Here is a 51538-nt window from a genome sequence, read left to right on the forward strand (position 1 = left end):
TTTCAGCAGCTTGGGAATCCCTCCCGTGAGTCAGTCCCAGCGCGCGTTAGTATAACCCCAACCCCACCTTATAATGGCATGTTGGGTTGTCAACGGAGCGCCCGGCATTTTCCTACGGCCCTATGCGGCCGGCGTCCTACCCCCGATCGGGAATAGACGCCCCGAACAGCAGCACCGGCTCGCCCGGCGGCGACAGCGCGATCTCGCCGCGCACTTCCTCCACCAGTTGGCGCACCATCCAGGCCGCCGCCGTGCGCGACGCCAGCCCCTCGATCGGCAGCGTGCCGGCCAGCGCCGCGCGCAGGTCCGGGTCCAGCACCAGCTTCGGCCCCTCGGCGCGCACCACGATCTCGGTCACGCCCGGCCGCGTTTCCGCGCCGATGTCGAGCTGGCCGCCGCGCACCAGCGCATCGCCGGCGATCAGCGCCAGGTTCAGCAAGATTTTCGCCGCCAGCTTGTCGAGCATCTGCTCTTCGACCATCCAGCCGATCTTCACCCGGCCGGCGGTGGCAAACATGCCCTCGATCGCGACTCGCGCCTCGTGTGGCGGCACCGCGTCACCGAAACCGCCCGCCGATCCGAACGCCAGGCGAAAGAATTTAAGCTTGTTCGCCGATGTCCGCGCGCTGTCGCCCAGCAGTTCCAGGCAGCGCGCCCGCATCTCCGGGTCCGTCTCATCCGCCATCAGTTCAAGGCCGTTGTTGAGCGCGCCGACCGGGCTCAGCAGGTCATGGCAGAGCCGCGAGCAGAGCAGGCTGGCAAATTCGATGCTGTCGGTGGGGTTGGTCATTATGGGGCGTGTCACCGGATTGGATCGAAGGGGGAATATTCGGCTAATGCGCGCCCATGGCCCGCGATGCAAGCCCGGCCTGCCGCCTTTCCGTCACTCATGATCGAGGTGGATTTCGGTGAATCGCGCCTTTACCGCGCTGTCCGGCTCGGCGCGCCACAAACGCGCCGAACCGTCGCTGACGATCAGCCACAGGCTGCCATCGGGCGCCGAACTTTCCGCGTCGGTCCGCGACGGCTCCGCCACGCCCGAGGGGTGCGAATGATAATGGCCGATCACCGCCGGACCGCCCCGCCGCGCCGCCCGATGCGCCGCGATCAGCACAGCCGGGTCCAGCTCGAAATGGCGCAACGGGTCCGGCGCGACATTGGCGGCGGGCAGGATCGCCTCGATCCGGTCGGCCTGCCCCAGCAGCAGCCCGCACGCCTCCGCCTCCCGCCCGGCGCAAAGGGTCATGATCTGTTCCAGCAGTGCCCTTGATATCGCTACCTTCATTCCTACATTGTTACGACATGGGTTCGGGGGTTTCCATCATCGAAGCGGCGATCGGCGAAGCTCAGCATGGCCTGCGGCTCGACCGCGCCTTGGCCGATCTCCTGCCCGATCTGTCGCGCGAACGGCTCAAGGCGCTGATCGGCGAGGGCCATGTCCGCAGCGAGCAACCCGGCCGAGTCAACGCCTCCATGAAGGTCGCGCAGGGCCAGCTTTTCACCGTCGCTCTGCCAGAAGCAACTCCGCTCGACACGGTGGCGCAGGACATACCGCTCGCGATCGTGCATGAGGACACCGACCTCGTCGTCGTGGACAAGCCCGCCGGCCTCGTCGTCCATCCCGCCGCCGGCAATCTCGATGGCACGCTGGTCAACGCCCTGCTCCACCATTGCGCCGGGCAGCTGTCCGGCATCGGCGGCGTAGCGCGGCCCGGCATCGTCCACCGCATCGACAAGGATACGTCGGGGCTTCTGGTCGTTGCAAAGACCGACAAGGCCCATGAGGGGCTCGCGCGTCAGTTCAAGGACCACAGTATCGACCGGCTCTATGACGCGATCGTCTACGGCCACCCGTTGCCGCCTGCCGGCACGGTGGACAGCTGGATCGGGCGATCGGACGCTGATCGAAAGAAGATGGCGGTTCATCGGGAAGGACGCGGCAAACATGCCGTCACCCATTATCGCATGATCGACCGATTGCGGGGTGCGGCGATGGTGGAATGCCGGCTGGAAACCGGCCGAACCCATCAGGTCCGCGTCCATATGGCGCATATCGGTCACCCCTTGATCGGCGACCCGCTTTACGGTAGAGAGAGAAAAGGTTTCAAATCGATACTGGAAACGCTGGGTTTCAAAAGGCAGGCATTGCACGCGAAAACGCTGGGGTTCATACATCCTGTAACAGGTAAGCCCCTGCTGTTCCAAAGTGCACTGCCATCCGACATGCAGGAACTGTTAAGCGTGCTTCTCGTATAGTTTTGGACAAGTTTTGCGACGGCGCAGCGACGCCTCTTCTGGGTCCCGCCGCGCATGAAAGGGAAAGGTGACGACATGGCCAAGAGCAATGTCCCCGCGGTTCCGGCGCTGGGCGGTGAAGCCAGCCTCAACCGCTATCTGTCGGAAATTCGCAAATTTCCGCTGCTGACGCCCGAGCAGGAATATATGCTCGCGAAGCGCTATCAGGAACATCAGGATCCTGAGGCGGCGGCGCAGTTGGTGACCTCGCACCTGCGCCTCGTGGCGAAGATCGCGATGGGCTATCGCGGCTATGGCCTGCCCGTCAGCGAACTCATCAGCGAAGGCAATATCGGCCTGATGCAGGGCGTGAAGAAGTTCGAGCCCGATCGCGGCTTCCGCCTTGCGACCTACGCCATGTGGTGGATTCGCGCCTCGATCCAGGAGTTCATCCTGCGCTCGTGGAGCCTCGTGAAGATGGGCACCACTGCGTCGCAGAAGAAGCTTTTCTTCAACCTGCGCCGGATGAAGAACAGCATCGAAGCGTTCGAGGATGGTGATCTGCGGCCCGAGGACGTGACCAAGATCGCGACCGACCTGGGCGTGTCGGAGGACGATGTCGTATCCATGAACCGCCGCATGGCGATGGGCGGGGATACGTCGCTCAACGTGCCGATGCGCGAGGATGGCGAGGGTCAGTGGCAGGACTGGTTGCAGGACAATGACCCGCTCCAGGACGAGCGTGTCGCCGACGAGCAGGAAAAGACCCAGCGTCACGAGATGCTGGTCGAAGCGATGACCGATCTCAACGACCGGGAAAAGCATATCCTGGCCGAACGGCGCCTGGCCGAAGAGCCCAAGACGCTGGAGGAACTGAGCCAGGTCTACGGCGTCAGCCGCGAACGCGTCCGTCAGATCGAGGTTCGCGCGTTCGAGAAGCTGCAAAAGGCGATGATGCGCATTGCCGGAGGCCGCCTCGAAAAAATGGCCCGCCTCGCCGTCGCCTGACCGGCCCTCTACCTGAAACGAAAAAGCCCCGGAGCGATCCGGGGCTTTTTTTGGATCATAGCGCCTTAAATGTGAACCGTTCGCCCTGAGCCTGTCGAAGGGCTCGCGCGTGCTTCGACAGGCTCAGCACGAACGGAAGTGGGCGTGATCCCAATTACAACATTCCGTTCTAACGCCTGCGAGGAATTCAAGCCGGCCGCAATTCCACCCATGTCGGCGCATGGTCGCTGGCTTTCTCCCGCCCGCGAAAATCGCGGTCGACCTGCGCGTCGATCATCCGGTCGGCGGCGGCGGGGCTCAGCAGCAGATGGTCGATGCGAAACCCCGCGTCGCGCGGCCAGGCGTTCATCTGATAGTCCCAGAAGGTCCACACCCCGCCCGCCGGATGGCGCGACAGAATCGCGTCGGTCCACCCGTCGCCCAGCATCCGGCGGTAGGCGGCGCGGCTTTCCGGCTGCATCAGCGCGTCGTCGGCCATGGCCCTGACCGAATAGGTGTCCACGTCGCGCGGGATGACATTATAGTCGCCTGCCAGCACAGCCGGCACTTCCTCGGCCCAGATTTCCGCAGCGCGCGCGCGCAGCCGCTTCATCCAGCGCAGCTTGTAATCGAACTTGGGGCCGGGCTGCGGATTGCCGTTGGGCAGGTAGATGGACGCGACGCGCACGCCCTTCACATCGGCCTCCAGATAGCGGCTATGCTCGTCCTCCGGCTCGCCATCCAGCCCGCGCCGCACCTCGACCGGGGTCTCGCCCCGCGCAAGGATCGCGACGCCGTTGAACCCCTTCTGCCCGTGCCAGATCGCGCCATAACCGGCGCCCTCTATATCCTTCGCCGGAAAGGTCTCGTCGCTGGTCTTGATCTCCTGAAGGCAGGCGACATCGGGCCGCGTCTCGTCCAGCCACTCCAGCAAACGCGGCAATCGCGCCTTGATGCCGTTGATGTTGAAGGTGGCGATGCGCATGAAAACCTAACCCCGTTCGCCCTGAGCCTGTCGAAGGGCTTTTCTCTTCTTCAGGAAATGGCGGGCTTCGACAAGCTCAGCCCGAACGGATGTGGACTCTACACCGAAAAGCTCGTCCCGCACCCGCAACCGGCGGTCGCATTGGGGTTCGTCACCTTGAACGCCTGACCACCCAGGTCCGACACGAAATCGACCGCCGATCCGCGCACCAGGTCGATCGACACATCGTCCACCACCAAGGTCACGCCGTCGCGCTCGGCCGACACATCGTCCGGCTCGACCGCCTCGGCCAGGCCGAAGCGATATTGGAAGCCCGAACAGCCGCCCCCTTCCACCGAGAGGCGAAGGATGGCGGGCTTGCCCTGCTTGGCGGCGATCGCCGCGACGCGGGCGGCAGCGGAGGGGGAAAGATCGATGTCGGCCATATGTCCCCTAAATAGGGTCAAGCAAAAGGCCCGGCAAGCGCTGCTGCCGGACCTTTGCGAAAGCGTCGATATAAAGCGGACTTAGTCGACCGCCTTTTCCTGCGCCTTGGTCGGACCACCCATGGCGATCGGCGGCTTGCTGTTCATCGCCACCAGATAGTCGGGACCAGCGACGAAGGGCAGCGGGTTGATCGCCGCGCCATCGACGCGGACTTCATAATGAAGATGGCTGCCGGTCGAGCGGCCGGTCGAGCCCATCAGGCCGATGATCTGGCCGCGCTTCACATAGCTGTTCTCGGCGACCAGCAGCTTCGACATATGGCCGTAGCGCGTTTCCATGCCGCTGCCGTGCGAGATCTGGACCAGATTGCCATAGCCGCTGGCCCAGCCCGATCGGCTGACGATGCCATCCGCGGTGGCGTGGATCGGGGTGCCGATCGGCCCCGGAATGTCGATGCCCTTGTGCATCCGCGCGCTGCGGTTGAAGGGATCGGACCGGACGCCGAAGTTCGAGGTCAACGTCAGCTTCTCGACCGGGCGGCCCGACGGAATGTAGGCGGCGGTCTTGGCGTTGCCGTCCATCCGCTGGAGGCTGGAGAAAAGGTTGGCGAAACCGACATCGGCCGGGCCAAGCGCGCTGGTGTTGATTTCCGAAGCGTCGCCATAAGGATCGTCGCTTTCGGTCGCCTGCGCGGGGGCGGCCGCACACAGCGCGCCGAAAAGTCCGATGCTGGCGAAAATCTTGGCGGCGGATTGGAACCGAAACGACCCGCGCGCATTACTCGTCTTTAGAACCGACATGCAGACCCCGACTATGTTACCGGAAACTTGTGTTTCTCGGCGCTTCCCGTGTTAACTTTTTGGCGACCTGGATCGCCCCCGCTGAAGCCAGACTGCAAATTGCCGCTCAGCTTGCAAGCGCGGTGTAGAATTCTTCCGTCAGACCGGCCTGCCGACGCGCCGAGTCGTTGAACGGTGGCTTCAAGCTGCCCCGAAAATGGCGTTTCACCAGCTTTTGGTAAGCTTCGACAGGGTTAACGCCTGCTCTGTTCGTCGCCCAGCCGAACCAGTTCGTCCCCGCCCCGACATGGCGGATCTCGTCCTGCATGATGCGCCGCAACATTCTCGCGGAAGTCAGGTCGCCTACCGCCTCGAACCGCGCCACCGTTCCGGGCGTTATGTCGAGCGCCCGCGCCTCCAGCACCATCGGCACGATCGCCAGCCGCGCGAAAACGTCCCGCGCCGTGTCCTCCGCTGCCTCCCACAGCCCGTCATGCGCGGGAAGCGCGCCATAATGGCTCCCCATCTGCCGCAGCCGCCGGTCGAGCAAAGCGAAATGCATCGCCTCCTCCGCCCCCACGCGCATCCATTCGTCGGTGAATGCAGCGGGAAACTCGCCACCGAAACGCCCAATCAGGTCGAACGCGAGGTCGATCGCCACGAATTCGATATGCGCCAGGGCATGGAGCATCGCGATCCGCGCCCGTTCCGATCCCATCCTGCCGCGCTTGGGCATCCGGTTGGGCGGCAGCAGTTGGGGCGCGTGCGGTCGCGCCGGCCGATCGGGCATCGCCATGTCGAACCGATACGCCAGCCGCCCCAGCCGCCACGCCCGCGCCACCGCGCGGGCCGCCATCAGCTTGGGCGTCGGATCGGGCGTCGTCAGCACATGGGCGCACCCCGCGCCCACGCTGTCGATGGCGGCAGGCAGCGTCAAAGCGCCTTCACCGCCTCCAGCACCTCCTGCGCATGACCCTTGACCTTGACCTTGGGCCATACTCGCGCGGCCTTGCCATCCGCGTCGAACAGGAAGGTCGCGCGCTCGATCCCCATATATTTGCGGCCATAGAGCGACTTTTCGACCCAGGTGCCGAACGCCTCGCAAGCCCCGCCATCCTCGTCCGACGCGAGGATCACGCGCAGCCCATATTTCTCGGCGAATTTCTTGAGCTTGCCCGGCTTGTCCTTCGACACGCCGATCACGCTCGCGCCGGCGGCCGCGAAGGCATCGTACAATTCGGTGAAATCCTTCGCCTCGTTGGTGCAGCCGGGGGTATCCGCCTTGGGATAGAAATAAATCACCAGCGGCTTGCCCTTATAGCTGCCCCAATCGATGTCCGCGCCATTCGCATCCTTCAGCGCAACGGCGGGAAGCGCGTCTCCCTGTTCCAGCATGGTCACTCCTCCTCGAAGGGCGCGGCGAGCGCGGCCCAGGCTTCGCCCACGCTTTGCCGCGCCGCCGCATAGCTTGCAAGCAGCCTGTCCCAATTGTCAGCCCCGCAGGCGCGCGCGACAAGCGGCCGTGTCGCCTCGGGCGGCTCGGTCGATCCGGGCGAAACCAGCCGCGACACGATCAGGAAGCGGGTGATGAGGTCGTGCGCGGCGATCAACTCGCCCGGCAGATGTCCGGCCGCGACCAGTTCGGCCAGCGCCAGCGACAGGTCGGGGTGGAAGGCCATGCGATGCCGGAACTGGGTGACGTGGATCAGGAACTCCAGATCGACCAATCCGCCCGGCGCCAGCTTCACGTCCAGCGCGCTCGCCGGCGGCTTGTGCCGGGCGATGTCGCCGCGCATCTTCACCGCTTGCCGCGCCAGCGCGTCGGTGTCGCGCGGCCGTTGCAGCGTCTCGTCCAGCACCGCCGCCAGCGCCGCGCGCGCCGCCGCCGATCCGAACACCGGCCGCGCCCGCGTCAGCGCCAGATGCTCCCAGGTCCACGCCTCCTCGCGCTGATAGCGCGCGAAACTGTCGAGGCTGACCGCCAGCAGCCCCTGCGCGCCCGAAGGCCGCAACCTTGTATCCACCTCATAAAGCGGCCCGGACGCGGTCGGCACCGACAGCGCATTGGTGATGCGCTGCGCCATACGGTTGAAATATTGCGTCGCGCCCAGCGGCTTGCCGCCATCGGATTCCGCCGCGAAATCGCCTGTGAAAAGATAGACGAGGTCCAGGTCCGACGCATGGGTCAGCACCCCGCCGCCCAGCCGCCCCAGCGCCAGGATCAGCATCTCGCCGCCCGGCACCCGCCCGTGCGCCGCCTCGAACTCGCGCACCGCCCCTGCGGCCAGCACCTCGATCGCCGCCTCCGCGACCCGGCCATAGCCCCGCCCCGCCTCCAGCGGATCGCCGCCTCGGATGATCTGCGCGCCCAAGGCAAAGCGCCGGTCGCCCACCCGCTGCCGCACCCGGTCGAGCAGCGCCTGATAATCCTCGCCCGGCTCCAGCGCGGCGAATTGCGCGGCGAGCACCGGCACCGCCGGCGGCGGATCGAAGGCCGACGCATCGATCAGCCCGTCGATCAGCTCCGCCCGCCGCCCGAGCGCGTCCGCCAGCGTCGGCGCATGGCTCAATATCTCGGCCAGCAGTTCCAGCAGCGCCGGCCGCGCGGCCAGCAGCTTGAAGAAATTGATCGCGCTTGGCAGCCGCGCGATCATGTCGTCCAGCCGGTTGAGCGCGCGGCTGGGATCGGGCGCTTTCGCCATCGTCCGCATCAGCCCCGGCAGCAGCGCCTCCAGCGCCTCGCGCGACGGCGCGCTGCGCAGCGCGCGGATCGTGCCGCTCCGCCACCGCCCGATCCGCGCCACCGGCGTCTCGGCGTCGGCAAATCCCATCTCGGTCAGTTGCTCTTTAAGCCGCGCCTCATCCTGCGACAGCGACATGTCGGCCTTGTCCGGGGTCAGCCGGTCATAATTGCGCCCGACCCATTCGACCTGCGGCCGCAGCAGGTCGAGGAGCGCCGCCCCGTCACCCAGCCCATGCAGCCGCGCCACATTGTCCAGAGCCTCGCGCGTTTTGGGCAGCTCGTGCGTCTGCCGGTCCTCGACCATCTGCAACCGATGCTCGACCGTGCGGAACAGCACATAGGCGTCATCCAGCCGCTCTGCGACTTCGCCCTCGATCACCCCCGCCGCCGCCAGCGCGCGCAGCGCCACGCGCGTATTGCCCGACCGCAGCGCCGGATCACGCCCGCCATGGATCAGCTGATGCACCTGCGCGAAAAACTCGACCTCGCGTATCCCGCCACGCCCGCGCTTCAGGTCGTAACCCGGCCCGAACGCCTGCCCCTGCGCATAATGGTCGCGGATGCGGCGGCTAATATCGACGATCGCGTCGATCGCCCCGAAGTCCAGGCTCCGCCGCCAGACGAAAGGCCGTATCTGCCGCAGGAAATAATCGCCCAGCGCAATGTCGCCCGCCGCCGGCCGCGCCCGGATGAACGCCGCCTGCTCCCACCCCATTGCGGTCGACTCATAATAGCCGATCGCCGCCTCCACCGGCAGCGCGATCGGCGTCGCCTCGGGCGAGGGCCGCAGCCTGAGGTCGACGCGAAACACATATCCGTCGCCGTCGCGCGTCGTCAGCAGTTCGCTCACCCGCCGTCCGATCCGCACAGCGGCGTCGGCGGCATCTTCGCGCGGCCCATGCGGCATGGTGCGCGGATCGTAGAGCAGGATGGGGTCGATATCCGATGAATAATTCAGTTCGCGGCTGCCATGCTTGCCCAGCGCCAGCACCACGAACCCGCGCGGATCGGCATCCGGGTAACGCTCGCGCATCGCAGCGCTCAGCGCTTCTTCCAGCGCCTGATCGGCAAAATCGGACAGGGTGCGCGTCACCCGGTCGAGATCCCACGCGCCGGCCAGATCGGCCGCAGCGACCGTCAGCGCGATCGCCCCGCGCCGCCGCCGCAGCGCGCGCGCAACGCCATCCGCACCGCCGTCTACCGCCTGCGCGCACCGGAGCGCCGCATCGAAATCGCCGCTCGCCAGCCGCGCCGCAACAGCGGGATAACGGTCGAGCGCACGCGCCAGAAACGGCGAATAACCGCGAATTCGCGCCTCCGTTTCAGCCCATCCGATCACGCCTCTCCTCCGCTTGCCGGGTCCGGTCGGCGGCCCTAATCGCCTGCGCTTGCGTCAAAGGCCAGAAACTTTTGCGAGCCTCAACCGTTTGTCTCTCATGGAAATGCAGCGCAAACCCTTTGGCCGATCGGCGAACGGGCATGATATGGGGCACGCTCGTATCGTGAATGTGGGCTTGCCGAAGCCCTATGAAGGGGTTGGAAACGCCCTGCGCGCCACCTTCTCGCCAGCGCGCGAAGCCCTTCCCGACGACATCATGGCGTTGCTGGCCCGACTTGATACGCATCAATAGCGCAGCATTTCATTTACCCTTTTCCGGTAAATTCCGGCTCAACGCACCGCATCTCGTCGTAAAGTCAGAGCCATGATGTATCGCACCTTCGCCATCGGCACGCTGCTTGCCGCGCCCTTGATCGTTATGGCGGTGCAGAATGTCGTGCCGCAGAACGCGCCGACCGACCAACCGGACGCGCCCGAGCAGGTAAACGCGCCGCTGCCTCCCGGCATACCGCCACCACCCCCTATCCCGGTCGCGCCGCCCGTCGCCCCTGCCTATAGCAGCCCGCCTGACGCCGGACGGCCGCTGGCGGGCGCGGGTCAGCCCATGCTGAGCCCCTCGGGGCCGGACACCGCGCCAGCCCCGACACCATCCAAGCCCCTCAACCCGGCCGACGCGCCGCCCGGCTCCCCAAACGGCGAATTCTAGTTTAATGCGCCTTAAATATGATCCGTTCGCTTCGAGCAGGTTCGAGCGAAGTCGAGAACCGTCTGTCGAGAAGGTCTTGGTAAGCGTTCTCGATACGCCTTCTCGACTTCGCTCGAAGCCTGTCCTGAGCGCCTGCTGCAAGCAGGCAGTCGAAGGGGCTACTCGAACCGAACGGCGGCGGTTCAGATTAAACGCTCGATGCTCTAGGCGCGGCTCAGATCGCGCCCTTGAACGTGTCGCACTGCGCCGGGTCGCCGGTCGACAGCCCTTTGCGCAGCCATTCCATCCGCTGCGCGCTTGTCCCATGGGTGAAGCTTTCAGGCACCGGCCGCCGGCCTGCCGCCTTCTGGAGCGTGTCATCGCCGATCGCCTCGGCCGCGCGTAGCCCTTCTTCCAGGTCGCCCGGCTCCATCAGGTTCTGGTCCCGCGCGGCCCATACGCCCGCATAGCAGTCCGCCTGCAACTCCATCCTCACCTGGAGTTCATTGCCCTCCGCCTCGCTCGCGCGCTGCTGCGCCCGGCGGATGCGGTCCGCCTGCCCGGTGATGGTCTGGATATGATGGCCCACTTCATGCGCGATGATATAGCCGATCGGGAAATCGCCCGGCGCGTTGAAGCGCGTCTTCATCTCGGTGAAGAAATCGGTGTCGAGGTAGATGCGCTGGTCCGCCGGGCAGTAGAATGGCCCCATGGCGGACATCGCCGCGCCACAGCCCGACTGGCCGTTCTGGCTGTAGAAGACCAGGGTCGGCGGCGGATATTGCTGGCCTTCGGCCTTGAAGATATCGGCCCAGCGCCGCTCGGTCGATCCCAGCACCTTGAGCGAGGTGCGCTGCACGTCGCTGAGTTCGCTGGTGGCGGGGCGCTCGGTCTGCACCTGCTGCCCGCCGCCCCCGCCGCCGATCAGGCTCAGCGGGTTCATGCCCATCACGACCATGATGACCAGCACGACCACGATCCCGCCGCAGCCGAACCGGCTGCCGATCAGCGGCAGCAACATGCCCAGGCCCCCGCCCAGCCCGCCGCCGAAGCCGCCGCCCCGGCCGTCCTGCACCTCGAAATGGCTGCTTTCCTGTTCGTCGTCGAGCCGCATTGCGCCCTCCCTGTGTCCCCGGTCGTTACCTAGGCGATTCCATTAGAGCGGGGAACCGCCGAGTCACGGGAAGGTTGCCGCCGCCCGTTGAAATCGCCCGCGACTTATCATTGGAATGACATCTTCAAAGCCTATATTGCACTGCGATATGGCCGATACCGATCCGCACCCTCCGCGCCACCCGCGCCGCGCCCGAACCCCGCTCCCCCTTCCCCGCGAAGTCGCCTTGCTGTTGCAGGGCGGCGGCGCGCTCGGCTCTTTCCAGGCCGGCGTCTATGAGCGGCTGGACGAGCTGGCGATCGACGTCACCTGGGTCGCGGGCATCTCGATCGGCGCGGTCAACGCCGCGATCATCGCCGGCAACCCGCCGCATCGGCGCCTCAGCCGGCTCAAGAAATTCTGGTACACCGTGTCGGGCGGGATGCCCAACGTCATCCTGCCGGAGATCGATCCGGTCCGCGAGGTCGCGCATCTGACGGCGGCCGGCGTGGTCGCCGGCTTCGGCGTGCCGGGCATGTTCCGCCCGCGCCTCTGGCCCGCCGTGCTGATGCCCGAAGGCTCGCCCGGCGCGATCAGCTTCTATGACAGCGCCCCGCTGAAGGAGACCCTCAACGCCTGCGTCGATTGGGACTTGCTGAACGAAGGCCCGGTGCGTCTTTCGGTCGGCGCGGTCGATGTGGAAAGCGGCAACTTCTCCTATTGGGACACGCGCGGCCCCGGCGGCAACACCCGCATCGACGCGCGCCACATCATGGCGTCGGGCGCGCTGCCGCCGGGTCTGCCGCCGGTCGAGATTGACGGGCGCTGGTATTGGGATGGCGGCATCGTCTCCAACACCCCGCTCGCCCATGTGCTCGACCATCAGAGCGACGACATGCTGGTGTTCCAGGTCGATCTCTTCCCCGCCGAAGGACCGATGCCGCGCCAGATGACCGATGTCTATTCGCGTACCAAGGACATTCAATATAGCAGCCGCACCCGCCAGGTTACCGACCAGTATCTGCGCCTGCGCCACGAGCATGGCGCGATCAAGGCGCTGCTCGACAAGCTCCCCCCCGATCTCCAGTCCGATCCCGATGCGCTCGCGCTGCGCGACATGCTTGACTGCGCTTCGGTCAACATCGTCCATCTGATCTACCGCACCCGCAACTGGGAAAGCGGCGCGAAGGACTTCGAATTCTCCCGCTCGACCATGCTCGATCATTGGAGCCAGGGCCGCGACGCGGTCGAGGAAGTGATGCACAAGGGCGATCTCATCGCCCGCAACATCATCAACGGCAAAAGCTCGACCTTCGATCTCGACGAACCCGATCACCTCAAGGAGAAGTCCGCATGAGCACGTCCCTCGCCGGCAAGACCGCCCTCATCACCGGATCGACCTCGGGCATCGGTCTCGCCTATGCCAAGGCGCTGGCCGGCGAAGGCGCGAACATCGTCATCAACGGCTTCGGCGATGCGGACGCGATCGAGAAAGAGCGGCTGGGGCTGGAATCGCTTTCGGGCGGCAAGGCGCTCTATTCGGGCCATGACCTCACCAAAGCCGACCAGATCGAAGCGATGATGCAGGAAGCGGCCGATGCTTTCGGCGGCGTCGATATCCTCATCAACAATGCGGGCATGCAGCATGTGGCCCCGGTCGAGGCGTTCCCCGTCGATAAATGGAACCTCATCATCGCGCTCAACCTCACCAGCGCCTTCCACACGACCCGGCTCGCCATCCCCCATATGAAGGCGAAGAAATGGGGCCGCATCATCCAGACCGCTTCGGCCCACTCGCTGACCGCCTCGCCCTTCAAGAGCGCCTATGTGACCGCCAAGCACGGCCTCGCCGGCTTCACCAAGACGGTCGCGCTGGAAGTCGCGACCGACGGGATCACCGCCAACTGCATCTCGCCCGGCTATGTCTGGACGCCGCTCGTCGAAAACCAGATCCCCGACACGATGAAGGCGCGCGGCATGACCCGCGAGCAGGTGATGAACGACGTGCTCCTTGCCGGCCAGCCGACCAAGCAGTTCGTGACCGTCGAGCAGGTCGCCGCCATGGCCCTGTTCCTGTGCAGCGACGCCGCCGCCAACATCACCGGCGCGAATATGAGCATCGACGGCGGCTGGACGGCGCAGTAGGGTCAACGCTCACCCTTGCTCATCCAGTCCTGGCAGCGCGCAGAACTCTCGAAATATAGCCTAAGCTGGGCTGACGACGGCTCATAAGAAGACTTTACCTTGTTCCCCGGCGCAGGCCGGGGTCCAGCTTGGAGCGTGGAACTGGACCCTTGATGGGAGTAACGCGCCTCCCATCAACTGCGCCGGGGAACAAAAGCTATCAGTATCTTTCGATGCTCAGTTTGCAGCGTCCGCCTGCCGCAAAGCCCTGGCGCGAATATCATTCATCGTATCGCTGCTTTCACCGCTGGCTCTGGCTTCGTCAATCAGGCGCTGCATGTGGCTGACCGCGCCGTGCCGCTCCTGATCCCGGCGGATGAGGTCACGCACATAATCGCTGGCATTGCTGTATCGCCCCGTGTCCGCCTGCGCCTCGACCCAGATTTTCATACGGTCGGGAAGGGAGATGTTCATAGTCGCCATGGCTGCCTCCAACCAAATAATGGCAGAGATTGGCAAATACCGTCAACCCTTCCCTTCCTGAACATCCCCCTTCCCCGCCCGCAAAATCGCCTTATGCTCCTCGCCAGCAAGGGAGACAGTCACACATGCGCCACGCGCTCACGGCCGTTCTGGCCGCCGCCAGCCTATCGTCCACCGCCACGGCCCAGACGCCCGCCGCGCCGCCGCCCGCCCAAAGCGAGATCGGCGCGGCCGTGGCGAAGGACATGGACGGCCTCATGACCCTCTACCACGACCTCCATGCCAATCCCGAGCTCTCGCTTCAGGAAGTCAACACCGCCGCCAAGCTCGCCAAGAGGCTGAAGGCGCTCAAATATGACGTGACGGAGAAGGTCGGCGGCACCGGCGTCGTCGCGGTGATGAAGAACGGCTCCGGCCCCACCCTCCTCATCCGCGCCGACATGGACGGGCTGCCGGTGGTCGAACAGACCGGCCTCGATTTCGCGTCGAAGGTCCGCACCAAGACGCCCGAGGGCGTCGAGACCGGCGTCATGCACGCCTGCGGCCATGACACGCACATGACCGCCTTCATCGAGACCGCCCGGCTGCTCGCCGCCTGGAAGGACCGGTGGAAGGGGACGCTGGTCATGATCCTCCAGCCCGCCGAGGAAGTCGGCAAGGGCGCGCGCGACATGCTGGAGGACGGGCTCTACACGCGCTTCCCGCGCCCGACCCACGCCATCGCCTTCCACGACGCCGCCAATCTGCCCGCCGGCACGATCGGCTATACGCCCGGCTATGCGCTGGCGAATGTCGACAGCGTCGATGTGCTGGTGAAGGGCGTAGGCGGCCACGGCGCTTACCCCCAGACCACGCGCGACCCGATCGTGCTGGGCGCGCGCATCGTCACCACGCTCCAGACCCTCGTCAGCCGTGAACAGGAGCCGCAGGATCCCGCCGTCGTCACCGTCGGCAGCTTCCAGGGCGGGGCGAAGCACAATATCATCCCCGACGAAGCGAAACTGCTGCTCACCGTCCGCAGCTATTCGGATGAGACCCGCGCGAAGCTGATCGAGGGCATAAAGCGCGTCGCCCGGGGTGAAGCGATCGCGGCCGGCGTGCCGGAGGACCGGATGCCGGTCGTCACCGTGAAGGATGAATTCACCCCCTCCACCTACAATCCGCCCGAATTCGCCGAGCAGATGGCGACCTTGCTCAAGGGGCACTTCCCCGAAGGCCGCGTCGTGAAAACCCCCGCCGTCATGGGCGGCGAGGATTTCGGCCGCTTTTACCGCGCCGACAAGAATATCAACAGCTTCATCTTCTGGGTCGGCGGCGTGCCGGCCGACAAAATGGCGGCGGCAAAGGCAGGCCAGGCAACCCTCCCCTCGCTCCACAGCCCCTTCTGGGCGCCCCAGGCCGACGCCGTCATCGCGACCGCCAGCGAGGCGATGACCCTGCTGGCGCTCGACATATTGAAGAAGGACTGAGGAGACCGAGCAACGCTAATATCTTGTTCCCCGGCGCAGGCCGGGGTCCAGAGTCCCAGGCGCTGCGCCTCCGCCCCTGGACCCCGGCCTGCGCCGGGGAACTATAAGCTACATCCTCTTCTGACGAACCCTCACGCCCCGAACCCGCCATCGATCGTGTGCATCGCCCCGGTGACGTAGGACGCCTCCGGCCCGGCCAGATAGGCGGTCAGACCCGCAATCTCCTCGGCCTTGCCATAGCGCTTGATCGCCAGGAAGGGCTTGACGATCTCGGCGATCTCGCCGTCCGCCGGGTTCATGTCGGTGTCGACCGGGCCGGGCTGCACGATGTTGACGGTAATCCCCCGATCGCCGAAGTCGCGGGCCAGGCCGCGCGCCAGTCCCTGCAAGGCCGACTTGGTAAGCGCATAGGCGGCCGCCCCGGCGAAGGGCACCGCATCGCCATTGACCGATCCGATCACGACGATGCGCCCGCCATTGGGCATCCGCCGTCCCGCTTCCACCGCGGCATGATAGGGCGCGCGGACATTGATATCGATCATCCAGTCCACCGCATCGGGATCGAAGCTCAGCGGATCGCCGATCATCGCGACGCCGGCATTCACCACCAATATGTCGAGCGGGCCTTGCGCCGCTACCACCTCGATCACCTGGGCGCGGTCGGCCGCGTCCGACTTGACGGCGGTCGCGCCCGTCTCCGTCGCCAAAGCCTGCGCCGCGTCGTGCGATCCTGAGTAAGTGAAGGTGACACGCGCGCCGTCCTTCGCGAAGCGGCGCACGATCGCTGCCCCGATGCCACGGCTTCCGCCGATGATGAGCGCGCTCTTGTTGGTCAGGTCGGTCATGATGGTCATCCTTGAGAATTTCTGTACCGACCGCTATATAAATGCCTCACATGCCCGTTCAAGGATTTTTGTAGTGCTCGATACAGAAAAAATAAAAAGGCGCGGCCGCCCCCGCGGCTTTGATCGGGACGAAGCGCTGGAAAAGGCGCAGACGCTGTTCCATGCCCATGGCTATGAAGGCGTCGGCGTCGCCGCGCTGGCCGAGGCGATGGGCATCAACCCGCCCAGTCTGTACGCCGCCTTCGGCAGCAAGGCCGCGCTTTATGACGAAGTGCTGGCCCGCTACGGCCAGTCCGCCCTGCCGGTCATGGGCCTGCTGACCCCCGACGCCGACACCGCCGAAGCCTTGAAGGCGCTGCTCCGCGAAGCCGCCCGCCTCTATGCCGACGACAGCCAGGCGATCGGCTGCATGGTGCTGGAAGGCGCGCGCGGCACAGATGCGGACGCGACCCGCTGCGCCCAGAGCCGCAAGGCCGCCGCGCGCCAGCAGATCGCCGACTTTGTCGCCCTCCGCCACCCGGACAAGGCCGATCTCGTCGCCGACTATATGGTCATGCTGATGTCCGGCCTCTCCGCCGACGCCCGCGCCGGCACCCCGCCCGACCGCCTGGGCGCCGTCGCCGACATGGGCGGCCTCGCGATCGAGGCGATGCTGGGCGGCCGGACCTAGTCGATCTGGCTGGCGACCAGCGCCGTGTCCTTCCGATCCACCGACCAGAGCCGTCCCCTGACCCTTGGATCCCAGTCGATCGCCTGCCCCGGCGAATCGATCCCGATGGTCCGCCGCAGCTCCAGAACCGATCCCGCCTCGGGCAGCGCCAGCTCATACATTTCCGGTCGGTCATGCCCCGTCACATAGAGCCGCCCGTCCGCGCTCCAGCTCGCGCCCGAACAGCTATAGGGGGCAAAGCGCGCCAGCACTTCTGCCGGGAAGGTCCAGGCCGCTTCCTGCCGGAAGGCGTCGTCCATCCGCACCAGCAGCGTATGGCGATGGTCGCGCCCCGGCTCGCCGCCCTTGCCGGCATAATTGGCGAACACCGCCCACCATTTGCCGGCATGGCGATCGAGCACCGTCAGCGACCCCGGCCCGAAGCCCAGGCTCACCGACCGCACATGGCGCAGGCTCTTCGCATCGAAAATCTCGACCGCGCTCGTCTGCGGCAGAGCGGGATAGTTGGATGCCGCGCAGACCAGCTCGCGCCCGGCGATGGTGCAGCTGTTCATATGCGGGAACAGCCGCCGCTCCCCCTGCCACTGCGCGATCCGCTTGCCGGTCGCGATCGCATATTTGCCGATCCGTTCATTATCGATGGCAAAGACATGGACGCCGTCGGACGCCACCCCCTGCCGCGCCTCTACCGCCGGCAGCCGCAGCGTGACCGGCGCGGGCGGCGGGGAGGGCGCGTCGCCCTCCTGCGCCAGCGCCCCGCTCGCGGCCAGCAGCACCAGCCAAAGCCCGATAGTCCGTCCGCCGATCATCCCGGCGCGATAATGCCGGATTGCTACAGAAAAGTGGCGCTCAGAGCGAGAAGGCCGCCGTCAGCATCACCGCCCGCGCCTGCTCGGCCGCGCGCGCCGGCCCGGTCGGCATCGCCTCTCCCAGCCGGCTGGCGCTCAGCCGGTCGGGATCGGTCAGGCGCAGCCCGATGCGCGGCCCGCCCGCATCATAGTCCATCCCCGCCTCGAAGCGCGTCCCCGCGCCCGCCTCTTGTCCCAGCGCCGGCGCGCTGGTCCGCGCGATTCCCATGGCGCAGCGCCATGGCCCGGCGCGCCATTCGCCCGACAGCGCCAGCTTGCGCTCCATCGCCTGCTCGCCCGCGTCCGCTCGCACGGCCGCCTGCGCATAACGCGCCGTCCAGCGGAGCGCGGGCGACAGGCTGTGTGTCACGGCTGCGTCCAGCCCGCGTACATCGGCCGATCCCAGGTTCAGCGGCGCATAGCTTCCGCGCGCAAAGCCCATCCGGTCCTCGATCCGCGCCGCATAGGCCGCCACGCGCACCGCCACGCCCGGACCCGCGGCCCAGTCCAGCCCCAGCCGCGCCCGCCGGTCGCGCTCGGGCCGCAGCGCGTTCCGAAGCGTGCGGAACCCCTCGCGGTCCAGCCCCATCGCTCCGATCGCGCCGCTATCGCCATAGGCCCACATCGCCTCGCGATAGTCGGCGCTCAGCGCCAGCCTCGGCATCACGCCGAACCGCATCTGCGCCACCGGCAGGAACCAGTCCTTCGCGCGCAGATTGTCGCGGGTCAGCTGGCTCGTCGCGTTCGCGCTGCGGTTGCTGATCTTCGCCCCCTGCCAGCCCAGCGTCGCGCTCAGCCGATCGTCCGCCGCCAGCCGCCCCAGCGGCAGATCGAACCGTGCGTCGATCATCGTCAGGCTGGTGCGCGGCGCGATGTCGGTCCCGTTCCGCGCGGGCGCGCCGAGCCCCTCCGACCGCATCGCCCGCACGCCGGCATAGAGTTGCCGCCGCCGCTCGACCGCCATCCGCATCGCCGCCGGCTCTGCCGGGATGGGCGACAGGTCGATGGCGTAGATGCGCGCGGGTCGCTGGCGCGGTTCAGCCGGCACGGCACGCATCGAAAAGGCCAGTCGCGGCTTCAGCGCAAAGCCGCCATGGTCCGCCGTCGAAAGCTGCGCCATCGCCTGCTCGGCCGCCGCGGCCAGCATCAGCGCCACCAGATAATGTCGTCCCCCCATCGTTCATCCCCCCGGATTGCGTCCCCGATCCGCCAGCTGCACCGGCCTCTCCCCCACCGGCGCATAGCTCAGCGCATAGCCCACATGGTCGGACAGCATCGGGCCAGCCGCCTCGCCAAAGGGCGCCTGCGCCTGCATCACCCGCATCGGCCGTCCATCCGCCCCGCGCGCGAACAGCCAGTCCTTCTGCCGCTCGGCCGCCCGGCGAAGGTCACCCTCGCCCACGACCGGCGCGTCCCCCGCGAGCGCCCGCTTCGCGCCGCCCAGATGCGGCGCGACGAAACCCAGCCCGGCCGCCTCCGTGCGCGCGAAAAAGGCGGCGATCCGCTGCCGGTCCCGCCCGATATTGAAGTCCCCGCCGATGATGACCGCGCGCCCTGGCGGCGCCTTCGCCGCGACGAAGTCCGCCAGCAGCCCCGCCTGCCGGTCGAACGCGCGGAAAGACCGCGCCACCGCCACGCCCGCTGCCTTCCGCGCGTTCAAATGGCTGTTCACCACCGCCACCGGCGCGGCCATGCCGGGCACCGCCAGATGCGCGATCAGCACGCCCTTGTTGGCAAGGCAGTCGAAACCCGCGCAGGCGAAGGCGGGAAAGGCCATCCGCTCGGCTTTCACGATGGGATAGTCGGACAGGATGACAAGCCCGCTGCCCATCTGCCGCCCCGCCGTCTCGCCCCGGTCCCATCGCGCCCCGGCCAGAAAGGCGCGGTCCGCCGCCGTCGCCGGCAACGGGGTTCGCATCGCGGCATCTGGCCCGGCGGCGACATGAGCATAGCCCGCGCGCCGCGCGAACTGCGCCGGATCGACGATGAAGGCTTCCTGCAACATCAGGATATGCGGCTGCCGCCCCTGCGCCCGCAGCCCCGCCAGCCGATCCGCGATCCGCGCCAGCGCCTCGTCACGCCCGAACGCCACCGGCCAGGGCAATCCCATGACATTATAGGTCATGACGGACAGCGGCAGGTCGGCGACCGCGCCGCCGGCCATCACCCGCTCCGCGTCGGGCGCACTGGCGCCGGACGATCCGGCAGCGCACAAGGCGGCCAGAGTCGCGAACAGCAAGGCGCGTACTGGCTTGGACATGGACAAGTCCCCCTTGGCCGCGCCCTAGCCGCGTCGTGGGTCATGTCCATGTCTTCGCGATTGCAGCATGATGAAATTACCGGGTCACCCCGCGTCATCCCCCCGACGCATTACTGTAACGCCGCCCGCCCCTACCCTCGTCATTCCCGCGACCCGAAGGGCGGCCGAAGGTCAACGCGGGAACCCATCTCCCCCCCTCGCCCCCAATCCACCGTCAAGGAACACGCTTCTCTCTCTCCGCAAAGCACCCCTACCCCGGCCGATGCCCCTTGCGCCACTTGGTCCACAAATGCCGCGCCAGCATCAACGGCGGCATCCGCAGCAGGTGCGACCGTAGATAAAAAGCGAACACCAGCGCCTTGCGCGTCTCGCGCCCCCACCCGTCGCGCGCCAGCAGCCGCGCCCGCACGATCCGATCCCACAGCCCCAGCCGCGCGCCCTTGCCGTAAACCGCCGCCGCCAGCCGCTCTGCCTGCGCCACATGCCGTTCCAACCCATGCAGCCGCGCCCGCGCCGCCAGTCGCGCCGGATCAGCCTCCTTCAGCAGGCAATATATATCCCACAAATTGCGCAGCCCACCCTGCACATCCCCGTCGGCCAGCATATGCGCCGCCGCATGGACCACCCGATCCTCGGGCGACAACACCCATAGCCCGTCGGCCACGGGAACCGCCGCCGCCAGCATCGCCGCCGCATCGGGTCTCGGCCGCGCCGTCAGCGGCAGGATCGTGTGATGCACGTCGATCATCCGGTCCCGCTCGACATGGATCATCGGCGGCAGTTCGTGCATCCATTGGCGGTAATAGGCGTCGTCATAGGCGTCTTCCTTGACCCACTCCCATCCCGCGTCGATCAGCGCCCGCTCGACCACCGGCATCGCATCGCGCGGCACGAGGATATCGAGATCGCCGATAAACCGCCCCTGGCCTGCCTTCAGCCCCGCGGCAACATAGGCCGTGCCCTTCAGCAGCACGACCCGCACCCCCAGATGCCGCAGCGCCACCACCGCCCGGTCCGCCTCCCACAAAGCCTGCCGCGCCTCAGTCGCCGCCTCGCGCCTGGCATCTTCCAGGATCGGCCGCACCGCGTCCGGCACCTCGACCCCCTCCAGCCGCCACGCTAAAGTCCCGATCAGCCGCTCGGCCCGCGCCGCCGCGATCAGGCCGTTCCACCCCGCCGCGTCCAGCCCCGCGACCGACCCCGGCTCCCGCAGCGCCCGCACCAGCCGCGCCGCGCTCATGGTGTCTCGCTCCACAGCCGTTCGACCATTGCAATCGCCGCATCGCCGCTCGGAAAGTCGATCGCGCGCGCCGGCACTTCGCGCACGAAGCGGGTCAGCGCCGCAAAGGCGGGTTCCCCCAGCGCCACATAATTGGTCGACGCCTGGGTCAGCCGCATGAACACCTCGCCCTGCCCCACATCCCGCACAGCGGCCTCATGACCAAAGCGCGGGAACAGCAGCAGCGCCGGCATCCCCCCCTCGTCCATCCGCGCCACCGCATCGCCGCGCGGCACCATATGGCGGATATCGCCCTTGGCCGTCGCCCGCAGCAAAGGCCCCATCCGCGCCGCGCCGACTTCCCCCGCCACCACGTCGATCGCCCGGTTCTTGAGCGACACGAGGCGGGGAAAGGGCAGGATCGCGCCGCTTGCCATATCGAGCAGCGCGAACTCGTCCCCCATCAGCCGCCAGCCCCGCTCGCCCAGCAACGCCGCCAGCGTCGACTTGCCCGACCCGGATTCGCCGGTCATCACCAGAACCCGGCCGTCCTTCTCGACGCTCGACGCATGGAGCAGCAGGTGCCGCCGCCACCCTAGCGCCATCTGGAGGTTCATCCCCATCTCCGCCGCCAGCAGCCCGTGCGCTAGGCTCATCGGCGCGGCGTCGGCCAGGCCATGATCGCCGGTGATGAAGATGTGGGGCCGCACCCAGCGCCGCAGCGCGCTAGCCGGCTGCAATCGCACGGTGAAGTCGGCGATCGCGCCGCGCACATCGGGATAGTCGGCATAGAGCCGCGCCAGCGCATCGATCGGCCTGCCCCAGGCCGACCCGATCCGAAACGTCGCCGGCCCTATCCGCAGCATGATCGCGTGCCTCATGCCGGCCGCACCAGCCCCAGCGCCACCAGCGCATCGAGATGCGACCCGATCTCCGCCACCGCCGCCGCCCGCTCGCCCAAGTCGAAGTCGCGCGCCAGCCGGTCGTGCATCGCCGCAGCGGTCACGGTCTCCCCGTCTACCATCCGTTCCAATATTTCCGGCACCGGGCTGATGACCATATGCGTCTGGCCCGATCTCCTATGGTATAATAATACCATATCATCGAGGACACAGGCCGAAACCGCATCCTCCTCGTCCCGGCGATAGGCTGTCTCCACCCTCGGCCTCTATGCTAAACAGCTGTCCCACTCGGTGTTCGCTTAAGCACCGCCGGCGCGCAAAAAATGGCGGATCAGCGCGGCATTTGGAGCGAGGCATAGCAGGTGAAACCGCTCGTTCCCCGCTGCAACCGGCGGATATAGTTGAGATAGGCCTGGTTCTGCTCGTAGCTGGTCCCCGGCAGCGGCCGGCCGCGCATCGCCTGCTTCACCTGCTCACCGGTGAAGCTGCGCCCGGTCCCCGGAAACGCGCCCGGCGTGCCTGCCGGCACCACCTGCCCGTTGGGCGCGATCGCGCTGCCCGCGCGGCCCTGGTCGGGCACGGGAATGGTGCAGTTCAGCACCGACGCCGCCGTATTCGCCAGCGCCGGCCGGATCGACACGATTGCCGACGCGGCGACCGCCCCGCCCATCAGCAGCTGGCGGCGCGAGGGCGCGGGCGATCCGGCCTCGCCGGCCTGTGCCTCCTGGCTCTGCGGATCGGGCGTCGGCTCGCTCATCTCGTTCTTGTCCGTAGCTTGCGCTTGCCAAACCGTAAAGATTGGCCGCTATTGCAACCAGACATCGCAGCAAATGCGCGACAAATCCAGCGCGGTAACCATGAATCGACTAACCGTTTCGCAGATCACGGCCTCGCTCGCCACCCTGCTGCTGGGGGCGGGGGGCGCGCTGATGCTCGGCTCTTCGCCGCTGCCGCTGGCGATGCTGACCCTTTCCGGGCTCGCCATCCTGCTCATCTGCGCGGTCCAGGCCGATCCGCCGCCCGCCGCCGAGCCGGCGCTGGTGCTGCCCGATACGCCCGACCTCATCGGCCATCCCGATTTTGCCAGCCTGCTGGAAGGCATTTCGGACCCGCTGATGCTCGTCGAGCGCGGCCGCATCCGCCATGCCAATCGCGCCGCCCAGCGTCTGCTCGGCAGCCATATCGAGGGGGAGGATGCGCGCATCGCCATCCGCCATCCTGCCGCTGCCGAACGCCTCGCCAGCGCCGCGCCGCTGGCCGAAGCGGTGATGATCGAGCTGGTGGGCCTGGGCGCCCGCGACCAGCGCTGGCAGATGCGGATCGCGCCGGTCGGCGCGGTCGCCGACATGCGCCGCCTCGTCCACCTCGCCGACCATAGCGGCACTCATGCGGCCGAGCGGATGCGCGTCGATTTCGTCGCCAATGCGAGCCACGAACTCCGCACGCCGCTGGCCGGCATATTGGGCTTCATCGAAACGCTCGCCGACCCCGAAATGGGCCGCGACGTTGAAACCCGCGAACGCTTCCTCGGCATCATGGAGGGAGAGGCGCGCCGAATGCAGCGCCTCATCGACGATCTCATCTCGCTCTCCCGCATCGAATCGGAGAAGCACCGCCTGCCCGACGCCAGCGTCGACATGTCCGAACTCACCGCCGAAGTCGTCGGCGTCGTCCGCTCCAGCCATGGCGAGCGCGGCCGCGACGTGGAGATGGAGATTGCCCCGCAACTGCCGCCGGTTCAGGGCGACCGCGCCCAATTGTCGCAGCTGCTCCACAATCTCATCGGCAACTCGATCAAATATGGCCGCCCCGGCACGCCCATCCGCGTGTCGCTGACCGAAGGGCCGAGCAGCATGACCCGGCTCATCGTTGCGGACGAGGGCGAGGGCATCGGCCCCGATCATCTCCCGCGCCTCACCGAACGCTTCTATCGCGTCGATTCCGGCCGCAGCCGCGCCATGGGCGGCACGGGCCTTGGCCTTGCCATCGTCAAGCATATCGTCGAGCGCCATCGCGGCCGGCTCGACATCGCGAGCACGCTCGGCAAGGGCACGACCATCACCATCCTCCTGCCTCCGCCGGTCGAGGAAAGCCAGGGCCGGCAGGACGAGAAAAGGCGTCCGTCGACGCTTTCGGACGCAGTGTCATGAAAATGCAATGCCAGCGTCACAAAGGCGCGATGGTCCGCGACTAGGCCCCTGCCCAAGGGGGGCAGCGATCAGAGCGACTCGCGGCCGCATGATGGAGGTTTCCGTGAAGACGTTCGCCCTGCTCGCCGCGACGACCGTGAGCGTGCTTGGCCTTGCCGGTTGCACCGACGAGGCCGGCAGCGCCAGCACGCGCGACCAGATCCGCGCCGTGGGCTCCTCTACCGTCTATCCCTTCGCCACCGCCGCCGCCGAACTTTTCGTCCAGAGCAATCCGGGCATGAAGTCGCCGATCATCGAATCGACCGGCACCGGCGGCGGCATCAAGCTGTTCTGCACCGGCGTCGGCGCGCAATATCCCGACATCGCCAACGCCTCGCGCCGGATGAAGAAGGCGGAGTATGAGCAATGCGCCGCCAATGGCGTCAAGGACATCGTCGAAATCCAGGTCGGGGTCGACGGCCTCGCCTTCGCTGAATCGAAAAAAGGCCCCGGCCTCAAGCTGACGCCCAAGATCGTCTATGAAGCGCTGGCCGCCAATCCCTATGGCAAGGGGCCGAACAAGACGCAGAACTGGAATGACGTGGACCCCAGCCTCCCGGCCATCCCCATCTCGGTCTTCGGCCCGCCCTCGACCAGCGGCACCCGCGACTCGCTCGCCGAACTGATCCTGGAGAAAGGCTGCCAGAGCGACGAGGCGATGAAGGCGCTGAAGGAAAAGAATGAGGACGAATTTAAGGCGACCTGCACCCGCGTCCGCGAAGACGGCAAATATGTCGATTCGGGCGAGAATGACAATCTGATCGTGCAGAAACTCAACGCCAATCCCAATGCCGTCGGCATATTCGGCTTCAGCTTCCTCGAAGAAAATAAGGACAGTCTGAACGACGTGCCGATCAACGGCATCCAGGCGACCTACGACACCGTCTCCACTGGCCAATATCCCGGCGCGCGTCCGCTCTACATCTATGTGAAGAAGGCGCATATGCAGGCGATCCCCGGCCTCCAATTCTTCCTCGACAGCTTCGCGGCGAACTGGGGACCGGGCGGCGTGCTGACCCGGCGCGGCATGGTCGCCGCGCCCGAGGATGTGCGCCGCAAGAGCGCCGCAACCGTGAAATCGCTCGCCGTCCTCGACGGCGCCGACCTCAAATAAGCGAAAGGCCCCATGACCGGACCTGCAATCCTCCTGCTGCTGGCAGGCCTCGGCGCGATCGCCTGGGTCACTGCCCGTGCCCGCGCGCTGCGGCTCCAGACGGTCGCGCGCGAAACCGGGCGGCGGGACGCCGTCCACAGCCTGCCGGGCTATCATGGCTGGTATGTCGCGCTCTGGACGCTGATCCCGGCCGGCCTTTTCCTCGCCGTCTGGGCCAATGTCTCGCCGGGCCTCGTAACTCAGGCGGTGCTGACCGAACCCGCCGCGCAGACTCTGCCGGCCGACCGCTTCGCGCGCGCCGCCCTGCTTGGCGAGGCGCGCGCCATCGCCTCGGGCGTGCAGGCCGCCGCCTTCAACCCCGCCAGCGAACCGTTTGTCGAACCCTATCGCGAAGCGCTCCAGACCTATGGCGTGGCGGGCGTCGTACTGGCGCTGATCCTTGCCTTCGCCGGCGGCGCCTATGCCTTCACCCGCATCCGCCCGGACTTCCGCGCCCGCACCAGGGTCGAGCGGCTGGTAATGGCGACCCTGCTTGTCGCCTCGCTGCTGGCGATCGTGACCACGGTCGGGATCGTCGCCTCCTTGCTGTGGGAGAGCTTCCGCTTCTTCTCGATGGTGAACCCCATCGACTTCCTCTTCGGCCTCAAATGGAGCCCGCAGTCCGCCGCGATGGGCTATGGCAATGAGGATGCGTTCGGCGCGGTGCCGCTCTTTTGGGGCACGATCTTCATCGGCGCGATCATCGCCATGATCGTCGCCATTCCGCTCGGTCTCATGAGCGCGGTCTATCTCACACAATATGCCAGCCCCACCATCCGCACATGGATGAAGCCGATGCTGGAGGTGCTCGCGGGTGTCCCGACCGTCGTCTATGGCTATTTCGCGGCGCTGACAGTCGCCCCCGCGCTGCGTGACTTCGCCGTCTCGATCGGCATCAGCGGCGCCTCCTCCGAAAGCGCGCTCGCCGCCGGTCTCGTCATGGGCGTGATGATTATCCCCTTCGTCTCCTCGATGGCGGACGACAGCATCGCCGCCGTGCCCCAATCGATGCGCGACGGCAGCCTAGCCATGGGCGCGACCACCAGCGAAACGATCAGCCGCGTGCTGATCCCTGCGGCCCTGCCCGGTGTCGTGGGCGGCGTGCTACTGGCGGTCAGCCGCGCCATTGGCGAGACGATGATCGTGGTGATGGCCGCCGGCCTTGCCGCCAACCTGACGCTCAACCCCTTCGCCAGCGTGACGACGGTGACGACCCAGATCGTCCAGCTTCTGACCGGCGACCAGGAATTTGACAGCGCCAAGACTCTCGCCGCCTTCGCGCTCGGCCTCGTCCTGTTCGTCGTCACCCTTCTGCTCAACATCGTGGCCCTGCGGGTCGTGAAGAAATATCGCGAGGCATACGAATGAGGCCCTTGGCACATCATCCGTTCGCCCTGAGCCTGTCGAAGGGCTCGCCTGAGCGAAGCGAAGGCTCGGCGCTTCGCTTCGCTCAGCAGAGGGCTTCGACTTCGCTCAGCCCGAACGGGAAAAAGCAGTAATGACTGAACGCCTCCCCACGGATTGGAAATCGGACGCGATGCAGCGCCGCATCGCGCGCCGCTACGCCGCCGAGCGCCGGTTCAAGCTCGCCGGCTTCCTCGCCGTGCTGCTGTCGGCCGCGTTCCTGACCTTCCTGCTCGCGACGATGATGGGCAACGGCCTGCGCGGCTTCACCCGCACCGAAATCGCGCTCAAGGTCGATTTCCCCGCCGCGCGCCTGCCGCTCAATCCCGCCGCCATCACGGACGCGGCTCTGGTCAACGCCAATCTTCCAGTGGTCGCGGCCGAGATCGCGGAGAAAGCGCTCGGCAAGGACGCCGACGCCCTGCTCGCACCGACCGCCTGGCTCAGCCTGCGCGACGCGATCAAGGCGGACCCGACGATCCTCTCGCGGACAGAAACCATCCGCGTGCCCGCCTCGACCGCGATCGACCTCGCGGCCAAGAGCGACGGTCCGCCCGACGCCGAAGCGGCGGTCGCGCGCCTCAAAAACGCGGGACTCCTGTCCACCGGCTTCAACTGGAATTTCCTCGGCTCCAGCGATGGCACCGATCCGGTCCAGGTCGGCATCTGGGGCGCGTTCAAGGGCTCGCTGCTGACGATGCTGGTGACTTTGCTCCTGAGCTTCCCGATCGGCGTCGCGACCGCCCTCTATCTGGAGGAATATGCGCCCAAGACCTGGTGGACCGACATTATCGAAGTGTCGATCAACAATCTGGCCGCTGTCCCCTCGATCATCTTCGGCCTCCTTGGCCTGTCGATCTTTCTCAACTTCCTGCACCTGCCGCGCTCCGCCGCTTTGGTCGGCGGCATGACGCTGGCATTGATGACCATGCCCGTGATCGTCATCGCCGGCCGCAATGCGATCAAGTCGGTGCCGCCCAGTATCCGCGACGCGGCGCTCGGCATCGGCGCCTCGCCGGTTCAGGTCGTGTTCCAGCACGTCCTGCCACTCGCCCTGCCCGGCATCCTCACTGGCACGATCATCGGCATGGCCCGCGCCTTGGGCGAGACCGCGCCGCTGCTGATGATCGGGATGCGCGCCTTCATCGCTACCCCGCCCGGCGGCATTACCGATCCCGCCACGGTCCTGCCGGTGCAGATCTTCCTCTGGTCCGACGAAGTCTCCAAGGGCTTCGTTGAAAAGACCTCCGCCGCCATCATCGTCCTGCTGGTGTTCCTGCTCGCGATGAACGGCCTCGCCATCTACCTGCGCAACAAATTCGAAAAACGGTGGTAATCGCCATGACCGAAGAACAGAAAAGCCTCGCCCCCGCCAATCCGAAGATGACCGCGCGCGACGTCAAGGTCTTCTACGGCCCCAAACAGGCGATCAAGGGCGTGTCGATCGATGTCGACATGGACAATGTCACCGCCTTCATCGGCCCGTCAGGCTGCGGCAAGTCGACCTTCCTGCGGACCCTGAACCGCATGAACGACACCGTCGCTTCGGCGCGGGTCGAGGGCGAGATCACGCTCGACGGCGAGAATATCTACGCGCCCTCGATGGACGTGGTGCAGTTGCGCGCGCGGGTAGGGATGGTGTTCCAGAAGCCCAATCCCTTCCCCAAGTCGATCTATGAGAATATTGCCTATGGCCCGCGCATCCATGGCCTCGCCGCCGGCAAGGCCGATATGGACGTGATCGTCGAAAAGTCGCTGCGCCGCGCGGGCCTGTGGGACGAGGTCAAGGACCGGCTGTCCGACAGCGGCACCGCGCTCTCGGGCGGCCAGCAACAGCGCCTCTGCATCGGTCGCGCCATCGCGGTGGAGCCCGAAGTCATCCTGATGGACGAGCCCTGCTCGGCGCTGGACCCGATCGCCACCGCCAAGATCGAGGAGCTGATCCACGAACTCCGCGGCCGCTACGCCATCGTCATCGTCACCCATAATATGCAGCAGGCCGCTCGCGTGTCGCAGCGCACGGCCTTCTTCCACCTGGGCGAACTGGTCGAATATGGCGTGACATCCGACATCTTCACCAATCCGCGTCAGGAGCGCACCAAGGATTATATCACCGGTCGCTACGGCTGATCGGCGGAGAGACGAACATGGCTGAACATACGATCAAGGCATTTGACGAGGATATCGACCGGCTGCGCGGGCTGATCGCCGAAATGGGCGGTCGCGCCGAAGCGGCGATCGAAAATGCGATGCTGGCGCTTCAGCGTCAGGACAAGACGCTGGCTGCCGAGGTGGTCGCCGATGACCGGCGCATCGACGCGATCGAGGCGGAGGTCGAGAAGCTGGTGATCCAGGTCATCGCCCTGCGCGCGCCCATGGCCAATGACCTGCGCGACGTGATCGCCGCGCTCAAGATCGTCGGCGTGGTCGAACGGATCGGCGACTATGCCAAGAACATCGCCAAGCGCGTGCCGCTGATCGCGACGAACACCCGCACGCTGGAGCCGATTTCGCTGCTTCCCTCGATGGGCCAGGTGGCGGGCGAGATGGTGCATGACGCGCTTAACGCCTTCGCCGCGCGCGACCCCGAACTCGCGCTGGCGGTGGTCGAGCGCGACACGGTGGTCGACGATTTCTACAACAGCGTCTTCCGCACGCTCGTGACCTTCATGGTCGAAAATCCCAAGACGATCAGCGAGTGCGCCCACTTGCTGTTCGTCGCCAAGAATATCGAACGCATCGGCGACCATGCGACCAATGTCGCGGAGATGGTCTATTATGCCGCCACCGGCCAGACCCTGCCGGAACGCGAGCGCGGCGCCGACATCCAGCCGGAGGACTGAGCATGGCACGGGCGAAGATGCTGCTGGTGGAGGACGATGCGGCGCTGGCCGAACTCCTCATCTGGCATTTCAAGCGGGAGGATTTCGACGTCGCCCATACGGTGGACGGCGAGGAAGCGCTGCTGATGGCGCAGGAAAGCACGCCCGACATCGTGCTGCTGGACTGGATGGTCGAAAGCCTGTCGGGGATCGAAGTCTGCCGCCGCCTGCGCCGCATGAACGGCACCGCCAATATCCCGATCATCATGCTCACCGCGCGCGGCGAGGAAGAGGATCGGGTGCGGGGCCTTGAGACCGGCGCGGACGATTATGTGACCAAGCCTTTCTCGCCCCGCGAACTGGTCGCCCGCGTCGGCGCGGTGCTGCGCCGCGTGCGCCCTGCGCTGGCTGGCGAGACGCTCACCTTCGCCGATGTCGAAATGGACACGGTCGGGCACAAGGTCCGGCGCGGCGGCCAGGTCATTCCGCTTGGCCCCACCGAATTCCGCCTGCTCAAGCATTTCCTGGAGCATCCCGGCTGGGTCTTCTCGCGCGAGCGGCTGCTGGACAGCGTTTGGGGGCAGGACAGCGATATCGAACTGCGCACGGTCGATGTCCATATCCGTCGTCTGCGCAAGGCGATCAATGCCGACGGCCATTATCAGGACATCATCCGCACGGTCCGCTCGGCAGGCTATGCGCTCGATACAGAAGGCGTCGGCTGACGGCTCACCCCGCCGCCGGATAGGCGTGAAGCTGCGGGAAGACCTCTTCCACCGGTTTCACGTCGGGCAGGATGTAGACATAGCCGCCCTTCTTCCGAAACAGCGGGCCGATCTGCGCATAGGTGCGCTTGGGCAGATTGATGCAGCCGAAGGTGATGCGGTTGTCGGCCACATCGGGCGACAGCATCCGCTCGCGCCTTTTCTCGCTCGCCGTACCCGGCGGAATAGTGTGCAGCGCGACCGAGGTCGCATAATCGACCCACAGCACCCGCGTTCGCCCGGCAGCGACCCCGAACTTTGCGAGGAAGCGACCGGCCGGCGTCGTCTTTTCCGCCGGACCGATCTGCGCCAGTGATTTGGCCCCTACCCCTGGCGTCGCCTCGTCCCCCGGCGCGATACCGATCAGCACCGGCGCGTCGGCGATCGGCTTACCCTTGGCGTCATAGAGCCACAGCCGCGCCGCCGCCTTGTCGATGACCGCATAAGGCAGCGCGCCATGATCGCCCGACGCCACGACCCAGCCCAGCAGCCGGGCGGCGCCCGGCGTGGGATCGACCCGCATATCCATAGCGTCGGGCGCCTTCTCCGGCTTTGTCTCCGCCGCCTCCGCCGCGAGCGCCGGCGCCGCAAGCACGAGAGCGACAAACAGCGTCAGCCGCGATCGGATCAGCATCGGGAAAATCACTCCGAATGCGTCATGGCCGGCGCACTCGCACCGGCCATGACGTGAAGGGTGGGGTCAGTGGCGCGGACGCTTGCGTTGCGCTTCGACCATGCGCTGCTCGATGCCGTCGACGCGCGCATTGAGCTGGTCGAGCCGCTGCCCGTTCTGCTGCGCTTGCCCGGCAGCGGACCGCGCCTCGCCGAGCGCCTGCTGCGCGGTGCCGTCGGTCGTCTGGAGCCGCTGCTCCAAGGCGTCGACGCGCTGGCTCACCGTGGCGACCTGCTCGCGTACGAAGCCCTTGGTGGCGCACCCGCCCAGGCCCAGCGAGCCGACGAGCACAACCGAAAGGGGAAGGATCTGCTTGATGGATGGCGACATATTTTCTCCTCTTCTTGAACCAAGCCGAGCGGACAGAGCCGAGCCCGGCATTTCCGACAAGCAACATTCCGACAGATGGTGCAGGATGCCGGATCAGCAGAGGAAGATGAACGGATTGAAAGAAAAGGATTTTTCCATCAGCAGGAATGAAAAACGCCCCGACCGCGCAGGTCAGGGCGTTGCTTTGTCTAGGCTTTCCAGCCGCTCGTCAGGCCGCCTTGCGCGCCTTCGCCAGCTTCTTGAGCAGCATGTCCCGCTTCAGCCGCGACAGATGGTCGATGAAGAGAATCCCCTCCAGATGATCCATCTCATGCTGGAGGCATGTCGCGAGCAGCCCTTCCAGCTGCTCCTCATGGATGCGGCCTTCCCGATCCATCCAGCTCGCCCGGATGACGGCAGGCCGCTCGACCTCCGCGAACTGGTCGGGCACCGACAGGCAGCCCTCATTATAGACCGACAGTTCGTCCGAACCCTTGAGGATCTGGGGGTTGATGAAGACCAGCGGCTTCTTGACCGCCGGCGCGCCTTCCTCGTCCGATTCGGGCTCCTGCAAATCGATCACCAGCACCCGCTTGGGCACCCCCACCTGAATCGCCGCCAGCCCTATGCCGGGCGCGTCATACATGGTGTCGAACATATCGTCGATCAGCGTCTGGAGATCGTCATCGATCGCCTCGACAGGGGTCGAAATGGTACGCAGGCGCGGGTCGGGCGCTTCCAGGATGGGACGAATAGCCATGAGCCGAACATAGGCGGAACGCGCGCGATTATCAAGCTCAGCCGACCGGCCGCCGCGCCCGTAGCGCCTGCGCCAGCGTGCCTTCGTCGAGATAGTCCAACTCCCCACCAACCGGCACGCCATGCGCCAATTGCGTCAGGCGGATCGGGAAGCGCTCCAGCCGCTCGGCCAGATAATGGGCGGTCGTCTGCCCCTCCAGCGTGGCGTTCATCGCCAGCACCACCTCGTCGATGCCCCCTGCTTCCACGCGGGCGACCAGCGCCTCGATCGCCAGATCCTCCGGCCGCACCCCTTCCAGCGCGGAGAGCCTTCCGCCCAGCACATGAAAGCGGCCGGGGAACAGCCGCGACTTGTCGAGCGCCCAGAGGTCCGACACATCCTCCACCACGCACAGCGCCCGCGCGTCCCGGCGGGGATCGGCGCAGATGCCGCAGGGATCGACCGTATCGACATTGCCGCAGATGCGGCAGCTCACCAGCCGCTCGTTCACCGCCTCGAGAGCACGCAGCAGCGGCGCCATCGCCCCTTCGCGCTTTTTCAGCAAATGCAGCACCGCGCGCCGCGCCGAACGCGGTCCCAATCCGGGCAGGCGGGACAGCGCTTGGGTCAGCGCCTCGATTTCCGGTGAAGCCATATGCCGAGATAAGGGGTTGCAACCGGCACAGACAAGGGGTTTGAGAGGCCGTCATGGATATCGTCTATATGGGCACCCCGGATTTCGCCGTTCCCGCGCTCGACGCGCTGGCGGAAGCCGGGCATCGGATCGTCGCCGTCTACAGCCAGCCGCCGCGACCCGCGGGCCGTGGCAAGGCATTGCGCCCCTCCTCCGTCCATCAGCGCGCGGAACAGTTGGGAATAGAAGTCCGCACCCCCGCCTCGCTGAAGGACGCCGATGCGCAGGCCGCCTTCGCCGCGCTCGACGCCGATGTTGCGGTGGTCGCCGCCTATGGCCTTATCCTGCCCCCCGCCATATTGGCCGCGCCCCGCCATGGCTGCCTCAACATCCACGCCTCGCTGCTGCCCCGCTGGCGCGGCGCCGCGCCGATCCAGCGCGCGATCCTGGCCGGCGACAATGTGACCGGCGTGACCATCATGGACATGGAGGCCGGCCTTGACACCGGCCCGATGCGCGCCAAGCATGTCACCCCGATCGAGGACAAGACGGCCGGCGCGCTGACCGCCGAACTGGCGCAGGCCGGCGCGGACCTGATGGTCGAGGTGCTGGACGACCTCTCGCTCCACCCGCCGATGGCGCAGCCGGACGAGGGCGTCACCTACGCCGCCAAGATCGACAAGGCGGAAGCGCGGATCGATTTCACCCATGGCGCGCACCATGCCGAACGACAGGTCCGCGCCTTCAACCCCTTACCTGGCGCCTTCTTCGTCTATCGTGGCGAACGCTTCCGCATCCTCGCCGCCCATTGCGAGCATCATCCAGGCGCGCCGGGCTTGTTTCTCGACGATAGCCTGCTGATCGGCTGCGGCGCGGACGCGCTGCGGCCTACGCTCATCCAGCGCGCGGGCAAGGCGGCGATGAGCGCGGGCGAGTTGTTGCGCGGTTTCGATATGCCCGCCGGCAGCCAAGTCGACCCCTGACCGCAATGACCCGCTTCGCCTTCACCGTCGAATTTGACGGCCGCCCCTTCATGGGCTGGCAGCGGCAGGCGCATGGGCCGAGCGTGCAGCAGGCGATCGAAGATGCGATCTTCGCCGTCACCGGCGAGCGCGCCATAATCCATGCCGCCGGCCGCACCGATGCGGGCGTCCATGGCCTTGCCATGCGCGCCCATGCCGACATTGCCAAGCCGATCGCGCCCTTCCGCCTGATGGAGGCTGTGAACGCCCATCTGCGCCCCGATCCGGTAGCGATCCTCGCCTGCGAGACAGTGGCGGACGATTGGCACGCCCGCTTCTCCTGCATCGGCCGCGCCTATGTCTATCGGATCGCCAACCGCCGCGCGCCGCTCACCTTGGAGCATGGCCTTGCCTGGCGCGTGATCCAGCCGCTCGATGCCGCAGCAATGGACGAGGCCGCGCAACTACTGGTCGGTCGCCACGATTTCACGACCTTCCGCTCGGCCCATTGTCAGGCTGAAAGCCCGGTCAAGACGCTCGACCGGCTGGACATCGAACGCGACGGCGACCGCATCGCCATTCACGCCGCCGCCCGCTCCTTCCTGCATCATCAGGTGCGATCGATGGTCGGATGCCTTGTCATGGTGGGCATGGGTCGCTGGACCGCCACCGACCTCAAGGCCGCGTTGGATGCGAGGGACCGCGCCGCCCTCGGCCTCAACGCCCCACCCGATGGGCTTTATTTCGTCGGCGCCACCTACCCCGACTCGCCGCTCAACTGAAGCGAACGACCTTCACCTGATTCTTGCCCGCCTGCTTCGCGCCGCGCATGGCCTCATCGGCGCAGGCGACCATCCGGTCGAGATCGTCCGTTCCTGCACGAGCCGCAAGCGCCAGGCCGATGCTGCCGCTTATCCCTTCGCCGATATCCGCCAAAGCCACGCAAATTCGCTCGGCCCATGCGCGGGCAGCGATTTCATCAAGGCCGACTCCCATCATCATGAATTCATCGCCGCCCAGCCGCGCGACCACATCGCTCTCGCCCCCAACTATGCGCAGCCGCCTGGCCACCGCCGCCAGGCAATCGTCGCCAGCGCCGTGGCCCAGTTTGTCGTTCAATTCCTTAAAGCCATCCAGATCAAGGAACAGCAAGGATAGGCTTCGGCCCGCCCGCGCCGCTTCGCTCAGCACGTCCCGCCCCCGCCCGGCGAAACCGCGGCGGTTGAGCAGGCCGGTCAGCGGATCGTGCATCGCCTCGAAACTCGCCTGGCGCAGTTCCGACATGTCCTCGATCACCGCGACGTAAAATTCCGGCTCGCCGGCATCGTCGCGGACCATCGCAACCGTCAGCTTGACCCAGATGATCGTGCCGTCCGCGCGGATATAGCGCTTCTCCATAGCGTAGCGCGGCAGTTCACCGGCGTTGAGACGCGCCAGCAGAGCTTCGTCGGCATATAGATCGTCCGGGTGGGTGATCGGCTGGAATCCCGTGCGGATCAGCGTATCGGCATCATAGCCGCTAATCGCACAGAATCGCGGATTGACCATAAGGAAGCGGCCATCCAGCGCCACATGCGCGATGCCGACGGGCGCGTGCTGAAACGTCGCCTCGAACCGCCGCCGCGCCTGCGCGAGTTCCACCATCATGCCGGGGCTCTGTTCGATACGCCCCTGCTCCACCGTCAACGGCAAAGCTTTGCCGATATCGACCGCGAAGTCGCCCTGCATCATCCTGCTCATGCGATGCTTCTGCACGAACAATCGTAAAGAGAGGCTTTACCCCGATCGAAAATTCAGAGGCGGGTCCGGAACGGCGTGAAATCCGTCCCCTCGTCATAGATGTCGAGCCCCTCGCGCCGCTTGACGAAGCCGACGACGGCATAGGTGACCGGCGTCAGCAGCGCCTCCCACCCCACCTTCATCGCCCAGTTGGTGACCATCACGGTCAGCACCTGATCGCTGGTCCAGATGCCCCAGAAGGCGAGCGGATAGAAGATCAGGCTGTCCACCCCCTGCCCGACGATCGTCGATCCGATCGTTCGCATCCACAGATGCCGGCCCTGCGTCCGCAGCTTCATCCGCGCCAGCACGAAACTGTTCGCCAACTCGCCCGCCCAGAAGGCGACGAGCGATGCGAACACGATCCGCCAGGTGCTGCCGAACACCGCCTCATAGGCTTTTTGGTCGGGCCACCCTTCCGCCGGCGGCAGCGCCACCACCACCCAGCTCATCAGCGCCATGAACAGCATCGCGCCGAACCCTGCCCACACGCACCGTCGCGCGCGCGCATAGCCATAGACTTCGGTCAGAACGTCGCCCAGCACATAGCCGAGCGGAAAGAAGAGGATGCCCGCCCCGAAGGTGAAGCCCGCCACTGTCGAGAGCTTGGCCGCGCCGATCAGATTGGACAGCAGCAGGATCGCGACGAACGCCGCCATGAAGAAATCGAAGTAGCGCAGCGGCCGCGCGCCCAGCGCGCCAGCGTCCACCTTCTGAACCGCCCCGTCGTCCATGCGTCCTGCTTATCGCGTCGGCAGGCGATTGCAACCCGCCCGCCCGCCCGCTATTCGCGTCAGCGCACGGCCCCGTAGCTCAGTTGGATAGAGCATCCGCCTTCTAAGCGGATGGTCGCAGGTTCGAATCCTGCCGGGGTCGCCAGCTGCTTCCGTCGCTTGACCATTCACCCGGCTTGGCTGCCAATCCAGTATTTGTCTTTGCCCAAAGCCAAGACCATGCTAGGATTGTGCAATGCAATATATAGGCTTGAGAGGCGATCGCGTTCGCGTATCCCGCGTCGGCATCGGCACATTCAATACCGTATCGCGGCAGGCGGATATGAATTTGGTCGTCGATGCGGCCTTGGACGTCGGCATAACCCTGTTCGACACGGCGGAAAGCTATCGCAACGGCGGTATGGAAGACATGCTCGGCAAGGCGCTGGGCAACAAACGCGATCAGGCGGTCATCGCCACCAAATGGGGGCTGAAGGACAGCGAGTTGCCCGCCAGTTCACCCGACTATATCATTCAGGCGTGCGAGCGCAGCTTGAAGCGCCTCGGGACCGACCGCATCGATCTATACCAATATCATCATTTCGACCGCTCCGTCCCCATCGAGGATACGCTGGGCGCGCTGCAAGCCCTTCAACAGCAGGGCAAGATCGTCGAATATGGCCTTTCCAACGTCAAAGCCCCGCTATTGAAGAAGGTCGTGGCTGAAGCGAAGCGAACCGGAGCGCCGCTACCTGTAACGTCACAAGAGCATTACAGCTACCTGCACCGGGACGTGGAAGAGGATTTCCTTTCGACCCTGAAGGGCAGTCAGGCTTATCTGCTGGCCTATTACCCTTTGGAGGCGGGATTGCTGACCGGCAAATATCGCCAGGGTGAAACGCCGGCCAGCGGCACGAGACTGGGCCGAAAACCCGATGCTCCAGCGGTACAGAAGAGGCTGCAGGGTGCCGATTGGCCGCGGATTGCGGAATTGGCCGATTTCGCTTCCGTGCACGGGGTGACTATGGGCCAGGCCGCCTTGGCATGGATATTGAGGAAGCAAGAAGTCGCTAGCGTTCTGGCCGGCGCAACCTCGGCGGAACAAGTAACGCAGAATGCTGAGGCGGCTTCATTGGCTGACAGGCTGGAGTTTCCCGATTAAAAGTGTCGCTTGGGCGCAAAAATAATGTAAAAAGCCAAGCATGACGGTAGAGAGTCGGTAAGGTTCTTTTCGAGACGGACATGTCAGGGGAATAGCAATGAATCAGGCGGATTTGAGGGCGCATATCGAGCAGAAAATCCGGTCGGCCCGGCTGGAAATTCTGCCTTTTCCTCATATGATAATCAATGACTTCCTGCCGCAGGAAGTCTATGACAAGGTGTTGGAATTTAATCTTTTCACGACCAACGACGGAACGCCCTGGAATTCCGGGTCCGGCAAGACGGGTACGACCTCGCGCGCATTGAACGCCACGCCCTATCAGCTTCGCAGCCAGATCAACTTCCATAAGCGGGCGCCGGAATTTGAAGCCTCGCCGGAGGTGACCGAATTCTGGGACATGATCCAGAGCACCTTCCTGTCGGATACCTGGTTCCCCCGCACGATCTTCGCCAAATTCCCGGAATATTTCTATCTGCGGTTCGGCGAGAATGCGGAACGCGATGATTTCTGGACGATCTGCCGCAAGGCGCTGTTCGTGCAGCGGCACAAAATGGGCTATGATCTGGGGCCGCACACCGACATCCCGACCCGCATCTTCACCTGCCTCTTCTCCTTCCCGGAAACGACCGGTTATGAGCAATATGGCACGGCGCTGCTGCGGCATACGACGCCCTACACCATCTCGACCGGGCATCGGCATCACAGCTTCGACGGCTTTGAAACCGTCAAGATGAACGAGTATAAGCCGAACAACTTCATGTGCTTCTTCAAGACGGTGCACGCCTTCCATGCAGTGCCGCCGATCAAGGAAGAATTGCCGAACCAGCGTTACGGCATGCAGTTCCAGTTCCACGAACCCCTAAAGGGCCTGCTTCAGGAACTGGGCGCTTCGATCGCGCCCTCGGCTCAGGAAAAGATCGCCGCCAAGCGCGCCGAACCGGAATCGGTTACGATCTCCCCCTGATGAATGCTCGATGGAAGGCTGTCGATCGTCAGCCTTCCATCTCTCCGGATGATATGCGGCGCTCGTCAATCCTGTCTGCGCCCTGTTGCATAGTCCTTCCAGACTGGCCGGGAGCGCCCCGTTGCACTTGATTTACGAAGACCGGCACGTCGAAATCTATCACCAGCCTGGTCCCGGCCAGCGCGCCATGGTGATAACATTCAATAACATGCAGATGATCGCGAGCGGCGACACATTCTGGGGCAAGCCAGTGATGGAAAAGCTCGGCCTGCCCGCAATCGGCGTGATGAGCCGCGCCCGCAACTGGTTCCCGATGGAATCGATGAAGGCGGCGGCCCCGGTTGCGCGCCGACTGGCCAGGGAATATTCCAACGTCATCGCCTATGGCGCGTCGATGGGCGGCTATGGCGCGCTCAAGCATGGCAAGCGTTTGGGAGCGACCCATGCGGTCGCCTTTTCGCCGCAGCACTCGATCGATCCGTCGCAGGTTCACCCCTGGGACAAGCGCTATTCGCGCTATTATGACAGTGGGCTGCACGGCCCCGCCATGCAGGTCAAGGGGCCTGAAATCGCGGCTCGGGCCCATATATTTTTCGATCCCTTCCTGCCCTCCGATCATCGGCATGTGAGAAATCTGGTTGCTGAAAAGGCAGATGTCGCCCTGCACAAACTGTTTTGCGCCGGCCACGAAGCCGTGTCTCTTTTTGCCGGGACCAAGACCATCGACACGCTGATCGACGGCGTGACGGGCGGAGACTTGAACGCCATCCATGCCCAAATCTCTACGCTACGCCGTACCCACCGGAATCGCCGCTTTCATCTGCTGAAGACGTTGCTCTTCCGCAAAAGAGCCTCGGATCTCCATGCCGTTCTGCTCGAAAATGCCAATTCCCTCGATCCTGCGCTGCTGGCAGAGTTGATGGCGATATCGGCCCGCTACGCCATGTATCGCAAAGATATCGGCGCCGCACACAAAAGCATTCTCGCGGCAGTCGAAATCAATCCGCAGCACAAAACCTACCGCAATCTCCACAAGGAAATCGAAAGCCGCAGGTTGGCACAATCCGCTCTCATCGACTGAATGCCGCAAAGCATGGCTGCACTGGCAGCCAGCTAAGCAAACACCACCCCGCCCGTCATCGGCGCGGGCGCGCCGGTCGTACCGGGGAAGCTGATCGGCAGCCCTTTCATGCTCCGCACCGCCATATAGGCGAAACCTTGCGCCTCCAGCGCGTCGCCATCCCAGCCAAGCGCATCGACAGGTAGCACCCGCGCCCCGGTCCGCCCGGCCAGCATCGCCATCAGCGTTGCATTATGCCGCCCGCCGCCCGCGACGTGGATGCTCGCCGGGCGCTCGGGAAGATGGTCGATCGCGCGCGCCACGCTGGCGGCGGTGAAGGCGGTGAGCGTCGCCGCGCCATCCTCCAGCGACAATCCATGCACCACCGCCGTGCCGAACCGCTCGCGGTCGATGCTCTTGGGCGGCGGCGCATGGAACCACGGGTCCGCCATCATCGCCGCCAGCCGCTCCTCGTCCACGACGCCCCGCGCCGCGCAGGCGCCCTCAGCATCGAAGGCCACATCGCCCCGCGCCTGCATCCAATTGTCGATAAGCCCGCTCGCCATCCCTGTGTCGAACGCGATCAGCGTCCCGTCCGCGCCGATGAATGTGATGTTCGCCACCCCGCCCAGGTTCAGCACCGCCGCCGGCTTCTCCAGCCCGTCAGCCAAGGCGCGATGATAGACCGGCAGCAGCGGCGCGCCTTGTCCGCCCGCCGCAACGTCCGCGCTGCGCAGGTCAGCCACAACCGCAATGCCGAACGCCCCGGCGAGCGCCGCGCCATCGCCGATCTGCCAGGTCCAGCCCCACTCGGGCCGATGCGCGACCGTATGGCCGTGAAACCCGATCACGCCCACATTCTCCGCTATATGCCCGCTGCGCCCGAGCAGGTCGGCCACCGAGCGCACATGCAATTCGGTCAACTCCGCCTCGACCGAGGCGATCAGCGGCTCGAACCCCGGCGCGTCCATAGCCATTGCCCGCGCGCACGCCTCCGCCAGCCGCAATCGAAAGCCCTCGTCATAGGGCATCGCGTGAAATTCGACCGGCTTGACCGCGCCCTCGCCATCGGTCTCGATCAACGCCGCGTCGATCCCATCGCGTGACGTGCCCGACATCAGGCCGATTGCGAGCATCGATTGCGTCATTGCTTCACCTTCCGTTCGGGCTGAGCCTGTCGAAGCCCCGCGCATGACCCTTCGACAGGCTCCGGGCGAACGGACTCTTTTATCGCTTCCGTCCCAATGCTACAGGCGCGCGCCATGAGCAACTACCAGTCCGACCTCCTGCGCCTGCTCGACGAGCGCGGCTATATCCACCAGCTGACCGATGCCGAGGGGCTCGACGCCCTTGCCGCGCGCCAGGTGGTGCCGGGCTATATCGGCTTCGATCCCACCGCCCCTTCGCTCCATGTCGGCAGCCTGGTGCAGATCATGATGCTGCGGCGGATGCAGCAGGCGGGGCATAAGCCGATCGTGCTGATGGGCGGCGGCACCGGCAAGATCGGCGACCCCAGCTTCAAGGACGAAGCGCGCAAGCTGCTGACCGACGATCTCATCACGTCGAACGTCGCCAGCATCAAGCGGGTGTTCGAAAAATTCCTGACCTTCGGCGATGGTCCGACCGATGCAGTCATGGTCGACAATGCCGATTGGCTCGACGCCCTGGAATATATCCCCTTCCTGCGCGACATCGGCCAGCATTTCTCGGTCAACCGGATGCTGAGCTTCGACTCGGTCAAGCTTCGGCTCGACCGCGAGCAGTCGCTGAGCTTCCTGGAGTTCAACTACATGATCCTCCAGGCCTACGACTTTCTGGAGCTGTCGCGCCGCGCGGGCTGCCGGCTCCAGATGGGCGGGTCGGACCAATGGGGCAATATCGTCAACGGCATCGAACTGTCGCGCCGGGTGGACGGCACGCAGGTCTATGGCCTAACGTCGCCGCTCATCACCACCGCCGACGGCGGCAAGATGGGCAAGACCGCCAAGGGCGCGGTCTGGCTGAACGCTGACGCGCTCTCGCCCTATGATTACTGGCAATTCTGGCGGAACACGCAGGATGCGGACGTGGGGCGCTTCATGCGCCTGTTCACCGACCTGCCGCTCGCCGAGATCGCGCGGCTGGAAGCGCTGGAAGGCGCCGAGATCAACGAGGCGAAGAAGATACTCGCCCATGCCGCGACCGCCATGGCGCATGGGGAGGAGGCAGCCACCGCCGCCGCCGAAACCGCGCGCAAGACGTTCGAGGAAGGGGCGTCGGACACGAACCTGCCGACTGTCAGCCTGGGCGCAGAAGCGCTGACCGTCGTCCAGGCCACCACCGCGCTCGGCTTCGCCACCTCCAACAAGGAAGTGCGCCGCAAGCTGACCGAAGGCGCGATCCGCGTGAACGGCGATGTCGTCACCGATCCCGCCGTTACGCTCAAGCCCGGCGACAAGATCAGCTTCGGCGCGAAGAAGCATGGCCTCATCGTCGCCTGACGGGCAAAGAGCGTTAGTCTCCGGTTAACGCTCTTTCCTATCAAACCGTCCATTTTCAGCAGCTTAGGCTGCACCCATGTCCACGTCCTCGGTCTTCGCCAATCTGGGTCATGTGCTGCGCTCGCGCGATCCGTCGATCGATCAGCGCCGCGCGAACCGCGACCTTGTCGACATGGTCAGCCATGCGACCATGCGCGGGCGAAGCCAGGGGGTGCGAATCATCAACATATCCGCACTGGGCCTGATGTGCCGCAGCGACGCCGAGTTGGTCGCGGGCGAGCGGGTGCATGTCTGGCTGCCGATCCTGAAAGACTATCCGGCCGAAATCCGCTGGGTCGAGGATAGTCGCGCCGGCATGGAGTTTTTCGAGCCGATCCCGCCGCGCATCTATGACGCCATGCTCGCGCTCATCCCGCCGCGCCGGACGGCTTGGTAATCGCGGCGGCCGTCTCCACCCGGTTACGCACCCGCACCAGCGCGTCGGGCATCTCCCGCCGCAGAAAGTCCATTACGGCTTCGCGCACTTCGCAGCGCAGGTCGAAGGCGATTCCCGCGTTGCGCGCGGAGAGCAACCCACGCAGTTCCAGCGCCTCGGGCCGGTGTTCGGTCACCTGAAGGATGGCGACACGCCCATCCCAGCGACTGTTCGCCTTGACTGCGTCCACGAACACCTCCCGGATGCGACCCACATCGGCCGCCGGATCGACATGGAAGAAGACGGTGCCGAGCAGGTCGGACGTCTTGGTGGTCCAGTTCTGAAACGGCTTTTCGAGGAAGTAGGACACCGGCACCACCATCCGCCGGTCGTCCCAGATGCGCACGACGACATAAGTGAGCTTGATCTCCTCAATCCGCCCCCACTCGCCCTCCACAATCACGACATCGTCCAGCCTTATGGGTTCGGAAAAAGCCATCTGCACGCCCGCGATCAGATTCTTGAGCGCAGGCTGCGCCGCCGCGCCCACCGCCAGCGCGGCAAGGCCGGCCGACGCCATCAGCGAAACGCCCACCGTACGGACCCCCGGAATGGCGATCAGCATCATCGCGATGACAAGGAACCCGACTACGCACTGGGCGATCCGGTAGAGGATGCCGATCTTGGTGCGCTGCCGCCGCGCCTTCAGATTATCCTCGACGCTGATGTCCGCGCCGCGCTCGAACATCGTCTTGGCCGCGTCCATGCCGCGCAGAATCAGCCAACCGACCAGCAAAGCGAACACCATGCGCGACCCGATCGCCCATATGTCGGCCATGCGCGGCCCCAGTTCGATCGACTTCACCCCCGCGCTCAGCGCCAGCAACACGACCAGCCAGCGCGTCGGATGGTAGATCGCGGGCAACAAAGTCGGCTCGACCCGCGACCGCCGCACCAGCCGCATCGCGATCCAGTACAGCGCCCAGTGGATGAGGAAGGCGACGGCGACTGAAACCGCAATCGACAGCACTGCCATTGGCGATATGTGGGACAGGCTGAGGTCGGTCATGTCGGAGCGAACGCGGCGATGCGGCGCTTTGTTTCGCAACTGCGAGAAGATTGACGCGAACCATTCCCCCGCTCCCTGCCGTCACCCCAGCAAAAGCTGGGGTCTCAGGCGGCAGCGCGCCAATGGCTGAGATGCCAGCCTGCGCTGGCATGACGGAAGTGGCAACCCTCACCCCCCGCGCAACAACCCCACCGCCGCATCCTTCTGGAACAGATAGAGGCACGTCCGCGCCGCCTGCCCCCGCACACTGTCCAGCCCGCCGTCTCGTTCGATCAGCAGACGCGCATCGTCGCGCGCCGCATCGACCAGCGCCGCGACATGCTCGGGGCTCGCCAGCTTCAGCACCGCCTCGCCCGACTGGCGCGTCCCCAGCACCTCGCCCGCGCCACGCAGCTTCAAATCCTCCTCGGCGATGCGGAAGCCGTCATTGCTCTCCCGCATCAGCGCCAGCCGCGCCCGCGACGTCTCCCCCAAAGCATTGCCGCGCAAGAGGATGCACACCGAAGGCTTGTCGCCCCGCCCCACGCGCCCGCGCAGCTGGTGCAACTGCGCCAGGCCAAAACGATCCGCCCCCTCGATGATGATGAGGCTGCTATTGGGCACATCCACCCCCACCTCGATCACCGTGGTCGCGACCAATATCTGCGTCCGGTTGGCAGCAAAGGCTTCCATCGCTGCATCCTTCTCCGGCCCCTTCATCCGCCCATGAACAAGGCCGACCCGCTCCCCAAATCGCAGCTTCAAGGACTCCGCCCGCGCCTCCGCCGCCGCCTGATCGCTCGTCTCGCTCTCCTCCACCAGCGGACACACCCAATAGGCCTGCCCCCCACCTTCGACATGGCGAGCGAGCGCATCCACCACCTCGTCCAGCCGGTTCGCCGACATGACCAAAGTCTGGATCGGCTGCCGCCCCGGAGGCATCTCGTCCAGCCGCGACACATCCATCTCGCCATAATAGGTCAGCGTCAGCGTGCGGGGGATCGGTGTCGCCGTCATCACCAGCAGGTGCGGCGCACGTTCCGCCTTGTTCGCCAGCATCATCCGCTGCGCGACGCCGAAGCGATGCTGCTCGTCGATCACCGCGAGGCCCAGCCGCTTATACTGCACCGCTTCCTGAAAGATGGCGTGGGTGCCGACGAGGATGTCGATGCTCCCGTCGGCCAGCCCCATCAGCGTCGCCTCGCGGACTCGGCCCTTCTCGCGGCCGGTTAGAATGGCGATCTCGACCGGCAAGCCGATCGCCATCTTCCGCAGCGTCTCATAATGCTGCCGCGCCAATATCTCGGTCGGGGCCAGCATCGCCCCCTGCATTCCCGGTTCGACCGCATTCAGCAGCGCCATCAGCGCCACCAAAGTCTTGCCCGATCCGACATCGCCCTGAAGCAGCCGAAGCATCGGCGTCGCCTGCGCCATGTCGCCCTCGATCTCCCCCATCGCCCGCCGCTGCGCGCCTGTGGGGGCAAAGGGCAGCTTCAGCATCGCCCGCAGCCGCCCGTCGCCCTCGATCGGCACGCCGCGCCGCCGCCGCGACGATTGCCGCACCAGCATCAGCGCCAATTGCCCTGCGAAAATCTCGTCATAGGCCAGCCGTTCGCGCGCGATGGCGTCGGAGGGATCGGCATGAACCCGCGCCAGCGCCTCGCGCCACGCCGGCCAGTCCTTCCCTGCCCGCAGGCTCGGCTCGATCCATTCGGCCAGTTCGGGCGCGCGCGCCAGCGCCTGCGCGGCAAGATCGCGCATCCGGTTGTTGGTCAGCCCTTCCGACAGGCCATAGACCGGCTCGCGCGGCGGGATCGTGCCCGCCTCCTCGGGCGGCAGCACATAGTCCGGATGCACGATCTGGAGATTCTCGCCATAGGCTTCCAGCTTGCCCGACACGAATTTGGGTTCGCCGAGCGGCAGCAGCTTGCGCGGCCAGGCGCTGTTCTTCCCGAAATAGACGAGGGACACGCCATTGCCCTGCGCGTCCACCGCGTGCACCCGGAACGGCGCACGCGCGCTGCCGCTCGCCCGATAGTCGATCGGCGTCAGGATCGTCCCGATCACCCGCCCCGCATCCGCCATGTCGAGCGCGTCCGTCAGGTGCCGATCCACCCAGCTCACCGGCAGATGGAACGCAACATCCACCGCCCGCGCCAGCCCCAGCCGCTCCAGCGGCCGCGCCAGTGCGGGGCCTACCCCCTTGAACAGGGATATTTCGGCAAAGAGCGGATTGAGAATATCGGGTCGCATGTCTATCTGGCGGGCTCTACCCCAGCCGGGACGGCGTGACAAACGCCCGATCGGCGGGCTGCGCCATGCCCGGTCAAGGAACAAATTGTGAACGACGATCCCCGCCTCCGCCGCATCAAGTTCCGCGCCTGGCATCGCGGCACGCGGGAGGCGGACTATACCGTCGGCGGCTTCTTCGACCGGTACCACGCGACATGGAACGAAGAAGAGATCGCCTGGTTCGAGCGCTTCATGGAAGAGCAGGACGCCGACATCATGGGCTGGGCACTAGGCACCATCCCCGTTCCCGAAATATGGCAAGGCCCCATGATGGACCGCTTTCTGCAACTCGATTTCGTGAAGATCGTCTAACATCGTGCCCCCTCCCGCAAGCGGGAGGGGGCTAGGGGGTGGGCCTGCGCTACCTCTGCCACTAATCAGCCCATCCCCGGCCCCTCCCGTAAGCGGGAGGGGAGAGAAAAAGATGACCGACCTCTCCAAAATCCTCCGCGCCTCCGCCCCTCTGACCCTCTCCAGCGTCCCCGCCGGCTTCCAGCCCTGGCTGCTCGCCGACCTCGCCCGCGCCGCGCCCGCACGCGCGGTCTTCATCGCCGCCGACGAGCAGCAGATGCGTGCCATCGCGGACACCGCGCCGACCTTCGCGCCGGAGCTGGAGATCATCGAGATCCCGGCATGGGACTGCCTGCCCTATGACCGCGCCAGCCCCTCGCTGCGCGCCGCCTCCGCCCGCCTCGCCGGCCTCTATGCGCTTCAGGCCAAGCCCAAAGGCCCACAGCTCGTCGTCACCACGCTGGCGGCGATGACCCAGCGCACCCTCACACCCTTCCGCGTCCGCCAGCTGGTCGCAAGACTCGCGCCCAAGGAGCGGATCGCGATCCAGCGTCTCGCCGACATGCTCCAGGCGAACGGCTATGTCCGCACCGACACGGTGCACGACCGGGGCGAGTTCGCCATCCGCGGCGGCATCGTCGATCTTTTCCCCGGCGGCGAGGAACAGCCGCTTCGCCTCGATTTCTTCGGCGACGAGATCGAGACCGTCCGCCGCTTCGACCCCGCCGACCAGCGCACCACGGGAAGCGTCGATGGCTTCACCCTCCTCCCCGCCTCCGAAGCGCTGCTGGACGAGGACACGATCAAGCGCTTCCGCCTGCGCTATCGCGAAACCTTCGGCGCCACCGCGACCGGCGATCCGCTCTATCAGGCGGTCAGCGACGGCCGCCGCCTCGCCGGCATGGAACATTGGCTGCCCCTGTTCGAGGAAAAGCTCGTCCCCCTCACCGATCATCTGGGCGACGCCGTCATCGTCCGCGACCATGGGGTCGCCGGCGCGGCGGACAGCCGGTTCGAGGCGATCCGCGACTATCATGCCAACCGCGTCCAGGCGAAGTCCGCCGATCCCGGCTCCTACCGCCCCCTGAAGCCGGAAGCGCTCTATCTGAACGCCGCCGAATGGGACGCCGCAGTCGCGACCCTGCCGATGCACGCGACCACCCCCTTCCACGAACCGGAAAGCGCGACCGTGCTCGACTTCGCGGTGGACGGCCCCCGCGACTTCACCCCCGAACGCGCGCAGAACGCCAACATCTACGAAGCCGTGGCCAAGCATATCGACACCCTGCGCCGCCAGAAGAAGAAGGTGGTCATAGCCAGCTATTCGGGCGGCGCGCGCGAACGCCTCTCGGGCCTGCTCGCGGATCATGGCGTCGCCCGCCTCGCCGCCGCCGATGACTGGCAGGAGGCGCTGGGCCTCGCCGCGGACGGTCGGGTCACGCTCATCGTCCTCGGCCTCGACCATGGCTTCACCGCGCCCGATGTCGCCGTCCTCACCGAACAGGATATGCTCGGCGACCGCCTCGTCCGCCGCGCCAAGCGCAAGAAGAGCGCGGACGCCTTCCTTCAGGAACTCGCCACCCTCACCCCCGGCGACCTCGTCGTCCATCGCGATCACGGCATTGGCCGCTACGATGGCCTGACGCAAATCCCAGTGGCGAAGGCCCCGCATGATTGCGTCGCGCTGGAATATTCCGGCGGCGACAAGCTCTATGTCCCCGTCGAAAATCTCGAAGTCCTCTCCCGCTACGGCTCCGAAACCGACGGCGTAAGCCTGGACAGACTGGGCGGCGAAGCCTGGCAGCGGCGCAAGGCCAGGATGAAGGAGCGTATCCGCGAAATCGCGGGCGAACTGCTGAAAACCGCCGCCGCCCGCGCGCTGCGCCCCGCCACTGTGGCCGAACCCGACCATGCCGGCTACCCCGCCTTCGTCGATCGCTTCCCCTATCAGGAAACCGACGATCAGGACCGCGCGATCAGCGACGTGATCGAAGACCTTGGCGCGGGCAAGCCGATGGACCGCCTCGTCTGCGGCGATGTCGGCTTCGGCAAGACCGAAGTCGCGCTGCGCGCCGCCTTCGTCGCGGCGATGGCCGGAATGCAGGTGGTGGTGATCTGCCCCACCACCCTGCTCGCGCGCCAGCATCACATGAATTTCGTGGACCGCTTCCGCGGCTTCCCGATCGAAATCGGCCGCCTCTCCCGTCTCGTGCCCGACAAGGAGGCGAAGGCGACCAAGGCGGGCCTGGCCGACGGCAGCATCGACATCGTCGTCGGCACCCACGCCCTCCTTGCCAAGGGCATCGAATTCAAGCGCCTGGGCCTCGTCATCGTGGACGAGGAGCAGCGGTTCGGCGTCACCCACAAGGAGAGGCTCAAGTCCCTCAAGACCGACGTCCATGTCCTGACCCTCACCGCCACGCCCATCCCCCGCACGCTCCAGATGGCGATGTCGGGCCTGCGCGAACTCTCCGTCATCCAGACTCCGCCGGTCGATCGCCTGGCGGTACGCACCTATGTCATGCCCTGGGACGGCGTCGTGATCCGGGAAGCCTTATTGCGCGAACATTATCGCGGCGGACAGAGCTTCTTCGTCGTCCCCCGCATCGCCGACCTGACCGAGATCGAGGAATTCCTCCGCACAGAAGTGCCGGAGGTCAAACCCATCGTCGCCCACGGCCAGATGAGCGCCACCGAAGTCGAGGAGCGCATGTCCGCCTTCTACGACAAGCGCTACGATGTGCTCCTCTCCACCACCATCGTGGAATCCGGCCTCGATATCCCCAGCGCCAACACGCTCATCATCCACCGCGCCGACCGCTTCGGCCTTGCCCAGCTCTATCAGTTGCGCGGTCGCGTCGGCCGGTCGAAGACGCGCGCCTATGCCTATATGACCACGCCCGCCAACCGCATCATCACCGAAACCGCCGAAAAGCGCCTAAAAGTGCTGTCCGATCTCGACACGCTGGGCGCGGGCTTCCAACTCGCCAGCCATGACCTCGATATTCGCGGCGCGGGCAATCTCGTCGGCGACGAACAGTCGGGCCATATCAAGGAGGTGGGCTTCGAACTCTACCAGTCGATGCTGGAGGACGCGATTCTCGACGCCAAGGCGGGCGGCATCGCCGCCGAGCGTCGCAGCGAGGACTTCTCGCCGCAGATCACGGTGGACGCGCCGATCCTCATCCCCGACGATTATGTGCCGGACCTCGACCTGCGCATGGGCCTCTATCGCCGCATCAACGAGCTGGAGGACAGGCAGGGCCTCGAATCCTTCGCCGCCGAACTCATCGATCGCTTCGGCAAGCTGCCCTTGCCCACGCAAAATCTGCTCAAGATCATCGAGATCAAGCAGAATTGCGTCGCCGCCAACGTCGCCAAGATCGATGTGGGGCCGAAGGGCGCGCTGGTCAGCTTTTTCGAGGATCGTTTCCCGAAGCCCGAAAACCTCGTCGCCTATATCCAGAAGCTGGACGGCGTCGCCCGCCTCCGCCCCGACAGCAAGGTCGTCGTCAACCGCGCCTGGGGCGACCCGCAGGCTCGCCTCAATGGTGCGCTCCAACTCTCGAAGGGGCTGGCGAAAGCGGCGGGCTGACCCGGTTTCGGAACCTCCCTCCCCCTCGCGCGCTTGCCTTTAGCAAATAAGGGGAAGCGCATGACGGAACGGGTGAAGCAGCAGGTGCATGTCGATGCGCCCTGGCAGATACCGGCGCGCGGCTGGTGGGAGATTGTGAAGCGCGTCTACGCCAAGCTCGGCGCCAATCATCTCAGCCTGCTTGCCGCCGGGGTCGCCTATTACGCCTTTCTCTCGATCGCCCCGCTGCTGCTGGCGATCGTCCTCACCTACGGCCTGATCGGCGATCCCGCGCTGGTCGCCGAGCATGTCCGCTCGCTCATCACCGTAGTGCCGCGCGAGGCCGCCAAGCTGATCTTCGACCAACTGCTGTCGATCGTCACCACCACCAAGCCCGCGGTCGGCTTCGGCCTGCTCCTCGCGCTCGCTTTCGCCGTCTATGGCGCGACCCGCGCCGCCTCCGCCACGATCGAGGCGCTGAACATCGTCTATGAGGAAAAGGAAGCGCGCAGCATCTTCGCCTTCTACCGCGTATCGCTCGGCATCACCTTCTCTGCGGTGCTTGTCGTCGTCGTGGGCGTGCTCACCGCCTCGGTGCTGGGCTTCCTGGAGGATTTGACGAGCGGGTGGGGACCGATCGCCATCGCGATCACCAAGGCGCTGACCTGGATCGCGGCGGGCCTGTTCGCCAGCCTGATCTTCGCGCTCATCTATCGCTTCGGTCCCCATCGGCGCAGGGCGCGCTGGCAATGGCTCACGGTGGGGTCGGTGGTCGCGACGCTCTTCTGGCTGCTGGCGACGCTCGGCGTCTCCTTCTACGTCTCGCGTTTCGGCAACTATAACGAGACCTATGGGTCGCTGGGCGCGGTCGTGGTGCTGCAACTCTGGCTCTACGTCTCCGCCTTCGTCGTGCTGCTCGGCGCGCAGCTCAACCAGGAGGCGGAGCGGCAGACCAGCAAGGACACGCAGCTGCCCGAAGCCCCCGACGCGCCATAATGGCGCTTGCCCTGCCCCCCGCCCCACGCTAAAGGGCACGCCTTCGCCGGCCAGCGGCCGGTGCAGGAGTGTAGCTCAGCTGGTAGAGCGTCGGTCTCCAAAACCGAATGCCGGGGGTTCGAGTCCCTCCACTCCTGCCACTATCCAGTTGCAAAGACCTTGATTGTTCGGGGCCGCGCAGCCAGATGGTCGGCGAACAGTGTCGCGGAGCCAGCGGCCGCATCCCCCGGACGCCCCGATGGGCGGGATCGGGAGGGCGGACTGTTGCTCCGCGAATCGGCGTTGATATGGAAAGATTTTGAGGCAGGCGATGGCGAAGGTTACCCCCGGCGAATTCGTCAATCAGGTGCGGGCCGAAGCGTCGAAGATCGTATGGCCCACGGGCCGCGAAACGATCATGACCGGCGTGATGGTGGTCATCATGACGTCGCTGCTGGGCCTCTTCTTCTTCGGCATCGACACCTTCTTCGGCGCGATCGTCCAGTGGCTGCTGGGCATTGCGGCGGGCCGGGCTTGATTGGGAGTATAACAGGGTAACATGGCGCGCTGGTACATCATCCACGCCTATTCGGGCTTCGAGAACAAGGTCAAGGAATCGATCCTGTCCGAAGCCGAGCGCATGGGCCTCTCCCAGCTCGTCGAGCAGGTCGAGGTGCCCGTCGAAACCGTGACCGAAGTAAAGCGGGGCAAGAAGATCCAGGTCGAGCGCAAGTTCATGCCGGGCTATGTCCTTGCCAAGCTCGCCATGAACGACGACATCTATCACCTCGTCAAGAATACGGCGAAGGTGACGGGCTTCCTCGGCCCCAACGGTAAGCCGCAGGCAATCAGCGAGAGCGAGGCCGCCCGCTATTTCGGCGCGCAGAAAGAAGCCGAGGCCGCGCCCAAGCACAAGATCAGCGTCGATTACGAGATCGGCGACAGCGTCAAGGTGCTGGACGGCCCCTTCGCCAGCTTCAACGGGCTGGTCGAGGAACTGGATTTCGAAAAGAACCGGGTCAAGGTGTCGGTGTCGATCTTCGG

At 65.9% G+C, this 51538-nt stretch carries 54 protein-coding genes and 2 tRNA genes; 29 read left to right on the top strand and 27 right to left on the bottom strand.

Features of this window, described 5'->3' with window-relative positions:
• Positions 1 to 136 precede the first annotated feature (136 nt).
• Both V2B31_RS16420 and V2B31_RS16425 read right to left on the bottom strand, forming a co-directional pair.
• The gene (locus tag V2B31_RS16420; RefSeq protein WP_328280523.1) at positions 137 to 790 is read right to left on the bottom strand and encodes a histidine phosphotransferase family protein; all 654 of its coding nucleotides are present in this window, start codon (positions 788 to 790) and stop codon (positions 137 to 139) included.
• 93 nt (positions 791 to 883) lie between these two features.
• Positions 884 to 1285, bottom strand: coding sequence for a M67 family metallopeptidase (locus tag V2B31_RS16425; RefSeq protein ID WP_328280525.1), 402 nt, complete (start codon positions 1283 to 1285; stop codon positions 884 to 886).
• A 17-nt stretch (positions 1286 to 1302) separates the two neighbouring features.
• Here V2B31_RS16425 and V2B31_RS16430 point away from each other — a divergent pair, with 17 nt between their 5' ends.
• Both V2B31_RS16430 and rpoH read left to right on the top strand, forming a co-directional pair.
• Positions 1303 to 2256: an RluA family pseudouridine synthase gene (locus V2B31_RS16430; protein ID WP_328280527.1), complete on the top strand. Its 954-nt coding sequence runs from the start codon at positions 1303 to 1305 to the stop codon at positions 2254 to 2256.
• Between the two features lie 75 nt (positions 2257 to 2331).
• Entirely contained in the window at positions 2332 to 3243 is a 912-nt protein-coding gene (rpoH, locus tag V2B31_RS16435) for an RNA polymerase sigma factor RpoH (RefSeq protein WP_328280529.1), read from the top strand.
• 187 nt (positions 3244 to 3430) lie between these two features.
• Here the strand turns inward: rpoH and xth are convergent, their stop codons facing one another.
• From xth to V2B31_RS16465, 6 genes are all read right to left on the bottom strand, one after another.
• Positions 3431 to 4207 (bottom strand): exodeoxyribonuclease III, encoded by a 777-nt coding sequence (gene xth, locus V2B31_RS16440; protein ID WP_328280531.1) that lies wholly within the window; start codon positions 4205 to 4207, stop codon positions 3431 to 3433.
• 98 nt (positions 4208 to 4305) lie between these two features.
• On the bottom strand, positions 4306 to 4632 hold the full coding sequence (locus V2B31_RS16445; protein ID WP_328280533.1) for a HesB/IscA family protein: 327 nt from the start codon (positions 4630 to 4632) through the stop codon (positions 4306 to 4308).
• Positions 4633 to 4713: 81 nt separating this feature from the next.
• A complete protein-coding gene (locus V2B31_RS16450; RefSeq protein WP_328280535.1) occupies positions 4714 to 5433 on the bottom strand; it encodes a M23 family metallopeptidase in 720 nt (239 codons plus the stop codon).
• A 106-nt stretch (positions 5434 to 5539) separates the two neighbouring features.
• Positions 5540 to 6349 (bottom strand): ferritin-like domain-containing protein, encoded by an 810-nt coding sequence (locus V2B31_RS16455; RefSeq protein ID WP_328280537.1) that lies wholly within the window; start codon positions 6347 to 6349, stop codon positions 5540 to 5542.
• Positions 6346 to 6807, bottom strand: coding sequence for a thioredoxin-dependent thiol peroxidase (gene bcp / locus V2B31_RS16460; protein WP_328280539.1), 462 nt, complete (start codon positions 6805 to 6807; stop codon positions 6346 to 6348). Before bcp ends, V2B31_RS16455 begins: the two co-directional genes overlap by 4 nt.
• 2 nt (positions 6808 to 6809) lie before the next feature.
• Entirely contained in the window at positions 6810 to 9494 is a 2685-nt protein-coding gene (locus V2B31_RS16465; protein WP_328280541.1) for a bifunctional [glutamine synthetase] adenylyltransferase/[glutamine synthetase]-adenylyl-L-tyrosine phosphorylase, read from the bottom strand.
• Positions 9495 to 9591: 97 nt separating this feature from the next.
• Between V2B31_RS16465 and V2B31_RS16470 the strand changes: the two genes are divergently transcribed.
• Positions 9592 to 9786 carry a hypothetical protein gene (locus V2B31_RS16470; protein ID WP_328280543.1) on the top strand — a complete coding sequence of 65 codons (195 nt, stop codon included), beginning with the start codon at positions 9592 to 9594 and terminating at the stop codon, positions 9784 to 9786.
• A 72-nt stretch (positions 9787 to 9858) separates the two neighbouring features.
• The gene (locus V2B31_RS16475) at positions 9859 to 10200 is read left to right on the top strand and encodes a hypothetical protein (protein ID WP_328280545.1); all 342 of its coding nucleotides are present in this window, start codon (positions 9859 to 9861) and stop codon (positions 10198 to 10200) included.
• 214 nt (positions 10201 to 10414) lie between these two features.
• Here the strand turns inward: V2B31_RS16475 and ypfJ are convergent, their stop codons facing one another.
• Positions 10415 to 11293: a KPN_02809 family neutral zinc metallopeptidase gene (gene ypfJ / locus V2B31_RS16480; protein ID WP_328280547.1), complete on the bottom strand. Its 879-nt coding sequence runs from the start codon at positions 11291 to 11293 to the stop codon at positions 10415 to 10417.
• 148 nt (positions 11294 to 11441) lie between these two features.
• Here ypfJ and V2B31_RS16485 point away from each other — a divergent pair, with 148 nt between their 5' ends.
• On the top strand, positions 11442 to 12629 hold the full coding sequence (locus tag V2B31_RS16485; RefSeq protein ID WP_328280549.1) for a DUF3734 domain-containing protein: 1188 nt from the start codon (positions 11442 to 11444) through the stop codon (positions 12627 to 12629).
• Positions 12626 to 13417: a 3-hydroxybutyrate dehydrogenase gene (locus tag V2B31_RS16490; protein ID WP_328280551.1), complete on the top strand. Its 792-nt coding sequence runs from the start codon at positions 12626 to 12628 to the stop codon at positions 13415 to 13417. Before V2B31_RS16485 ends, V2B31_RS16490 begins: the two co-directional genes overlap by 4 nt.
• A 216-nt stretch (positions 13418 to 13633) precedes the next feature.
• Here the strand turns inward: V2B31_RS16490 and V2B31_RS16495 are convergent, their stop codons facing one another.
• Positions 13634 to 13879: a type II toxin-antitoxin system ParD family antitoxin gene (locus V2B31_RS16495; protein WP_328280553.1), complete on the bottom strand. Its 246-nt coding sequence runs from the start codon at positions 13877 to 13879 to the stop codon at positions 13634 to 13636.
• 125 nt (positions 13880 to 14004) lie between these two features.
• Here V2B31_RS16495 and V2B31_RS16500 point away from each other — a divergent pair, with 125 nt between their 5' ends.
• Positions 14005 to 15348, top strand: coding sequence for an amidohydrolase (locus V2B31_RS16500; RefSeq protein ID WP_328280555.1), 1344 nt, complete (start codon positions 14005 to 14007; stop codon positions 15346 to 15348).
• Between the two features lie 131 nt (positions 15349 to 15479).
• Here V2B31_RS16500 and bdcA read toward each other — a convergent pair whose 3' ends face one another.
• Complete coding sequence (gene bdcA / locus V2B31_RS16505) at positions 15480 to 16193, bottom strand: SDR family oxidoreductase (protein WP_328280557.1); 714 nt, start codon at positions 16191 to 16193, stop codon at positions 15480 to 15482.
• A gap of 73 nt (positions 16194 to 16266) precedes the next feature.
• Between bdcA and V2B31_RS16510 the strand changes: the two genes are divergently transcribed.
• Positions 16267 to 16863, top strand: coding sequence for a TetR/AcrR family transcriptional regulator (locus tag V2B31_RS16510; RefSeq protein ID WP_328280559.1), 597 nt, complete (start codon positions 16267 to 16269; stop codon positions 16861 to 16863).
• On the opposite strand, the gene V2B31_RS16515 is transcribed toward V2B31_RS16510, so the two are convergent.
• From V2B31_RS16515 to V2B31_RS16545, 7 genes are all read right to left on the bottom strand, one after another.
• Positions 16860 to 17672: a hypothetical protein gene (locus tag V2B31_RS16515; RefSeq protein WP_328280560.1), complete on the bottom strand. Its 813-nt coding sequence runs from the start codon at positions 17670 to 17672 to the stop codon at positions 16860 to 16862. The two genes, V2B31_RS16510 and V2B31_RS16515, sit on opposite strands and share 4 nt — an antisense overlap.
• 40 nt (positions 17673 to 17712) lie before the next feature.
• On the bottom strand, positions 17713 to 18888 hold the full coding sequence (locus tag V2B31_RS16520; protein WP_328280561.1) for a TonB-dependent receptor: 1176 nt from the start codon (positions 18886 to 18888) through the stop codon (positions 17713 to 17715).
• A 3-nt stretch (positions 18889 to 18891) separates the two neighbouring features.
• Positions 18892 to 19971: an endonuclease/exonuclease/phosphatase family protein gene (locus V2B31_RS16525; RefSeq protein ID WP_328280563.1), complete on the bottom strand. Its 1080-nt coding sequence runs from the start codon at positions 19969 to 19971 to the stop codon at positions 18892 to 18894.
• A gap of 250 nt (positions 19972 to 20221) precedes the next feature.
• Positions 20222 to 21211: a nucleotidyltransferase domain-containing protein gene (locus tag V2B31_RS16530; RefSeq protein WP_328280565.1), complete on the bottom strand. Its 990-nt coding sequence runs from the start codon at positions 21209 to 21211 to the stop codon at positions 20222 to 20224.
• Positions 21208 to 22071: an HprK-related kinase A gene (locus V2B31_RS16535; RefSeq protein ID WP_328280567.1), complete on the bottom strand. Its 864-nt coding sequence runs from the start codon at positions 22069 to 22071 to the stop codon at positions 21208 to 21210. Before V2B31_RS16535 ends, V2B31_RS16530 begins: the two co-directional genes overlap by 4 nt.
• Positions 22068 to 22250, bottom strand: a complete 183-nt coding sequence (locus V2B31_RS16540; protein ID WP_328280569.1) for an HPr-rel-A system PqqD family peptide chaperone — start codon at positions 22248 to 22250, stop codon at positions 22068 to 22070. Before V2B31_RS16540 ends, V2B31_RS16535 begins: the two co-directional genes overlap by 4 nt.
• Before the next feature lie 173 nt (positions 22251 to 22423).
• Positions 22424 to 22849 (bottom strand): hypothetical protein, encoded by a 426-nt coding sequence (locus V2B31_RS16545; RefSeq protein WP_328280570.1) that lies wholly within the window; start codon positions 22847 to 22849, stop codon positions 22424 to 22426.
• 100 nt (positions 22850 to 22949) lie between these two features.
• Here V2B31_RS16545 and V2B31_RS16550 point away from each other — a divergent pair, with 100 nt between their 5' ends.
• The 7 genes from V2B31_RS16550 to phoB all read left to right on the top strand — a co-directional run bounded on the left by V2B31_RS16550 (position 22950) and on the right by phoB (position 30385).
• Complete coding sequence (locus tag V2B31_RS16550) at positions 22950 to 24242, top strand: sensor histidine kinase (RefSeq protein WP_328280572.1); 1293 nt, start codon at positions 22950 to 22952, stop codon at positions 24240 to 24242.
• Between the two features lie 103 nt (positions 24243 to 24345).
• A complete protein-coding gene (locus V2B31_RS16555) occupies positions 24346 to 25395 on the top strand; it encodes a substrate-binding domain-containing protein (RefSeq protein WP_328280574.1) in 1050 nt (349 codons plus the stop codon).
• Between the two features lie 12 nt (positions 25396 to 25407).
• The gene (gene pstC, locus V2B31_RS16560) at positions 25408 to 26802 is read left to right on the top strand and encodes a phosphate ABC transporter permease subunit PstC (RefSeq protein ID WP_328280576.1); all 1395 of its coding nucleotides are present in this window, start codon (positions 25408 to 25410) and stop codon (positions 26800 to 26802) included.
• Between the two features lie 130 nt (positions 26803 to 26932).
• Positions 26933 to 28174: a phosphate ABC transporter permease PstA gene (pstA, locus tag V2B31_RS16565; protein ID WP_328280578.1), complete on the top strand. Its 1242-nt coding sequence runs from the start codon at positions 26933 to 26935 to the stop codon at positions 28172 to 28174.
• Positions 28175 to 28179: 5 nt separating this feature from the next.
• Positions 28180 to 28968, top strand: a complete 789-nt coding sequence (gene pstB / locus V2B31_RS16570) for a phosphate ABC transporter ATP-binding protein PstB (RefSeq protein ID WP_328280580.1) — start codon at positions 28180 to 28182, stop codon at positions 28966 to 28968.
• A 17-nt stretch (positions 28969 to 28985) separates the two neighbouring features.
• Positions 28986 to 29681 carry a phosphate signaling complex protein PhoU gene (gene phoU, locus V2B31_RS16575; RefSeq protein WP_328280582.1) on the top strand — a complete coding sequence of 232 codons (696 nt, stop codon included), beginning with the start codon at positions 28986 to 28988 and terminating at the stop codon, positions 29679 to 29681.
• 2 nt (positions 29682 to 29683) lie between these two features.
• The gene (gene phoB / locus V2B31_RS16580) at positions 29684 to 30385 is read left to right on the top strand and encodes a phosphate regulon transcriptional regulator PhoB (RefSeq protein WP_328280584.1); all 702 of its coding nucleotides are present in this window, start codon (positions 29684 to 29686) and stop codon (positions 30383 to 30385) included.
• Positions 30386 to 30389: 4 nt separating this feature from the next.
• Here the strand turns inward: phoB and V2B31_RS16585 are convergent, their stop codons facing one another.
• The 4 genes from V2B31_RS16585 to recR form a co-directional block, all read right to left on the bottom strand.
• Positions 30390 to 31058 carry a hypothetical protein gene (locus tag V2B31_RS16585; protein ID WP_328280586.1) on the bottom strand — a complete coding sequence of 223 codons (669 nt, stop codon included), beginning with the start codon at positions 31056 to 31058 and terminating at the stop codon, positions 30390 to 30392.
• Positions 31059 to 31124: 66 nt separating this feature from the next.
• The gene (locus V2B31_RS16590) at positions 31125 to 31427 is read right to left on the bottom strand and encodes a hypothetical protein (RefSeq protein WP_328280588.1); all 303 of its coding nucleotides are present in this window, start codon (positions 31425 to 31427) and stop codon (positions 31125 to 31127) included.
• A gap of 208 nt (positions 31428 to 31635) precedes the next feature.
• Complete coding sequence (gene def, locus V2B31_RS16595) at positions 31636 to 32166, bottom strand: peptide deformylase (protein WP_328280590.1); 531 nt, start codon at positions 32164 to 32166, stop codon at positions 31636 to 31638.
• A 37-nt stretch (positions 32167 to 32203) separates the two neighbouring features.
• Positions 32204 to 32800, bottom strand: coding sequence for a recombination mediator RecR (recR, locus tag V2B31_RS16600; RefSeq protein WP_328280592.1), 597 nt, complete (start codon positions 32798 to 32800; stop codon positions 32204 to 32206).
• A 53-nt stretch (positions 32801 to 32853) separates the two neighbouring features.
• On the opposite strand from recR, the gene fmt reads away from it, so the two are divergent.
• Both fmt and truA read left to right on the top strand, forming a co-directional pair.
• Positions 32854 to 33762, top strand: coding sequence for a methionyl-tRNA formyltransferase (gene fmt / locus V2B31_RS16605; RefSeq protein ID WP_328280594.1), 909 nt, complete (start codon positions 32854 to 32856; stop codon positions 33760 to 33762).
• A 5-nt stretch (positions 33763 to 33767) separates the two neighbouring features.
• Positions 33768 to 34523, top strand: coding sequence for a tRNA pseudouridine(38-40) synthase TruA (gene truA / locus V2B31_RS16610; RefSeq protein WP_328280596.1), 756 nt, complete (start codon positions 33768 to 33770; stop codon positions 34521 to 34523).
• Here the strand turns inward: truA and V2B31_RS16615 are convergent.
• Positions 34516 to 35481: a GGDEF domain-containing protein gene (locus V2B31_RS16615; RefSeq protein WP_328280598.1), complete on the bottom strand. Its 966-nt coding sequence runs from the start codon at positions 35479 to 35481 to the stop codon at positions 34516 to 34518. The two genes, truA and V2B31_RS16615, sit on opposite strands and share 8 nt — an antisense overlap.
• Before the next feature lie 53 nt (positions 35482 to 35534).
• Positions 35535 to 36254, bottom strand: coding sequence for a queuosine precursor transporter (locus tag V2B31_RS16620; RefSeq protein WP_328280600.1), 720 nt, complete (start codon positions 36252 to 36254; stop codon positions 35535 to 35537).
• Between the two features lie 68 nt (positions 36255 to 36322).
• On the opposite strand from V2B31_RS16620, the gene V2B31_RS16625 reads away from it, so the two are divergent.
• The 4 genes from V2B31_RS16625 to V2B31_RS16640 all read left to right on the top strand — a co-directional run bounded on the left by V2B31_RS16625 (position 36323) and on the right by V2B31_RS16640 (position 39440).
• A tRNA-Arg gene (locus tag V2B31_RS16625) sits at positions 36323 to 36399 on the top strand.
• A gap of 90 nt (positions 36400 to 36489) precedes the next feature.
• The gene (locus V2B31_RS16630; RefSeq protein WP_328280603.1) at positions 36490 to 37395 is read left to right on the top strand and encodes an aldo/keto reductase; all 906 of its coding nucleotides are present in this window, start codon (positions 36490 to 36492) and stop codon (positions 37393 to 37395) included.
• 175 nt (positions 37396 to 37570) lie between these two features.
• Positions 37571 to 38359, top strand: a complete 789-nt coding sequence (locus V2B31_RS16635; protein ID WP_328280605.1) for a hypothetical protein — start codon at positions 37571 to 37573, stop codon at positions 38357 to 38359.
• A gap of 121 nt (positions 38360 to 38480) precedes the next feature.
• Positions 38481 to 39440, top strand: coding sequence for a hypothetical protein (locus tag V2B31_RS16640; RefSeq protein ID WP_328280607.1), 960 nt, complete (start codon positions 38481 to 38483; stop codon positions 39438 to 39440).
• Positions 39441 to 39472: 32 nt separating this feature from the next.
• Here the strand turns inward: V2B31_RS16640 and V2B31_RS16645 are convergent, their stop codons facing one another.
• The gene (locus V2B31_RS16645) at positions 39473 to 40555 is read right to left on the bottom strand and encodes an anhydro-N-acetylmuramic acid kinase (RefSeq protein WP_328280626.1); all 1083 of its coding nucleotides are present in this window, start codon (positions 40553 to 40555) and stop codon (positions 39473 to 39475) included.
• Positions 40556 to 40681: 126 nt separating this feature from the next.
• Here V2B31_RS16645 and tyrS point away from each other — a divergent pair, with 126 nt between their 5' ends.
• Positions 40682 to 41899 (top strand): tyrosine--tRNA ligase, encoded by a 1218-nt coding sequence (gene tyrS, locus V2B31_RS16650; RefSeq protein ID WP_328280609.1) that lies wholly within the window; start codon positions 40682 to 40684, stop codon positions 41897 to 41899.
• A gap of 76 nt (positions 41900 to 41975) precedes the next feature.
• Complete coding sequence (locus V2B31_RS16655; protein ID WP_328280611.1) at positions 41976 to 42335, top strand: PilZ domain-containing protein; 360 nt, start codon at positions 41976 to 41978, stop codon at positions 42333 to 42335.
• On the opposite strand, the gene V2B31_RS16660 is transcribed toward V2B31_RS16655, so the two are convergent.
• Entirely contained in the window at positions 42307 to 43383 is a 1077-nt protein-coding gene (locus V2B31_RS16660) for a mechanosensitive ion channel family protein (RefSeq protein ID WP_328280613.1), read from the bottom strand. The two genes, V2B31_RS16655 and V2B31_RS16660, sit on opposite strands and share 29 nt — an antisense overlap.
• A 168-nt stretch (positions 43384 to 43551) precedes the next feature.
• The gene (recG, locus tag V2B31_RS16665) at positions 43552 to 45615 is read right to left on the bottom strand and encodes an ATP-dependent DNA helicase RecG (protein WP_328280615.1); all 2064 of its coding nucleotides are present in this window, start codon (positions 45613 to 45615) and stop codon (positions 43552 to 43554) included.
• Between the two features lie 87 nt (positions 45616 to 45702).
• On the opposite strand from recG, the gene V2B31_RS16670 reads away from it, so the two are divergent.
• The 6 genes from V2B31_RS16670 to nusG all read left to right on the top strand — a co-directional run.
• The gene (locus tag V2B31_RS16670; protein WP_328280617.1) at positions 45703 to 45966 is read left to right on the top strand and encodes an FAD assembly factor SdhE; all 264 of its coding nucleotides are present in this window, start codon (positions 45703 to 45705) and stop codon (positions 45964 to 45966) included.
• A 112-nt stretch (positions 45967 to 46078) separates the two neighbouring features.
• On the top strand, positions 46079 to 49540 hold the full coding sequence (gene mfd / locus V2B31_RS16675; RefSeq protein ID WP_328280619.1) for a transcription-repair coupling factor: 3462 nt from the start codon (positions 46079 to 46081) through the stop codon (positions 49538 to 49540).
• Between the two features lie 60 nt (positions 49541 to 49600).
• The gene (locus V2B31_RS16680) at positions 49601 to 50515 is read left to right on the top strand and encodes a YihY/virulence factor BrkB family protein (RefSeq protein ID WP_328280621.1); all 915 of its coding nucleotides are present in this window, start codon (positions 49601 to 49603) and stop codon (positions 50513 to 50515) included.
• 64 nt (positions 50516 to 50579) lie between these two features.
• Positions 50580 to 50655 (top strand) — tRNA-Trp (locus V2B31_RS16685).
• Between the two features lie 170 nt (positions 50656 to 50825).
• Positions 50826 to 51032, top strand: coding sequence for a preprotein translocase subunit SecE (secE, locus tag V2B31_RS16690; protein ID WP_328280623.1), 207 nt, complete (start codon positions 50826 to 50828; stop codon positions 51030 to 51032).
• 21 nt (positions 51033 to 51053) lie between these two features.
• Positions 51054 to 51538 (top strand): transcription termination/antitermination protein NusG (nusG, locus tag V2B31_RS16695; RefSeq protein ID WP_328280624.1); only part of this gene is annotated, 485 nt, incomplete at its 3' end.

Origin of the sequence: Sphingobium sp. (genome assembly GCF_036170395.1) — a bacterium.
In the GTDB taxonomy this organism is placed as follows: domain Bacteria; phylum Pseudomonadota; class Alphaproteobacteria; order Sphingomonadales; family Sphingomonadaceae; genus Sphingobium.

What these genes read in the sequence shown, in the direction of transcription:
- V2B31_RS16420 (WP_328280523.1), bottom strand. Translation starts at nt 790, where the DNA reads ATGACCAACCCCACCGACAGCATCGAATTTGCCAGCCTGCTCTGCTCG.
- V2B31_RS16425 (WP_328280525.1), bottom strand. Translation starts at nt 1,285, where the DNA reads ATGAAGGTAGCGATATCAAGGGCACTGCTGGAACAGATCATGACCCTT.
- V2B31_RS16430 (WP_328280527.1), top strand. Translation starts at nt 1,303, where the DNA reads ATGGGTTCGGGGGTTTCCATCATCGAAGCGGCGATCGGCGAAGCTCAG.
- rpoH (WP_328280529.1), top strand. Translation starts at nt 2,332, where the DNA reads ATGGCCAAGAGCAATGTCCCCGCGGTTCCGGCGCTGGGCGGTGAAGCC.
- xth (WP_328280531.1), bottom strand. Translation starts at nt 4,207, where the DNA reads ATGCGCATCGCCACCTTCAACATCAACGGCATCAAGGCGCGATTGCCG.
- V2B31_RS16445 (WP_328280533.1), bottom strand. Translation starts at nt 4,632, where the DNA reads ATGGCCGACATCGATCTTTCCCCCTCCGCTGCCGCCCGCGTCGCGGCG.
- V2B31_RS16450 (WP_328280535.1), bottom strand. Translation starts at nt 5,433, where the DNA reads ATGTCGGTTCTAAAGACGAGTAATGCGCGCGGGTCGTTTCGGTTCCAA.
- bcp (WP_328280539.1), bottom strand. Translation starts at nt 6,807, where the DNA reads ATGCTGGAACAGGGAGACGCGCTTCCCGCCGTTGCGCTGAAGGATGCG.
- V2B31_RS16470 (WP_328280543.1), top strand. Translation starts at nt 9,592, where the DNA reads ATGGAAATGCAGCGCAAACCCTTTGGCCGATCGGCGAACGGGCATGAT.
- V2B31_RS16475 (WP_328280545.1), top strand. Translation starts at nt 9,859, where the DNA reads ATGATGTATCGCACCTTCGCCATCGGCACGCTGCTTGCCGCGCCCTTG.
- ypfJ (WP_328280547.1), bottom strand. Translation starts at nt 11,293, where the DNA reads ATGCGGCTCGACGACGAACAGGAAAGCAGCCATTTCGAGGTGCAGGAC.
- V2B31_RS16485 (WP_328280549.1), top strand. Translation starts at nt 11,442, where the DNA reads ATGGCCGATACCGATCCGCACCCTCCGCGCCACCCGCGCCGCGCCCGA.
- V2B31_RS16490 (WP_328280551.1), top strand. Translation starts at nt 12,626, where the DNA reads ATGAGCACGTCCCTCGCCGGCAAGACCGCCCTCATCACCGGATCGACC.
- V2B31_RS16495 (WP_328280553.1), bottom strand. Translation starts at nt 13,879, where the DNA reads ATGGCGACTATGAACATCTCCCTTCCCGACCGTATGAAAATCTGGGTC.
- V2B31_RS16500 (WP_328280555.1), top strand. Translation starts at nt 14,005, where the DNA reads ATGCGCCACGCGCTCACGGCCGTTCTGGCCGCCGCCAGCCTATCGTCC.
- bdcA (WP_328280557.1), bottom strand. Translation starts at nt 16,193, where the DNA reads ATGACCGACCTGACCAACAAGAGCGCGCTCATCATCGGCGGAAGCCGT.
- V2B31_RS16515 (WP_328280560.1), bottom strand. Translation starts at nt 17,672, where the DNA reads ATGATCGGCGGACGGACTATCGGGCTTTGGCTGGTGCTGCTGGCCGCG.
- V2B31_RS16520 (WP_328280561.1), bottom strand. Translation starts at nt 18,888, where the DNA reads ATGGGGGGACGACATTATCTGGTGGCGCTGATGCTGGCCGCGGCGGCC.
- V2B31_RS16525 (WP_328280563.1), bottom strand. Translation starts at nt 19,971, where the DNA reads ATGTCCAAGCCAGTACGCGCCTTGCTGTTCGCGACTCTGGCCGCCTTG.
- V2B31_RS16530 (WP_328280565.1), bottom strand. Translation starts at nt 21,211, where the DNA reads ATGAGCGCGGCGCGGCTGGTGCGGGCGCTGCGGGAGCCGGGGTCGGTC.
- V2B31_RS16535 (WP_328280567.1), bottom strand. Translation starts at nt 22,071, where the DNA reads ATGAGGCACGCGATCATGCTGCGGATAGGGCCGGCGACGTTTCGGATC.
- V2B31_RS16540 (WP_328280569.1), bottom strand. Translation starts at nt 22,250, where the DNA reads ATGGTCATCAGCCCGGTGCCGGAAATATTGGAACGGATGGTAGACGGG.
- V2B31_RS16545 (WP_328280570.1), bottom strand. Translation starts at nt 22,849, where the DNA reads ATGAGCGAGCCGACGCCCGATCCGCAGAGCCAGGAGGCACAGGCCGGC.
- V2B31_RS16550 (WP_328280572.1), top strand. Translation starts at nt 22,950, where the DNA reads ATGAATCGACTAACCGTTTCGCAGATCACGGCCTCGCTCGCCACCCTG.
- pstC (WP_328280576.1), top strand. Translation starts at nt 25,408, where the DNA reads ATGACCGGACCTGCAATCCTCCTGCTGCTGGCAGGCCTCGGCGCGATC.
- pstA (WP_328280578.1), top strand. Translation starts at nt 26,933, where the DNA reads ATGACTGAACGCCTCCCCACGGATTGGAAATCGGACGCGATGCAGCGC.
- pstB (WP_328280580.1), top strand. Translation starts at nt 28,180, where the DNA reads ATGACCGAAGAACAGAAAAGCCTCGCCCCCGCCAATCCGAAGATGACC.
- phoU (WP_328280582.1), top strand. Translation starts at nt 28,986, where the DNA reads ATGGCTGAACATACGATCAAGGCATTTGACGAGGATATCGACCGGCTG.
- phoB (WP_328280584.1), top strand. Translation starts at nt 29,684, where the DNA reads ATGGCACGGGCGAAGATGCTGCTGGTGGAGGACGATGCGGCGCTGGCC.
- V2B31_RS16585 (WP_328280586.1), bottom strand. Translation starts at nt 31,058, where the DNA reads ATGCTGATCCGATCGCGGCTGACGCTGTTTGTCGCTCTCGTGCTTGCG.
- V2B31_RS16590 (WP_328280588.1), bottom strand. Translation starts at nt 31,427, where the DNA reads ATGTCGCCATCCATCAAGCAGATCCTTCCCCTTTCGGTTGTGCTCGTC.
- def (WP_328280590.1), bottom strand. Translation starts at nt 32,166, where the DNA reads ATGGCTATTCGTCCCATCCTGGAAGCGCCCGACCCGCGCCTGCGTACC.
- recR (WP_328280592.1), bottom strand. Translation starts at nt 32,800, where the DNA reads ATGGCTTCACCGGAAATCGAGGCGCTGACCCAAGCGCTGTCCCGCCTG.
- fmt (WP_328280594.1), top strand. Translation starts at nt 32,854, where the DNA reads ATGGATATCGTCTATATGGGCACCCCGGATTTCGCCGTTCCCGCGCTC.
- truA (WP_328280596.1), top strand. Translation starts at nt 33,768, where the DNA reads ATGACCCGCTTCGCCTTCACCGTCGAATTTGACGGCCGCCCCTTCATG.
- V2B31_RS16615 (WP_328280598.1), bottom strand. Translation starts at nt 35,481, where the DNA reads ATGAGCAGGATGATGCAGGGCGACTTCGCGGTCGATATCGGCAAAGCT.
- V2B31_RS16620 (WP_328280600.1), bottom strand. Translation starts at nt 36,254, where the DNA reads ATGGACGACGGGGCGGTTCAGAAGGTGGACGCTGGCGCGCTGGGCGCG.
- V2B31_RS16630 (WP_328280603.1), top strand. Translation starts at nt 36,490, where the DNA reads ATGCAATATATAGGCTTGAGAGGCGATCGCGTTCGCGTATCCCGCGTC.
- V2B31_RS16635 (WP_328280605.1), top strand. Translation starts at nt 37,571, where the DNA reads ATGATAATCAATGACTTCCTGCCGCAGGAAGTCTATGACAAGGTGTTG.
- V2B31_RS16645 (WP_328280626.1), bottom strand. Translation starts at nt 40,555, where the DNA reads ATGCTCGCAATCGGCCTGATGTCGGGCACGTCACGCGATGGGATCGAC.
- tyrS (WP_328280609.1), top strand. Translation starts at nt 40,682, where the DNA reads ATGAGCAACTACCAGTCCGACCTCCTGCGCCTGCTCGACGAGCGCGGC.
- V2B31_RS16655 (WP_328280611.1), top strand. Translation starts at nt 41,976, where the DNA reads ATGTCCACGTCCTCGGTCTTCGCCAATCTGGGTCATGTGCTGCGCTCG.
- V2B31_RS16660 (WP_328280613.1), bottom strand. Translation starts at nt 43,383, where the DNA reads ATGACCGACCTCAGCCTGTCCCACATATCGCCAATGGCAGTGCTGTCG.
- recG (WP_328280615.1), bottom strand. Translation starts at nt 45,615, where the DNA reads ATGCGACCCGATATTCTCAATCCGCTCTTTGCCGAAATATCCCTGTTC.
- mfd (WP_328280619.1), top strand. Translation starts at nt 46,079, where the DNA reads ATGACCGACCTCTCCAAAATCCTCCGCGCCTCCGCCCCTCTGACCCTC.
- V2B31_RS16680 (WP_328280621.1), top strand. Translation starts at nt 49,601, where the DNA reads ATGACGGAACGGGTGAAGCAGCAGGTGCATGTCGATGCGCCCTGGCAG.
- secE (WP_328280623.1), top strand. Translation starts at nt 50,826, where the DNA reads ATGGCGAAGGTTACCCCCGGCGAATTCGTCAATCAGGTGCGGGCCGAA.